Raw genomic sequence first — 57,671 nt, forward strand, 5'->3', positions numbered from 1 at the left:
GATGATGAAATTGTCGTGGTAACTTCTGAACGTCCGGTTATTCAAACCGTTTTTAACGTGCCCTACAACGAAATTAAAGAAATTACCCCAGGGCATGCTTTAATTATTAAAAAAGACGGAACCGTAATTGACGCTAAAATTAGAGAACAATTACCTTTAAAAGCTTGTACTTTTGAAAGAATATATTTTTCTCGTGGAAATGATGCCCAAATTTACCAAGAACGCAAAGATTTAGGTAAATTAATCATGCCACAAGTTTTAGAAGCCATAGATTTTGATACCGATAATTCGGTTTTTTCATACATTCCAAACACGGCAGAAACATCGTTTTTTGGTATGGTAAGCGCTGCACAAGATTTTTTAAATCAGCGTAAAATAAAAGCCATTTTAGAGAACCAAAACAACTTAAACGAAGATTTGTTGCAAGATGTACTTTCGGTTAAAATTCGTACAGAAAAAATAGCAATTAAAGATGCAAAACTACGTACGTTTATTACCGAAGATTCATCACGTGATGATTTAGTTGCACACGTTTACGACGTAACTTATGGCGTAGTAAAACCAACTGACAACTTAGTTATTATTGATGATAGTATTGTGCGCGGTACTACATTAAAAAATTCGATTATAAAAATGCTAGATCGTTTACAGCCCAAACAAATTGTGGTTGTTTCATCGGCACCGCAAATTCGTTACCCGGATTGCTATGGGATTGATATGGCCAAGTTAGAAGGTTTAATTGCTTTTCAGGCAACCTTAGCGTTATTAAAAGAGCGCAACTTATATCATTTAATTGAAGAAGTTTATCAAAAATCTAAAGCGCAAGAAAATTTACCGGATGATGAGATTGTAAACCACGTAAAAACAATTTACGAACCGTTTACAGATCAGGAAATTTCTGATAAAATAGCTGAATTGGTTACACCAAAAGATATTCAATCTCCGGTTAAAATTATTTTCCAATCGGTAAGCAACTTACATAAAGCTTGTCCAGATAATTTAGGTGATTGGTATTTTACGGGTGATTATCCTACAGCAGGCGGAAATCGCGTAGTAAATAAAGCTTTTATAAACTTTTACGAAGGCAACAACGACAGAGCTTATTAATAAATTCATAATAAAAAACCGATGCTTTAACATCGGTTTTTTTATTATAAGTTTTTCACCCAATGGGAAGGATTCATTTTTTCAGTGTTTTTATACACATAAAAGTTTAAAACCGTACGTCCGTTAGATGGAATGTGGATGCGCCCTAAATCTTGCTTGGCAGTAACTTTATCACCAACTTTAACCGACACGGTACTTAAGTTTTTGTATAAAGTAAAATATTCTCCGTGCTGAACCAAAATAGCCTTCGTGTTTCCTAAAACTTGAATTTGAATTACTTCGCCATCAAAAACAGCACGTGCATTACTTCCGTTTTCAACTTTAATTTCAACCCCACCATTATCAATGGTTAAGTTTGAATATACAGGATGCGGCTGGATACCGAATTTAGACGAAACATACCCATTTTCTACCGGCCAAGGTAATTTACCTTTATTGTTTTTAAAATTATTCGATATAATTTCGCCTTCTTTATCTAATACAACTTTAGCAGAACTTGCTGTAGTTGTATTTGTTTTGGACTTAGAAGATGAATTGGCTGCTGCGGCCTTACGGCGGGCTTCTTCTGCTTTTTTGCGGTTGGCTTCGGCAATTGCTTTACGCACCAATTCGTCAATTTCTTTTTGAATTTGTTTTGACTGCTGCTGCTTTTTGGTTATTTCGGCAGTATATTTTCGTTTGTTCTTTTTAATTTCGGCAACTAACTTTTCATTTTTCTTTTTCTCTTCAGATAAAAGTTGTTTGTTTTTTTCGTTAGCTTCTATAATTGCAATTTTTTTAGCACGTTGCAATTCTAATTCAATTTTTTGCGCTTTAACTTGTTCGTTTTTTTCTTGAATTTCGTCGCCTTGAATTTTACGGTAACTTGCATAGTACTTCATGTACTGAATGCGTTTGTACGCTTGTAAAAAATTTTCGGAAGAAAGCACAAACATAATTCGGCTTTTTTCGTTTCGGCTTTTGTACGATTTTACAATGGTATTTTTATAATCTTCTTTTAAAGCGTTTAATTCGGCAGTTAAAACATTTATTTGTTTTTGGGTGTTGTAAATATTATCATCTAAAAACTTGGTTTCACGTTCTGCCGTGGTAATTAAATCTTCTATAATTGCTATTTTTTCTTCAGATGCTTTTAAATCGGCCAACACATCCTTTTCTTTACTTGCTTCAATATTTAGTTTAGAATTGGCAATACGAATTTCGTTAAGCAATTGTGCTTTACGTTTTTCGAGTTGTTGTTGCTGTGCAGATGTTTGTTGCCCCCAAGCAATATGGGTTAAGCTTATAAAAGCGAGAGAAAAAAATAATTTATACATTTAATTTACGCTTACTTTTATTCTGTAACCAATTGAATTTGTTTAAATCCGTTAGGAATTTCGTATTTAAACGAAACATTATCGTTAACAGAAACAGAATTGTATTTAATATCTATTTGAACCGGATTTTCTTGTTCGGCAACAATAGCAATTGTTGCGGGCAAAAATATTCCTTGAGTTGCTTTATAATCGGTGTAATTTAAAACTACCTGGCGGTTTTCGTCAGGCTGTTTCAGCGTGGTTTTTAGTAACAAATAATTTAAATCTTCGAAAAACGATTCGTTAATAACTCCATCACGCGTTTTGTATTTTATTTTATGCAATCCGTTATCTAAAGCTGTTACAAAGTTAACCTGATTTAAATCGTAAATGGATTTTCCTAAAAATATATTTTGCACTTTGGTATAATCTAAATCTACCCCCAACCAATTGGATAAAATTTGATAGTTTCCATCAAAATATTGTCCGTTAAAGCTGTCGTAATACGAAACGCGGTCGGGCGTGATTAATGCCTTAACAAAGGTAATGCCCAAAAAACGAACCACAACTAAAATTTGTTTGTCTTTTTCTATTCTAATATCAGCGCTTGCGCTTTGATCTAGCTTTTTATCTTTAAATTTTATAGCTGTTCTGATGTTTAAGGTATTAAAATCAGTTGGAATTGCATAATGTTTGGTTGCCAATTCGGATTTAGAAATGCGCGAAGTTGCTTCGGCAGTTTCTACAGCCGTTTTTTTAGATGAACATGCAGTTAAAATAAAAAGAGAACAAAAAAGGTATGCAAATTTTTTAATCATCATGGGTTAAGAATTTTATTGGCTTTTATAAAATACGTTTCTTTTTGCTTTTCATTACCTAACTTATGGTAACATTCGCCCATTTGAATATAAATATTAGCTTCTAACGCATCATCATCAAACAAATAAGTCAAAGCTTCATCAAAACTTTGTAATGCCTTTTTAGGCTCGTTTGAGTTTACTTGTGCAATACCTAAATAATAATACAACTTGGCTTCTGCCGGATAAAGTTCTATATATTTTTTGGTCGCAATTGCCGCTTGCGCGTAGTTTTTATTGGCTAGAAAATTTTGAATTAAAAGCGTTTGCAATACCACATCGTTCGGGTTGTTTTGTAAACCTTTTTCCAGATAAACTTGCGCTACGTTAAATTTATTTTTGTTGTAAAAAAATACACCAACTTCTTTAGGAACATTAATAATATCTTGATTTTTAAATAAATCTACCACCGAAACCAAATCGGTTTCGTACTTTGGGTTTGCATTTACAAAAATTAAATATTCATTAAAAATACGGTGTTTTAGCAATTCGTGCACCGTGTTGCTGGTAATAGCAGCGTTTAAATGTTGTAACGCTGTTGCATAATTATTGGCTTGTAAAGCAGAACGAAATTGCGTTACATGCCCCCAATCTGAGTTTGGTACATGTTGTACCAATTGATTTATGGTTTGATACGTTTTATCGTAATCTTCGTCATGCAAATAATTGGTAATTAATTCTTCGTACGCGGTTTCGTCAGCCGGATTAATTTGTGTTGCTTGTTTAAAATCGGCTTTCACTTTTTTAGTAAACTTCAGCTCAGATTCTGCCTGAAATTTAAAACGTTGCATGGCCGGAGATAATTTGCCACGTTTTTCTAATTCGTCTAACAAAACTAAAGCCTTATCATATTCTTTAGCATAAACGTACAACGAAACTAAATCGTCGGTATATTCCGGATCCATTTCGGCTATTTTAACTGCAATAGGAATTGCTTTTTTAAAATCTTTAGTTGTATAAAAAAGCTTGTACAAATCAATCCAATACCATTTTTGGTTGGCACTTAATGAAATGGCTTTTTCATAAGCCAATTCGGCCTGGTAATAATCTTTTAAAGCAAAGTAATTTTTACCTAATTGATTGTAAAAAACAGCATTTTCGGGCTGTTTTTGAACGTTTTTTTGAAGTAAAACAATGGCTTTATCGTAATTTTCGATCGCTTTTTGAGAAATGGCTTCGTAAAAATTATTTTCAATTTCGTCCGCAACATTTTCACCCGGTATTTGTGCCGTAGCTACAAAACCGGAAAGCAAGAAATAAAAAACGATAAAGCGCGATTTTACTTGCATCATATTTAATCTAAAACGCTATAATCACCAATGCTAATTGAGGTGAATTTACCATTAAATGCCGCATGATTACCAATCATTGAATTGGTCAATTGTGCATTAGTAATGGTTGCGTTGTTTTGAATTAACGAGTTATTTATGGTTGCATTTTCGATAACCGAATTGGCTCCAACCGACACATTTGGCCCAATAGTAGCGTTTTTAAGTACTACATTTTCGCCCACATAACACGGTTGAATAATTTTTGCGTTTTCTAATACCACATTATTGGCAACTAAATTTTGTCCGTCTTGGTGTAAAAAGTTTAACATGCGCGAATTGGTTTCTACAGTAACATTTTTGTTTCCACAATCCATCCATTCGTCCACTTTGCCCGGTTTAAAAAGTAAACCTTTTTGCTTCATGTTTTCTAACGCATCGGTTAACTGATATTCTCCGCCTTTGATAATGTTGTTATCTAATAAATATTCTAATTCGGCACGTAAATTTTCGCCCGATTTGAAATAATAAATCCCGATAATGGCTAAATCTGAAATAAATTCTTTTGGTTTTTCAACAAAATCAACAATTTCATTTTTATCATTTAGTTGCACCACGCCAAATGCGCTTGGATCTGGAACTGCTTTTACCCAAATAACGCTATCTGCATCGGTTTCTAACGTAAAATCGGCACGGAATAACGTATCTGCATAAGCAACAACAATATTACCTTGCATGCTTTCTTTAGCACATAAAATTGCGTGAGCTGTTCCTAATGCTTCGTTTTGGTAATAAATTTTTCCTTTAGAACCTAACTTTTCAGCGATAGCTAATAAATCTGCTTCTACAGCTTTACCAAAGCTTTCGTGAATAATAAAAGCAATTTCTTCTATTTCTTGATTGATAACGCTAGCAATATCTTCGACCAAACGATGTACGATTGGTTTACCTGCAATAGGAATTAATGGTTTTGGAACCGTTAATGTATGTGGTCTTAATCGGGAACCACGGCCCGCCATTGGTACAATTATTCTCATATTTATATTATTTAACGCCCGTACTACCAAATCCGCCTGCTCCGCGTTCTGTTTCAGAAAGCGCTTCGGCAACTTGCCATTCGGCACGTTCGTGTTTTGCAATTACAATTTGAGCGATGCGCTCACCATCTTCAATAACAAAATCTTCGTTAGAAAGATTAACTAATATTACCCCAACTTCGCCGCGGTAATCTGCATCAATTGTTCCGGGGCTATTTAAGCAGGTAATTCCTTTTTTAATTGCCAATCCGGAACGCGGACGTACTTGTGCCTCGTAACCTTTCGGAAGCTCAATAAAAAGGCCTGTTTTAACTAATGTACGTGCTAATGGAGCAAGCACAATAGGTTCGTCAATATTCGCACGGATATCCATTCCGGCAGAAAGTTCCGTTTCGTAACTTGGTAACGGATGTTTTGATTTATTTATAACTTTAATTTTCATAAGTAATTATATGCGATTCAAGATTATATTATCCTTTTTTTAAAGATAGTAATTGTTTTAGTAAAGGCCGTTCGTTCCAACCAATAATTGCAACTAATATGACCACAAAAATAAAGCCAATTATATAATTTTCTCTAAATTGATAGAAATAAACGAAAGATAATAGAGTAGAAGAGCCTAAATATAAACTTATCGCTTTTTTATCGTACGGAATTGGGTAATTTTTTTGCCCTAGTAGGTAAGAAGTATACATCATAAACGCATAAACCAATAATGTTGCCATGGCACAACCTAAAATTCCGAAATGCGGAATAAGCAAGAAGTTAAAAGCAAACGTACCAATAGCGCCCAAAATAGAAATGTACATACCAACTTTGGTTTTGTCTTGAATTTTGTACCAAACCGATAAATTGGTATAAATGCCCAACATTAAATTGGCAAGAATTATGTACGGAACAATTTCCATTGCAGACCAATATGCCTGTTTAGGAATCATGATGATTTTTAAAATATCTGCACAAACAACAATAACTAACATAACTAAAGACCCGAATAACACAAAATATTTAGTTACGGTTGCATATTTAATTGGTGCATCTTCGTTTTTAGCATAATTAAAGAAAAAAGGTTCTATACCAAGCGTATATGCCATGCGAAACAAAACCATAAACAACCCAAGCTTATATATGGCTGCGTAACGAGCAACCTCGATAATGCCGACATCTTTAGGTAACATCCAATCTAAAATAATTTTATCAAAGCTTTCATTAATAGCAAAAGCCAAACCACCAATCATAACGGGATACGCATAAATAAGCATTTCTTTTGCCAAATGCCAATTAAAGGCAACACGTAAATAACGATACGTTTTAGCAACTAACAACAAACAAACTAAGCTGGCAATTAAATTGGCTAGATAGGCATATCCGACCTCGAAGTTTTGAATAAACAAACGCGATTTTGGAAAAAATTGCGGTAAAACATATAAAAAAACAATCGTAAAGCCCGAGTAAAGTAAAACGTTTGTAATTTTAATACCGGTATAAACTCCAGATTTTTGTTTGGCACGTAATAAAGCAAAAGGCACAACTGCCAATGCATCTAAAACTAAAATGGCAATAATAAATGCTGTAACTACCGGATCGGTAATGAAATAATTAGAAATGGGTTTTATAAACACAAAAGCTGGAATACAAAATACCAAACAAATTCCAAGAATAATATACAGAGCATTACTAATTACTTGTTTTTTATCCTCGTACTTATTATAAAACCTAAAAAAGGCAGTTTCCATACCAAAAGAAAGGACCACGTTTAAAAACATGAGCCAAGAAAAGATTAAGCTGTAGCTTCCATAGGCATTTTCTGGCATCCAGTTAATGTAATAACGGACCATAATAAAGCCAATAATTTTAGGAAAAACTGCAGCTAAACCGTAAACTAAGGTTTGCTTAAAAAGCTTGGTATATAAACTCACAAATATTTTTTTATGTAAATGTAAACAAGGTAGTGAAATAAAAAAAGAGCTAACACAAGTTAGCTCTTTTAAAATATATCTTAAAATTAAATTAGTTATTTAAAGCTTCTGCTCCACCAACAATTTCTAAAATTTCATTAGTAATTGCAGCTTGACGTGCTTTATTATAAGTTAATTTTAATTGATCTCTTAAATCTTTAGCGTTATCCGTTGCTTTATGCATTGCTGTCATACGTGCACCGTGCTCCGAAGCATAAGAATCTCTAATCGCTTTATACAATTGTGTTTTTAATGACTTAGGTATTAAAGTTGTCACAATTTCTTCTTTAGAAGGCTCATAAATATAATCTAATTCAGTTGCAACAACATCAGCAGATTCGATAGGAGCTAAAGGTAAAAATTGTTCTTCAACCACAACTTGCGTAGCTGCATTAACAAACTGGTTGTAAACAATAACAATTTTATCGTAAGCACCAGTAAGGAACATATTTGTTAAAGATTCAGCAATTTCAGCAACATTATCAAACGTTAAGTTGTCATAAATATCGCTGCGATTTGCAATAACATGTTCTGTTTTAGATAACGATTCGTAAGCTTTTTTACCAATAGCAAAAACAGCAACATTATCAGATTTATATTGAGCCGCAATCGTTTTAACTTGTTTTAAAACGTTTGAGTTAAAAGCTCCACATAAACCTCTGTTAGAAGCTAATGCTACAATTAATACTTTATTTACTTCGCGCTGCTCTGAATATTTACCAGCTGCATCACCAGTAAGAGAACCGCTTAAGTTTTGTATTAATTCAGTAAGTTTTTCGGCATAAGGGCGCATGGCAGTAATAGCATCTTGAGCGCGTTTTAATTTAGCAGCAGAAACCATTTTCATCGCAGATGTAATTTGCATCGTAGATGAAACTGAACTAATTCTATTACGTATTTCCTTTAAGTTTGCCATTTTATAACTTGTAATTTAGGAGTAGGAGTTAGGAGTTATTGCTAACTCCTATCCTAGATTAATTAATATTTTGATGCAATTTCTTTAGCAGCTTGGTCTAAAACAGAAGTTAACTCGTCTGTATATTTACCAGCTTTTAAAGCGTTTAATGTATCTTTATGTTTTGCGTTTAAGTACTCGATATAATCGTTTTCGAATTCTTTAACTTTATCTACCGGTACATTTCTTAATAAGTTTTTAGTACCTGCATAAATAATTGCAATTTGATTTTCAACAGCATACGGATCATTTACTTTTTGTTTCAAAATTTCAACGTTACGTTTACCTTTTTCAATTACGTTTAAAGTTGCAGCATCTAAGTCAGAACCAAATTTAGCGAAAGCTTCAAGCTCACGGTATTGTGCTTGGTCTAATTTTAAAGTACCAGAAACTTTTTTCATTGATTTAATTTGTGCGTTACCACCAACACGAGATACAGAAATACCTACGTTAATTGCAGGACGAACACCCGAGTTAAATAAATCTGACTCTAAGAAAATTTGTCCGTCTGTAATTGAAATTACGTTTGTTGGGATATATGCAGAAACGTCACCAGCTTGAGTTTCGATAATTGGTAAAGCAGTTAAAGAACCTCCACCTTTTACGATACCTTTAATTGAATCTGGTAAATCGTTCATGTTTTGTGCGATTGAATCGTCAGCGATAATTTTAGCCGCACGCTCTAATAAACGAGAGTGAAGGTAGAAAACGTCACCTGGGTAAGCTTCACGTCCTGGTGGTCTTCTTAAAATTAATGACATTTCACGGTAAGCTACTGCTTGTTTAGATAAATCATCATAAACAATTAATGCAGGACGACCTGTGTCACGGAAATATTCACCAATTGCAGCACCTGCCATTGGAGCGTAAACTTGCATTGGAGCAGGATCAGAAGCATTAGCAGCAACAATAATTGTATACGCCATAGCACCTTTTTCTTCTAAAGTTTTAGCAATATTTGCAACTGTAGAAGCTTTTTGACCTACTGCAACATAAATACAGAATACTGGTTTACCAGCATCGTAAAATTCTTTTTGATTTAAAATGGTATCAATACAAACAGTTGTTTTACCAGTTTGACGGTCACCAATAACCAACTCACGCTGTCCGCGACCAACTGGAATCATAGCGTCAATAGCTTTAATACCTGTTTGCATTGGCTCAGTAACAGGTTGACGGAAAATAACACCAGGAGCTTTACGCTCTAATGGCATTTCGTATAAATCTCCACCAATAGGACCTTTACCATCAATTGGTTGACCTAGTGTATTTACTACACGCCCTACCATTTGTTCCCCTACTTTTAAAGAGGCAATTTTATTTAATCTTTTAACTGTAGAACCTTCTTTAACACCTGCAGACGGACCTAATAATACCACACCTACATTATCTTCTTCAAGGTTTAATACAATAGCTTCAAGCCCGTTATCGAACTGAACTAACTCACCATATTGTGCGTTTGATAATCCGTATACGCGAGCGATACCGTCTCCTACTTGAAGAACTGTTCCCACTTCTTCTAAAGTAGCACCTGATTCAAAACCAGATAATTGTTTCTTTAATATTGCTGAAATTTCAGCTGGTTTAATTTCGGCCATTTTTTAATATATAATTTAAACACTTTGCAGTGTGGTAAATATTAATTGCTAAATTCTCTTTTTAAACGTTGTATTTTATTTTCGATTGATGCATTGTATTGCGTATCACCGATTCGTAAAATAAATCCACCAATAATAGAAGGATCAACAACATTTTGGATTGTAATTTTTTTAGAAGATATTTCTTTAATCTTCTCTAAAACTTTTGCCTCTAATTCAGTTGACATTGGTACAGCAGTTGTTACAATTGCATTTTGTACCCCACGAGATTCATCGTACAACGCTGTATATTTTTCAGCAATAGCTGGTAAAATTTCGAAACGTTGGTTTGATGTTAATAATTGGAATAAACGCTTAGTTCCTGTAGTTGCAGAAGCGAAAATTTCGTTTAACGCATTTTCTTTAACTTGTGCAGAAATTACAGGATTAAGTAAAAATGTAGCTAATTCAGTATTGTTTTTTACTGTACTTGCAATCAATTCCATATCTCCATTTACGTCAGAGGCATTATTGTTTGCTAAAGCAATATCTAAAACTGCTTGTGCATATCTAATTGCTGCTCTTGCCATAAATAATTAGTTTGCTTTTATATCTGCTAACATGTTCTCAACTAATTTTTCTTGAGATGCTTTGTTAGATAATTCTTCTCTTAAAACTTTTTCAGCAATTTCTAAAGAAAGTGTTGAAACGTGTGTTTTAATTTCTGCCATAGCAGCATTTTTCTCTGCTTCAATAACCGATTTTGCTTGAGCAATTAAAGCTTCACCTTGTGATTGCGCTTCAGTTTTAGCTTCAGCAATCATTTGTTCTTTAATGTCACGAGCTTCTTTTAACATCGCGTCACGTTCAGCACGAGCTTCGTTTAACAAACGTTCGTTATCAACTTTTAAGTTAAGCATGTCTTTGCGTGCTTTTTCCGCAGAATCTAAAGCATCTTGAATACCTTTTTCTCTGTCTTCTAAAGCTGCAACGATTGGTTTCCATGCAAATTTACCTAAAACGATAACAACAACTAGTAAAATAATAGCTTGCCAGAAAAACAAACCGTATGAAAAATCGTTGATTAACTTTTCCATTTATATCAGATTTTATACTTAGTAACTTATTAATATTTTGTTTAATCAAAAGCATCTATAGCCAACCGCTACAGATGCTATTGTTTTTCTGCAGAGCTTATTTTCCTAAGATTAAAGCACCGAATGCTAAACCTTCTAATAACGCTCCAATAATGATCATTGCAGTTTGGATTTTTCCTGCTGCTTCTGGTTGACGAGCAATAGCATCCATTGCTGATGAACCAATTTTACCTAAACCGTAACCTGCACCAACAACGATTACACCTGCACCAACTAATACTGGAATTTCCATGATAATTGAATTATATATAATTAAACAAAATTTATTTAAAACTTATTAATGCTCTTCGTGTTCTTGAACTGCTTGTCCAATAAACAATGAAGATAACATAGTAAAAATGAAAGCTTGTAAGAAAGCGATTAACAATTCTAAAAACGTTAAAAACGTTGTTAATAAAAATGTTACTGCTGTACCACCAATTACACCTAAAGTTGCTTTCATGATAAACACCACAGAAATTAATCCCATAACTACAGAGTGTCCTGCGGTAATATTCGCGAATAAACGAATCATTAATGAGAAAGGCTTAGTTAACATACCTAAAACCTCGATCGGTGCTAAAACAAATTTCATAGGCACAGGTACACCTGGCATCCAAAAAATATGTTTCCAATAATCTTTATTTCCGCTAAAACTTGTTACAAAGAAAGTAAATAATGCCAAACATAAAGTAACAGAAATATTACCTGTAACGTTTAATCCTAATGGTGTTAAACCTAATAAGTTTAATAAAAAGATTAAAAAGAAAACTGATAATAAGAAAGGCATAAACTTTTTGTATTGTTTTTGCCCAATGTTTGGGATAGCCATTTCGTCGCGTACATATAAAACTAACGGCTCTAAAACTCTTGCAAATCCTTTTGGCAAATTATTAGGCGATGTTTTGTATGTTTTTGCTAAAGCAGTAAATCCTAAAAAGATTAAGACTGACGCTAATAACAAACCTGCTACGTTTTTAGTAATGGAGAAATCTAATGGCTTTGCATTGGTAGGATTACCGTTTTCATCATACGTAATCGTTCCTTCTGCATCTGTTTTGTATATTTTAGAATGGTAGTATTTGTAATACTGACCGTCTTTTTCTACTACTGCATTTCCGTGATCAAACTCACTAGAAAGAAAAACTTTTAACCCATTATCAATCAAGATAACTGGAAGAGGGAAACCAAAATGTTGGTGTGTGTCACTGTCGTGAAAAAATGTATAATAATGATCATCCTTTAAGTGATGTACAATGGCTTCATTAACATCTTCAGGTTTTTGATCGTTATGTTCTGAAACACGCTGTGTCATTTCATGCTCAACAGCATGTTCTTGCGTCGCATTTATAGCTTCTGGTGTTGTGTTAGCCATCATTACCGACGACATTAACCCAACAAGCGCAAAAAGTATAAATTTTACCGGTTTACTTGTGATTACCATACCTTATTAATTACCTTAACTTTTACGGTCGTTTAAAAATTTGTGCAAAGCTACGTTTTTTATTCTAATTAAGATACCTATTGCACTATTTTTTTATTTATTTAATTAACTTTTGTTTTGTACGATACGCTATTTAATATTTTAGCAGTTTGATTCAATTCTAAAATCATAAAAAAGAAAAAAAGTAATAAAATACTGTATTTTTCATATTTATGATGCTCGTGTGTTGAACCCAATACATCATTAAAAACCCAAAAACATACTATTGTTTTTAATGTGAAAAATAGCAAATAAACAAAACCGATATATTGATTTTGTTTTTTAGACAACAAATATAATACTGTTATTGTTAAAAATGAAAAAAACACAAACAATAAATTTACAGCATGTAAATTATATACAAATTGCGGGATGCTTTTACTGAAAGGAAGAAAATTAAAAATAAAAAAATGGAATCCAAGAAACAAAGTAGACCATTTAAAAAAGTTTAAAATCATGGCAAGAACGTTATAGAATTGTCTGTTTTAAATAAAAATGAATTTTTTTGCAAAATTACGCTTTATTATTCAGAATCAATTACTTTAACATTCTTATTGCATTGTTTTAGTCATTTTTATTAGAAACTTCCTGAACTTGCTTAATTACTACATATATCGCTAAAAAAACACCCAATAAGGTTAAAGCTTTCTCGTAATTTATCGTATTACTTGCGTAGTTAGCATCTAACCAAACTCCAAATTGGTAAAAAAGATAAATGGTTAGTCCCATTTGAGCAGGAATCCCCACAAAGACTAACCATTTTGTATTGTTATTTTTTTTCACCTTTTTCAGCTGTTTTGGTGTTTTGGGCCTCAGCATGCATTTCGCAAGTAGAATTTACTTTTGCACCTTGCTCTACCACCAAATTTTTCATTTTTAAATGTCCGGTTACCACAGCGCTTGTTCGTAAAGTAATTAACGCATCAACAATTGCAGTTCCTTCAAAAACACCTTCAATATCTAGGTTAGCACATTTAATATCGCCTACTAATTTACCTTGGGCACCAATTACCAGCCTACCTTTACAAGTAAAATTACCGTGTAATAAACCATCTAATCTAAAATCGGCTTCAGAGGTAATATCGCCTTTTATTTCGGTTGCATAAACAATTCTATTGGTTTTGCCTAGATTTTCTGTTGCGTTGGGTTCTCCTTTTTTAAACATAGCTATCTATTTTATTTTGTATGAATCTAAATTTTTATGGGTTTGAATTACAATGTAGTTATGCAACGACATTGGTAAACCGTTTAGCTTAACCTTATATTCTTTTTCGTGAAGCAGCATATCCATTTGTCTGGCTCTTGCATCCGAATAAAAACCGTGCACCACAACTAATGTTATTTCTGGGTTATAATAATCAACCGTAACTTTTAATGATGCATTATGCGTTTGGGTTATATATTTTTGAATGGTTTGCACCAAACCTTCAATTTGTTTGGTATCGTTTTTCGGTAACTGATAAACCAACAGCCATTTGTTTAGATCTTTATCTGAAAACTCATAAGCTTCTAAACTCGGAATTTCAGTTTCTAAAATACGTTTGGCCTCTTTTCCTTCTTCCGTTAATGGATATAAATCTTCTATTTCGGTCAAAGCTTGTTTATAAGCAGTAACTCCGTAAATTTTAGCTAAAAGGCGTGCTTTTAACAATTCAAATTTAGAAATAATTGGCGTACCGGTATAAAAATCAATTTTTTCTTTAACTTGTTCTAAAGCCAATTCCGGATCGTTTTTATCTAAATATTCTTTATAAACTACGGTATAAACAGCTTCCGGATCGTCTGTTTTTTCGGCAACCAAACCTTGCAAAACTTTAGCGTAATGCGTATCCGGATATTCTGTCATTATTTTATTTTGATAAACAAGTGCTTTAGGCGAATTTAATTTGGTGTAAATTTTATACAAATTATAATATGTTGGCAACAGCAAACCTTTTTCTGGGTTAGATGCCAACAAACTTTCTAATCGGTCTGCAGCCAATTGATATTCGCCAAACTTATCATCATAAATATAACCCAACTCGTAATAAGCAGCGTTTCTATTCTTTTCAAGCTCAGCAATTGCTTCAGGATCGGTAACTACTTTATCTAAATACGTTTGTAAATCGTATTTAGGCAAACTTAAATCTAACAAAGGTTTTTCGCCTTTTTCTGTTAAAGTGCTATCCACGCTAATGGTAATATTTTCATTCGCAGCAATTGCTCCGGTGTTAGAAACATTAGCCAACCAACGCCAATTATCCTTTAACGGTCGTTTACCCCAACGGCGTTCAAAATTTAATTTTCCTTGCTGAACCGATTGCGGAATATAATAGTAAAATGTATTTTGATCGGCATCAAAACCTGGCGGAGGCATCATTTCTGCTCCCGGTGGTTGAAAGTTATTAGTTGATTGAGAAGCTAAGTTATTAATAGCTTGTTGCTGTTGTTGGGCAGCTGCAATATTATTTTGTTTTTTAGCTTGTTCTATAGCTTTTAGCGCTGCCTCGGTATCTTTTTCTTTAAGTTCTTCTATATAACCCGAAAAATAAGCAACGCGCTCGGGCTCGGTCATGTTATAAATACGAATGGTGCTATCTGCAACCGTTATCATGTCTTCGTATTTAATAACTTCTCCAATGTTTTTTAACTTGCGTTGAATGGTAAGATATTCTTTTGATGGATTAGGTAAATTTACTAACGAAGAATCGTAATATTTAGCCGAAGTTTTAAAATCACGTTCTTCAAAATTTATCTGTCCTAATTCTCGGTAATTTGATGCTTGTAAATAGCGATCTTTACCGTTATTTTGTTTTATAGATGCGTTGTAATACGCAATGGCTTTTTTATAATCGTGGTAATGATTGTAAAAGTTACCTAATTGATGATTTAAAATATACAAATACGGACGATTTTCACGATCGGCTAACAATGCATTAAATTTTTTCAGAAAGGCAATCGTATCTCCTTTTTCGTAATCAAACAAATTAGCTTGTTGTGCGTAAGCTTGCATGGTATACATGCGTTTGGCTTTACGCTTCATGTTAATTACTTCCTGAAAATAATAATTTGCGCTATCTGGCTGATTGAATTTATTATGCAGCTGCCCTAAAATGAACGAAAAACGAGCTTTTTTCTCATTATCTCTTGTCAAGTTACGAGCCACGGTAAGTTTGGTAATTGCCGTATCAATAACTTGGGTGTTGTAATAAGCTTGTGCTAAAACAGCATTGGCATCAACAAAAACTTCTTTTTTAAAATCTTTCTGATCCGTAGTTTCAAGCAATTCTTTCAAGTTAGCAATTGCTTGTTCGTTATTATCTAATTGAATATGTGCACGCTCACGCCAAACAACAATTTCGTTTAACGTATTGGCTTCTGGCGATTTATAAATAACATAATTAAAAGCTTCAATAGCAGGTAAAAATCGGTTGTCGTAATAACGGGTTTTGCCTAAAAGCAAATAGGCTTCATCTGCCTGCGGATTTCGTTCTTGCCCATTAATGTACATGGAATGTTTTTGGATGGCTTTGGTTGCTTTATCTTCAGGAACCGAAAGATTTTGCCCTGTTTGCTCACCAGAAGGCGCCTCAAATTCATCTTTTGCTACAAAAGGTTCAATAGGTAAAACTTCCCAATAATTATCAACAAAACTATTGATTAATTCTTCGTGGTATTTATTAAACGCTTCTTGCCCATTAAACAACACATTGTACTCGGTAGTTAAAGCCTGAAACTTACGGTTAAGCAGCGTATCACGCTTGGTAGAGCATGCAATTACCACCCATGCCAAAGCAATGGGAATTAGTATTTTTAAAGAGAATTGTTTCACGTACTAAGCTATATGTTTTTAAAAACTTAATTATAAGGCAGTTATTGTATAACGGTTTAAAATCTTGTTTTAAAACCCAACCAAGTTCAAATATAAATAAAAAATCCCTCGGTCGAGGGATTTATATTATACAGCAAAAAAGCTTTCGAGCTCTTGCAACGAATTTTCTGTTTTTTCGGTATCTTTTAACAACCTTCCTTTTTCTAATATTAAAATGCGAGAAACAACCTCAACGGTTAAACTTAAATCGTGAGAAGAAATTAAAATGGTTGTTTTATTATTTTGGCTAAAATCTGTAATTACACGCTTTAAACGGATTTGCGTGGTTGGATCTAAATTTGCAAACGGCTCGTCTAAAATAACAACTTCAGGATTACCCATAAAAGCAGCAATAATGCCAACTTTTTTTTGGTTTCCTTTAGAAAGATCACGAATGTATTTTTTCTTGTTTAAAATTTCGTCGTTAAAAAAATCACGAAACGTTTCTATAAACGCGTCAACATCGGCTTTATTCATATTATGCAAGCTGCCAATAAAATAAAAATATTCTTCGGGGGTTAAATAACCTATTAAAAAAGATTCATCTAAAAAAGCAGCCGTATGTTTTTTCCAGCTATCAGATTGGCTCACTACAATGCCCTTGTTACTTACAAAACCTTTGCTTGGCTCAATTAAATCTAATATTAACGAAAACAAAGTTGTTTTACCTGCGCCGTTATTACCAATTAAACCAACAACTTCTGATCGCTGAATTTCAAGCGCATCAATAGCTAAAACGGTTTCTTTACCATATGTTTTTTGTAAATTTTCTATTCGAATCATCGTGTTGAATTTAATTTTTAAAATCTATTAAAGCTCGGTATTTATTTTTATTGTAATTGTTTACTAAACGATTAATAACTTTTTCGCGCAATAAAAAACCAACTAGCCCAGCAACAGCAACGGCTAACAATCCTACATAAACATTAAATAAAAGTTGAAAAAAGATTTGAATTAGTATTGGCGTAACCAAAATAACCAATGATAGAACTAACGTATTAACATTAAAAGATTTGGTATTACCAAAAGCACCTACATTGCTTGTTAAATCTATTCCTTGTCGCATAAAAGCACCTGTAAGCAAAGTTATGTAAGCATTAAACCCAATATTAAATATGGTGGCTGCTACAAGGGCTAAAAAAAACACGGGAGAAAAAAACAAATAAAAACTACACAAAACCAACGTTATTAGGCAAGCAATTGCCATAATGCACCATTTTGAAATTAAATAATCGCGGTACGAAATGTTTTGCGTCATTAATAACGGATAATATGCCGAATCCCAAGATGGAACAAATTGACCAAACGAAATCATAAATCCGCCAGTTGCAAAAATGGCAAAGAAAATCATGGCTGGGCTTAATTCTTTATCAAAATCTAGAAACAAAAAAGGATAAAAAATAAAAATCAACGAAAACAATAGCGTTGTACGGGGGCGTTTGTTGCGGAAAATTAAGTACAAATCGTTTTTAATAAAAGCACCAACAACACCCATATTGGTTAAATATTTAAAATCTAAACTTTTAATTTCTGCTTCGTTTTTACTCAGTCCTTTATCTAAATACAATTGGGTATTATAATAGCTGTAGGTTAGCAAAGCAAAAAGCAAAACAAATGCTACGGCTAAAACAACAGCAAATTTATACTGATAAAAAAATGCAGATAAGGGCGAAGTAAAAGGTAAAATATCAATCCAACCGTAAATATGTGCAAAACCTAAAAACGTTAGTAAGCCAACAAAAAGGTAAAAAAACAAATTAATCTTTTCTAAAAAGATGCTTATAAAACTATTACAACTTAAAAGCAATAACATGCTTAACGTCCAACCTAAAACTGAAACAGCATCGTAACCCGAACGAATTAAAATAAAAGCTAAAGGAATAAAGAAAAATAAATGAATAACATTAAAAAGCTTAAAGTAAGCTTTGCACACCGTGTACTGAACAATGATTTTATGTTTGATATTAATAAGTAACAACGGCTTAATATCTACAATTGGAGAGCCGCTAATTATATAACGCAAAAAAAGATCGTACAACCAGTAAAAAACAAAAAAACCGGTTATTATATAAAATAAATCTTGATTGGGATAAAGTTTAGCTACATATTCTGGAGTTAAAACAGCTAAACCTAATAAAACAAGGGCTAGATAAACCAGAAAAAAAGCTTTAAAAAGAAAAGTAAAAACTTCTGTTTTAAGCTGCTTAGAACGCAACAAAGCTTTTATTTCTAATCGAAATAAATTAAAAAACATATAAATAGTAATTGGTTGTACTCAATTAGTAGCCTCCAGAACTATTTTGTTACATTATGTATTTGTATTCAGGATAAATAGTTTGTAAATAACTTTGTGCTTTTTGTGGAATGACATGAATCATAATGTAAGAATACAACATCCAACTAACCAAAAAAGCCGCAATTAAAAGGTTTACCCAAAACTGATTCAGATTCAGAAACATAGAAGTACTAAAAAACACTTGAATTGGAATGTAAAATAATGCTGCAGAACCACCCATGTTGGCAATCACATCTTCCATCATCCATCGCTTCTCATTTTTAGTTTTTTTAAGTTGGTATTTGTTTTTAATAGTAAGAAAAAGCACCAAAAATAAAAGTAAAATAGAAATACCCAAAACACTTTCTACATAATAAGCCGAAAACAATGGCAAAACAGCAGCTACAATAGCTAGTAAACTGATCGTAAATAAAACTTTAGGCAGTGTAAAGAAGTCTTTAAAATGTTGCCAAACAAAAGCGTGATAACGCTTCTGTAAAGCTGCTTGTCGTTGAGCTACAATATCAGAAAAACCAAAAACACCAAACTTTTTAAATTCGGCTTGCAGTGCTTCTTCAAAAGTTAACGCACTATTTTGTTCCCACTGGCATTCTATACCACGGGCTAAATGGTCAACTAATTCGGTTTGTAAATCGTAATGTTCTACAAAGTGCTTACGAGTAAAACAATATAATCTATCAATCTGATCACTTGTGACACAAGGAATTGTACTAATGTTATCATGATTTGTCATCGCTAATATTTATTAAAATTACTTTAATAATTGATTACACCAATTTTTTTGAGGTTAAAAGTTGCATATTTTCGACAAACTGTAAAAGTGCTTCAAGTTTTGAAGCACTTTCTTCTACACCAGCAGGGGTTAGTTTGTAATACTTTCGCAATCGATTCGCAACTTCTAAAACCTCAACCTCTAAAAAACCCTGAGCTTCTAGCTTATGTAAAGCCGGATACAAAGCACCTTCGGTTAAAACCAACTCATCTTGAGTTAGTTCTTTTACTTTCTGCGTTATTTCGTACCCGTACATTTTTCCATTAGCTTGTAAAAGTTGCAGAATAATGGTTTGCAAACTGCCTTTGTACAAAGATGCTTTTGACATAGAATCTATTTTTATATAAATATACATAAATTACTTATGTATTATATTGAGAGAAAAAACTTTTAACATGCATTTAGGAATAAAAAACTTTAAAGCAAATAATTAAGTTAGTATTTGTAAATTTGCGTTTTAAAAAATTTTTGTAAAATGTCAAGATTTAACAAACTAACTGTAAAGAATATTACTAGAGAAACACCAAATGCTATTGTAATAACATTTGATGTTCCTGAAAGTTTAGCTACAACCTATCAGTTTTTAGCTGGTCAGTATCTTAACATAAAACATGTTATAGATAATAAAGAAGTAAAAAGAGCGTATTCTATTTCGGCTTCGCCAAATGAAAAAACGTTAGCTGTAACGGTTAAAGAAGTTGCTGGTGGTTTATTTTCTACCTATGCAAACCAACATTTAACGGTGGGTACAAACATGGAAGTTGGTGTTCCTGAAGGGCGTTTTACAATAGAAACTGATGCAAACAACAACCATTTATACGGAGCAATTGCAGCAGGTTCAGGAATTACACCAATAATTTCTATTATTAAAACCGTTTTAGAAAATGAACCAAACAGCCAATTTGTACTTTTATACGGAAACAAATCGGTGCAAGAAACCATTTTTTACAACGAAATTGCTCGCCTTTTAAATACTTATAAAGAACGCTTTTCTGTACAATATATATTCAGTCAAGAAGTTAGCGAAGGTTCATTAAACGGACGCATTGTTCGCGAAACAATTCAAAACACATTTACAGCTAACCAATCGGGCAACTACGCTAAATTTTTTATTTGCGGACCAGAAGAACTGGTTTATAACAGCACATCAGCTTTAAAAGAAAGCGGCGTAACCGAAGATAAAATTAAGTTTGAATTATTTAACAGCTCAGAAAAAGGCAGCTACGTACCGGTATCGTCAGACAACACAACCATTACGGTTTTATTAGATGATGAAGAAGTGGTTTTTGAAATGTCTCGTAAAGATTCAATCATAAAAGCTTTAAACGATAAAGGTTTAGATGCACCTCAATCTTGTTTAGGCGGAGTTTGTTCAAGTTGTATTTGTAAAATCACAAAAGGAGAAGCTGTTTTAGCTAAAAACTCGGTTTTAACCGATCAAGAAATAGCGGCAGGATTTACGTTAGCTTGTCAAGCTTACCCAACAACAAGCGAAATTGCAATTGATTTTGACAACGTATAACATAAAAAAAGGTTACCTTATTCAGGTAACCTTTTTTCGCTTTTCTAATTAACTACAAAAATAAAAGCTAAAAAAATGATTTTTTATGAAAAGTGAATAACTTAATTATTCATTTCAAAAATACAAAAATTGAATAATGCGATAGCATTTTATCTACAAGCAGTAGTAATAATCGATAAAATGATTATTTAAGCTGTCGAGCTTATTCCATCAATTTGTTTACCACATCGGCAACTAAAATAGTTTCCATTACTTTTTCGTAACCAGGTACAATTTTGTTTCCGTAAACCGAAGTAGGCAATAAAGGATATTGTTTTAAATCGGGCACTAAAGCGTCTGACAACTTCTGATTAAAAGGCAAAAAGCCCGCAAACGGATGTGTTGCACCCCATAAGGTAACTACACGTACGCCCAACAACGCAGCAATGTGCGCATTGCCCGAATCCATAGATAACATGACATCAAGATTAGAAATTACATCCATCTCTTCATCTAACGTTAATTTACCAGCTAATACAACAACGTTTTCGTAATCTTTTTTAAGATCGTTTAAAACAGCTATTTCTTTAGCACCACCACCAAACAGAAAAACTTTATTTTCGGCTTTAGCTAACGCATCAATAACTTGTTGCATCAAATACTGTGGATAAACTTTGGTTTGATATTGTGCAAAAGGTGCAATACCAATCCAGCGTTGGGTTTTGTTTCCTGCAATAGCAAGTGCTTTATCTGTTAAAACAGCTTTTGTTGCAAAAACCGGATGGGTTAAATCTAAAGGATAGCCTAATTGCGCAAAAGTTTCGGCATGGCGCTGAAACATAGATTTAACAGGCTCAATATTTTTAGGAGCTAATTTGGTTAGTTCTTTTTTATCGGCACGGCCTTTATCTGTTGCAGCAACTTTATAGCCAAAAAGCTTATAAAAACTACGAACAACTTGGGCACGTAAAACGTTATGCAAATCGGCAACCTCGGTAATTCCTAAAGCTTTGGTATCTAAAAATAACTGATACAAACCTTTTAAACCTTTATGACGGCCATTAACATCAACCGGAAAAAAATCTAAGTTTTGAATATCTCTAAAAAAGGGTTTAAAAAATGGGCGAGAAGCCACGGTAATTTTTACCTCAGGATATTGCAAAGAAAAAGCTTTCAGCACCGGAACCGTCATTGCGACATCGCCCATTGCAGAAAGCCTCATAACTAAAATATGTTTTGGTTTAGACATTGTCTAAAAAAAATTATTTTTTGTTTTGGTATAATACCGGATTTAAATCGTCATCGTTGTACATTTTCATTTGTTTGTACACCTTCATGTATTTATCTCCGTTTTCAATATCTTTTAATAAATCGTTAATAGATACAAACATGTCTTTTTGTTGTTCTAATAAAACGTTTAATTTTTCTTGACATTTTGCACGATGCTCGTCCGATGCGTTTTCGCGAGTTGCTTCTTCACGCATGTGATAAATTTTTAATGCTAAAATTGATAAACGATCTATAGCCCAAGCCGGAGATTCGGTATTAATTTTTGCATCTGCTTTTACCACAACATCTTTATATTTTTGTAAAAAATAGCTATCAATATATTCTACCATATCGGTACGAACTTGGTTTGATGCATCAATTTTACGTTTTAAAGTTAAGGCAGCAACAGGATCGATTTGAGGATCACGAATAATATCTTCATAATGCCATTGTACGGTATCAACCCAGTTTTTAGCATACAACAAATATTCAATTGTTCCTTTTTCGTACGGATTATTGATTGGTTGATTTACATCGTCAAACTTGTGGTAATCCGCAATACTTTGTTCGAAAATTGGAAAAGCAAATTCTGCAAACATCTTTATATTTTTTTTATTACTAAACAAAGATAGTTTTTTTACCTTTATGGTACTAAAAAAAAGTTACATGAACATTCATTATATATCCGAGCAAAACAGCATTTTAAACCATTTTTTAGCCCAATTACGTGATGTGAATGTGCAAAAAGATTCGATGCGTTTTAGAAAAAACGTAGAACGAATTGGCGAAATAATGGCTTACGAGCTTAGCAAAACCTTACCTTACAAAAATGTTGAAGTACAAACACCGCTAGGAATTAAAAAAACAACAGTGATTGAAGATAATGTTGTGTTATGTTCTATTTTACGTGCTGGTTTGGCCTTACATACAGGTTTTATGAACTTTTTTGATGATGCAGAAAACGGATTTGTTTCGGCTTCTAGAATACATGATGCTGCTGGAGTTTCTGAAATTAAGGTTGAATATCAGGCAGCGCCATCGTTCAACAACAAACATTTGTTACTATTAGACCCAATGTTGGCTACCGGACATTCGTTAGTTGCTGTTTTTAATAAACTTTTAGATCAGGAAACCCCAAAAGAAATTCATATTTGCGTTGTTATTGCGGCGCCAGAAGGCGTTGCTTATTTGCAACAAAACTTACCCGATTACTGCCATTTATGGATTGCAACCTTAGATGATGGCCTAAATACAAACAATTACATTTTACCAGGATTAGGAGATGCAGGCGATTTAGCTTACGGAGAAAAAAAATAAAAAAGAGCGTTTAAAACGCTCTTTTTTTATAGTTGTAAAAAGTAAAAAATTAAAATACATACGGTTATACCACCCAAAAAGGATTCTTTTATCCAAGCTTTTTCAATTTTCTCAATCATATTACTTCCCATAATCGCTAAAGGAAAAAAGGAAAAAGATGCTACTGCCAAGTTTGGCGTTGGCATGCAAATAAAAATAATAAAAGATATTATTAAAATTAAATACAAAATATGATATACTGCGGTGCGGTTTACCGATCTAGATCCGCTTGTAACAAACGAGGAGAACAAAAACAAAATGATAATTAAGGCATAAAAACACAAAACGAAAAATGTAACGGATTGATTAGCTAAGGCATGTAAGTTAAAAGAAAACGAAACAGATTCTATTAAACTAAAAATATAGCCCGTATTAAAAATCATTTCAAAAAATATAGCAATGGATCCTACAATAAATAAAGCAATAAAAGGAATAAGCCAGTTTTTAAAATCAAACGAAGTTTGAAACATAATAACAAAAAATACCAGTAACAAAAACAAAGCGCTCCAAACGTAAAACAAACTGGCAATTAAAATTAATACGCAGCTATCAAAAAGTTTTTGTTTGATGCTGAGTTTAGATCGCAAAGCAATTAATCGCCTAAAAGCTAAAACCAATAAAAACAGAGCACAAATAATATGCGGGCTATTAAAAATCTCAGGAAATAACAAGCAAAACAAAAACGAGAAGAAGGCACCAAACATGTTGTCTTTAACCAAATTATTACGGTTATAAATAAAATGCATTAAAAAAAGTGATGCGTTTAAAAGTAAAAACGATCCTGCTTTTTGTAAACCTGTAATAAAATTTAATGGCGTTGTTACAGCCAAACTTTGGTAAAGAGTAAAGAAAATCAATAAAAAAACAAATAAAATAATATAATTTATTGGTCTTGTTTTATTAAAAATGCTTGTTATCATATATATATTTCCTATTTTTGCGTTGTAAAGATAACACATGTGTAAATAACCGTTGCAAATATATTCGAATTGTTTGCAGCAAAAAACTTTAAAGTTATGACATCTTTTTTCAACGGTTTAGGTTGGTTTATTGGTGATTTTTTAATGACACCAATGAACGCCCTAGCAAAACTAGAATTGAGTAACTGGTGGTTAGCGAATTTCATTACTTGGATTTTCATAATCATTTTGTGTGCTGCTTTTGGCTACTGGATGAAACAGTTAGCTATTTTCCACGAAAGTGGAGCAGATGAGCAAGATACAACCGCTCACTCATTCTTAAAATAAGAAAAAGAAAAGCCTCAACTAAGTTGAGGCTTTTTTTATAAATCGAAACCAATATCTTTTCTGAAATACATGTTATCAAACTTAATTTTTTCGATAGCTTGGTATGATTTTTTAATGGCTTCGTTAAATGTTTCACCGTACGACGTTACAGCTAAAACACGACCGCCATTTGTTACAACTTCATTATTTTGTAACGCAGTACCTGCATGAAAAACAATAGAATCGGTAACATTTTCTAAACCGGTAATTACTTTTCCTTTTTCATAATCTTCTGGATATCCACCAGAAACAACCATAATTGTTGTTGCTGCACGCTCATCAATATCTAATTCAACCTGATTTAAAGTTTCTGAACCGATAGCTTTAAAAATTTGCACTAAATCAGATTTTAAGCGAGGCATAACAACTTCAGTTTCTGGATCGCCCATACGCACGTTGTATTCAATCACAAACGGATCGTCGCCCACTTTAATTAGTCCAATAAAAACAAATCCTTTGTAATCAATATTATCGTTTATAAAACCTTGAATGGTTGGTTTTACCACACGTTCTTCAACTTTTTGTAAAAATTCTGGCGTTGCAAAAGGAACTGGAGAAACTGCACCCATTCCGCCCGTATTTAAGCCCGTATCACCTTCGCCAATGCGTTTGTAATCTTTTGCAGTTGGTAAAATTTTATACGATTTACCATCGGTTAAAACAAAACACGAAAGTTCAATACCGTCTAAAAATTCTTCAATAACAACTTTAGATGATGCATCGCCAAATTTAGCATCAACCAGCATGTTGCGCAATTCTTGTTGCGCTTCGGCTAAATCGTTTAAAATTAAAACTCCTTTACCAGCAGCTAATCCATCAGCTTTTAAAACGTAAGGCGCTTTTAATGTGGTTAGAAATTCGCAACCTGCCTCAATCGTATCTTTTGTAAAAGCCTGATAACGTGCTGTAGGAATGTTGTTTTTTACTAAAAATTCTTTAGCAAATTCTTTACTTCCTTCTAATTGTGCGGCATATTTAGATGGTCCAATTACTGGAATATGTTTTAAATCGGCATCGTTTTTAAAAAAATCGTAAACCCCGTTTACCAACGGATCTTCGGGCCCAACAACAACCATGTTTATATCTAATGCTAAAACCTGTTGCTTAATTGCACTAAAATTGTTTGGATTTACGTTAAGGTTTGTAGCTATGGCTGCTGTACCAGCATTTCCTGGTGCTACGTAAAGTTTATTGCAATGTTCGCTTTGAAGCATTTTCCATGCTAAAGCATGTTCTCTACCTCCGGAACCTAAAAGTAATATGTTCATATGTTGTGTTGTTTTGAACAAAAATAATTCTTTTATATTGAATAATAAATTTTAATTTTAAGAACAATCTAAACCTACAAAATGAATCATAAATCCAAAACACGAATCTTTAAAGCTTTAAATATTTTACCTTCTTTTTTAGGTTATACTTTGTACCATTACTTGCAAAATATAAAATCTTCTAAAAATTTTAATTCAAAATTAAAAAGTAACATCAAAACTTACAATAAATTAGAAGAAGTATTAACACATTTAAATTTAAATTTAAACCAAAAAAAAATTATTGAAATTGGATCGGGATGGATTCCTGCAATGCCATATGAGTTTTTGTTTAAAGGAAACGCGAGCTTAGTTTATACATATGATTTAAATCATCATTATCAAAAAAGTAAAATTTTAAATTTTAACATACAGTATTTTACATCTGAAAGTTATAAAGACTTTTCTAGAACTAAATATGGAATTGACGATAGAATAATTTATATGCCTAAAAAAAAATGTAATTCATGAGAAATTACCAGAAGTTGATTATGTTTTTTCTAGATTTGTTTTAGAACATGTGACTCCAAATGATTTATTTAGTATGCACAAAAAATTTTTTTTAGAGCTAAAAAAACCCATCAGAATAATTCATTTTATTTCACCTAGCGATCATAGAGCGTTCTCAGACAACTCTTTGTCTTTACAAGATTTTTTACAATACAGCCAAGAAGAATGGGATAAAATCCAGACAAAATTTGACTATCACAATAGATTGAGATTACCAGAGTATTTAAATATTTTTCAAAAAACAGGTTTTGAAATAGAATATTTAGAGTTTGACAATCCCAAAAAGGACTCTTTCACATATGAAAAATTTAAAAAAATAAAGTTACACGATGATTATAAAGATATGTCTGAAGAAGATTTAACTGCGGGAAGTATTATCATAATTTTAAAGAAAAAGAATGAAACTATTTAATTTAACTCTGAAGCTTAATGGGTTTCCTGTTGATGAAACAAAAAAAGTTTATGACGAGATTTTGAAGGTTTCTGAATCAGATTATGCCGCATTTACAGAGAAGAGAAAAAAAGAAATTGTTGAGTTTCACTTAAAAAACAATGTTTTTTATAAAGATTTAGTTGGCAAAGATTCTTTTAAAAAATGGGAAGAATTGCCCGTACTTACCAAAAAAAATTTACAACAACCAATTGAAAATAGATTAAGCAAAGGTTATAATATTAAAAATGTTTTTGTCAATAAAACATCCGGCTCAAGTGGTGATCCGTTTGTTTTTGCTAAAGACAAAAGGGCACATGCAATTACTTGGAACAGTATTATTAATAAATTTGGCTGGTTTGATATAGATTTTAATACCGATAAACAAGCACGATTTTATGGAATTCCTTTAGATAAAAAAGGATATTACAAAGAGCGCATTAAAGATTTTTTTTCGAATCGATATCGCTTTCCTATTTTTAACTTAGATGATGCATTTTTGGCTAAAGTGCTAAAAAAGTTTGAATCCACTGCTTTTGATTATATCAATGGTTACACATCTTCTGTGGTTTTATTTGCTAAATACTTAAAAAGTCAAAATGTTGTTTTAAAAGATGTTTGTCCGAGTTTAAAAACTTGTTTTGTAACCTCTGAAATGCTTTTTGAAGATGATAAGCATTTAATGGAGCAGTATTTTGGCGTACAGGTAATTAACGAATACGGAGCATCAGAATTGGATTTAATTGCATTTGAAAATCCTGAAGGTAAATTTGCTTTAAACACGGAAACTTTATTTATAGAAATTTTAGACAGTAACAACAAACCTGTTGAAAATGGCAAAGAAGGTAAAATTGTTATTACCTCATTATACAACAAAGCACATCCATTTATACGTTATGAAATTGGTGATGTGGGTATAATAGATGAAACATCTAATGCAAAAACCAGCTATTTAAAAAAGTTAACAGGAAGAACCAGTGATATAGCTAAACTTCCTTCTGGTAAAATCGTTCCAGGTTTAACTTTTTATTACGTAACTAAAAGCGTAATAAAAGATGATGGAAATGTAAAAGAGTTTATTGTAAAACAAACAAAATTAGATACATTTGAAATTGAATACGTGGCTGACAATAAATTAAATAATAAAGAAGAAGAAGCTATTATTCAAGCAGGAAACGCCTATTTAGAACCGAATTTACATTATATTTTTGCAAAAAAAGATGTTTTAACAAGAACAAGTCGAGGAAAGCTAAAGCAGTTTCAATCACTTATAAACTAATTTTATTTTTTAATTTCTAATTTTTCTTCACTATTAATTGGTTGTATAAAAAAACAAGCATTGAAAAAAAAGAAGAAACTACATTTTGTTTATGATAATTGTAATAAACCAAATAATTGGATTTTAAAAGTTGAAGTTTTGAAGCCGAAATAGAATCCTTTCGGATTCTATAATATGCCAAATTGTTTGGTGTTGAAAATGCAACTTTTTCAATTTTTAAAACTTCTAACCACATAATCCAATCTTGCCTTTTTCGAAATGTTGAGATTGGAATTTTTCCAATTTTAGTTACATCATATATTCCTGTCAAGTTACCTATCCAATTGCAATAAAACAACTCCTTATAAGTAACTTGTTTTTTAGGAAGAATTAACTTTCTTAAAGGGTTGCTTTTCTCATCTATTAACTCATAACCACTGAATGTAATTGCAAGATTATTTGTTTTTAAAAAATCTATTTGAACCTGAAGTTTTTCAGGTTTCCACATGTCGTCAGAATCTAAAAAAGCTATATAATTACCGTTTGAATTATCTAATGCTAATTGCCTAGCAACTCCTGCTCCAGAGTTTTTAGCCAACTTTAAAACTTTTATTCGCGGTTCTAATTCTGCTTGTAAGGTAAGTAATGAAAAGGTAGAATCTGTTGAGCAATCGTCAACAATAATCATTTCCCAATTAGAATATGTTTGTTTAATAACCGATTGTATAGTTTCTAAAATATATTTTTCAGAATTAAATGTTGGTGTTATTATAGATACTAAACCGCTTTTCATTAATATGCTTTTTCTTCGCCTTTTACAGCATTTAAAACTGTTTTAATAATGATTTTTACATCAAACAAAATAGACCAATTCTCAGAGTAATAAATATCGTATCGTACTCTTTTTAAAATATCTCTTTTAGTTTCTACTTCACCTCTACAACCGCTAATTTGAGCAAAACCTGTTATTCCTGGTTTAATGAAATGACGAATCATAAACTTATCAATTGATAGGGCAAATTCTTTTGTTTGGTTTACCATATGCGGACGAGGACCAACAACAGACATATCACCAATAAAAACATTAAAAAACTGTGGCAATTCATCTAAACTTGTTTTACGTAAAACTGCTCCGATTCTAGTTATACGTCTATCTCCTCTGCTTACCTGATTCGTATCAGAAACTTTATTTACGTACATAGATCGAAATTTAATACAACAAAACTCTTTATAATTAAGACCATTACGTTTTTGTGTAAAGAATACCGGGCCACGAGATTCGAGTTTGATTAATAATGCTAGAATAGGTATTAACCAAGATAATAAGAAAATGATAACTAAAGTAGAAAAAACAACATCAAACACACGCTTTATGATTCTGTTGTTTACATCATCTAAAGGAAAAACACGTAAGGAAACAATAGGAATATCATTGTAAAAATCTTTAACTAAATTTCTAGTAAAAACACTCTTACGATCAATCAATAATTTTACCTTAATAAGATTATTATCAGCAAATTTAGAAATTCTATAAATATCTTTATCTGTAAAACTTGCTATAGAAATATAAATTTCATTAACAGCACCATTTTTTAAATAAGAGAAAAGATCAACATAATTATTCTGTTTTGCTGCTTCTTTTGTATAGCGTTTTGTTATTACGTAACCAAAATCAGGATTTCGAGTAAAAAAATCAGCAAGTTTATCTGTTCTATCACCAATAATTACAACGTTTCTATAATTACCGCCGTAATAGATTCTGAAAAACTTAAGAAAATAATGAATAAAAAATTTAACAGCTAATACAACTACGAAAGCTATAGAAATGTAAGTAAGTAACCTTTTAACCCCAATATTCTCTTCAAGCAATCCAACAAAAATCAAATTAACAAAAATAAATAAAACATATTGTTTAATTATTTTTACTACAATTTTATACGGTTTTGTAAAACGGTAAATCTCATAAAAATCGGTATTTACAGCAATTACTACCCACGCTAAAGAAATACACAGATGGAAGAAAATATTTTGGTGTATAAAAAAGTAAGAAAACCAATTTATAATAAAAAGATCGACCAAATAAGAAAGCGGTCTTATATATCTAGAAAATCGAATTTTGGAAGCTTGCAAAATGTTAATGTATGTAGTTAGTAAAATCTTTATGCTCTTCTTTAGCTAGTTCTTCGGCTGATAAGGATTTAAAATAAGCATAGGTAATTTTCATACCTTCAGCTCGGTTAACCTTAGGTTCCCAATTTAATATTGCTTTTGCCTTTGTAATATCGGGCTGACGTTGTAACGGATCATTTACAGGTAAATCTTTATAAATTATTTTCTGATTCGTTCCTGTTAACTTAATAATTTCCTCAGCAAAATCTTTTATTGTAATTTCATCCGGATTACCAATGTTTACCGGATATTCGTAATCACTTAAAAGCAACCTATAAATTCCTTCCACCTGATCATCAACATAACAAAACGATCGGGTTTGCGAACCGTCGCCAAAAACCGTTAAATCTTCTCCACGCAATGCCTGACCAATAAAAGCAGGAATTACACGCCCGTCGTTTAAACGCATTCGTGGGCCATACGTATTAAAAATACGAACAATTCGTGTTTCTACGCCATGAAAAGTATGATAAGCCATGGTTATAGATTCCTGAAAGCGCTTAGCTTCATCATAAACCCGCGCGGACCAATTGTATTTACGTTGCCATAATATTCTTCGGTTTGTGGGTGCACTAACGGATCACCATAAACTTCTGATGTAGATGCTATTAAAATACGTGCTTTTTTAACACGAGCTAACCCCAACAGATTATGCGTACCTAAAGAACCAACTTTTAAAGTTTGAATCGGAATTTTTAAATAATCTATCGGACTTGCAGGTGATGCAAAATGTAAAATATAATGCAATTCGCCCGGAACGTGTACAAATTTAGTTACGTCGTGATGATGAAATTCAAAATTTTGATGCGCAAACAAATGTTCTATATTTTTTAAATCACCCGTAATTAAATTATCCATTCCAATCACGTAATAACCTTCGGCAATAAAACGATCACATAAATGGGATCCTAAAAAACCTGCTGCCCCTGTAATTAATATTCTTTTCATGATTTGAAACTGACTTATATGATCATTGATAATTGTACGCGTTTGCGCGCTTCATCAACTTCTGTAACTTTAACCTGAACGTGCTGATGCAATTTAACCACCTCGTTAACATCAGATACAAAACCTTCTTTTAACTGAGAAATATGCACCAATCCGCTTTCTTTAATTCCAACATCAACAAAGCATCCAAAATTGGTTATGTTGTTTACAATGCCGGGTAAAATCATGCCCGCACGTAAATCTTTAATTGTTTTTACATTCGGATCAAATTCAAAAACTTTAGCAGCTTTACGCGGATCCAAGCCCGGTTTGGTTAATTCTTTTAAAACATCTTTTAAATACAATTCTCCAACTTGATCTGTTTTATAATTCGAGAAATTGATTTGATCGATTAGCGCTTTATTTCCAACCAAATCGGCAACCGAAACTTTAAGATCTTTCGCCATTCTTTCAACAATAGCATAAGCTTCTGGATGCACTGCCGAATTATCTAACGGATTTGCAGCTCCATGAATTTTAACAAAAGCTGCCGCTTGCTGAAACGCTTTTTCGCCCAAACGAGGAACTTTTTTTAATTCTTTTCTCGATGTAAACGGCCCGTTTTCTGAACGATATGTTATAATATTTTCGGCCATTTTTTCACCAATGCCCGAAACATAACTTAATAACGATTTACTTGCCGTATTTATGTTAATTCCTACCGCATTTACGCATCGTACTACGGTATTATCTAATTCTTCTTTCAATTTAGTTTGATCTACATCGTGCTGATATTGCCCAACCCCGATTGATTTTGGTTCAATTTTAACCAATTCGGCTAACGGATCTGACAGCCTACGGCCGATTGATACAGCACCACGCACGGTAACATCATAATTCGGAAATTCATCGCGCGCAATTTTAGATGCCGAATAAACCGACGCTCCTGCTTCTGAAACTACAAAAACCTGAACCGGTTTATCAAAAGCAATTTTTTTAATAAAAAATTCCGTTTCCCGAGATGCAGTTCCGTTTCCAATAGAAATTGCCTGAACATTATACGCATTAACCATTGATTTTATTTTTTTCATAGCCATGGTTGTGTCATTTTGTGGCGCATGCGGAAAAATGGTTTCGTTGTGCAGCAAATCACCTTTTTCATCTAAACAAACTACCTTACAACCTGTTTTAAACCCCGGATCTATGGCTAAAATTCGTTTTTCGCCTAACGGCGGAGCTAATAAAAGTTGTTGCAAATTGCTGGAAAAAACAGCTATAGATTGTGCGTCTGCTTTAGCTTTTGCTTCTTGCAAAACTTCGTTAGAAATGGCTGGTTCAAGCAAACGTTTGTAACCATCAGCAATGGCTTTTTGTAAATGAACAGCCGTTTCTTTATTGTTGTTTTTAATTATATTTTGCTCAATAAAGCCAAGCGCTTCTTGTTTATCAATTGCTACCGAAAGTTTTACAAAACCTTCATTTTCAGCACGCAACATAGCTAATAAACGGTGCGATGGCACACGCGAAAAATTTTCAGACCAATCAAAATATTGGTTGAATTTTTGCGCAGCTTCTTCTTCATCCTTTCCTTTAACAACTTTGGTTGCAACGGTTGCTGTACGCTGAAACATTCTGCGTAGGTTTTTACGAATATAAATATTTTCGTTAATCCATTCGGCCACAATATCTCGAGCACCTTGTAACGCATCTTCTTCTGTTAAAACAACTTCATTAAGATATTTTGATGCAACAAAATCTATGTTATCTGTATTTTGAGCCATTAAAACTTTAGCCAAAGGTTCTAAACCATTTTCGCGTGCGGTATCTGCTTTGGTTTTACGTTTCTTTTTATAAGGCAAATACAAATCTTCAATTTCTTGCAAGTCGAAAGATTTTTGAATTTTTTGTTCTAAATCTTCTGTTAATTTGCCTTGTTCGGCAATGGCTTGCAAAACGCTTTCTTTGCGTTTAACTATTTCGTGATATAATTTATTGTATTTGCTTATTTGCTCAATAACAACCTCATCTAAATTTCCTGTAAAATCTTTACGATAACGTGCTATAAACGGAATTGTACAATCTTCAGCTAAAAGCTGCAGCGTGTTTTCTATATTTTTAGGAGAAGCATTTACAGCTTGTTGAATAAATTGAATTGCTGTCATTATGTGTTAATAAATTGTAAAGATATTATATTAAATAAAACGTTAAAAGCTATTTTTGTAAAACTTTTAATGTTAAAGTTTTTAAGAACAGCTCCAGGTAAAATTAGAAACCGGATCTTTTCTGGCTGGTAAAAAATTATAATGCCACCATTCAGAATATATTGATTTAAAATGATGTTTTTCCATGGTTTGTTTTAACAACGTTCTGTTTTGCAAAACCTTTTCATCTAAATCTGTAAAAGCATGATGCGCTTCAGGGCCAAAAAAATCAAAATCAGTTCCCATATCTAATTCTACACCCAAGCTATCAACCAAAGTCAAATCTACCGCACCGCCTCGGTTATGCACCGAACCTTTAGCAGGGTTAGCTACATAATTGGTTCCTGGCAAAATTTGCCACATTTTTTTCTGTACATCTAAAGGGCGGTAGCAATCGTATAACTTGAGCCGATAACCTAGCTTATTAAAATCTTCTTGCGCAGCAATAAGAGCAACAACGGTTTTATATCGCAAATAGCATTGTCCGCAATCATAAACTTGTTGCGCTAAAAAATTATTGGGGGTTGCATATCTTAAATCGTATTCAAACGCATCCGAATAGTCAGAAAGTTTAACAAAAATACTATCCAACTCCGGCGCCGGTTTAGGCTCGAATTTGGGTAACGAAATGGTATCTATTGAGGGGGTATTTAAGCTATCTAAAGTTATAATAGTTACAGGAACAACTTCTGTAACATCTTGCTTTTTACAAGCAAGAGCAGCAACTAAAAAAGTTGAAAATAAAAGTTTCTTAAACATAAACAATAAGGGTTAACTATATTTGCACAAAAATACGCATTATGGGCAAAGCTATAGGTATTTACCTATTACTGATAAACGTTTTTACGCTAACTTTATTTGGTTATGATAAAGATATGGCCGAAAAAGGCAAACGCAGGGTGTCAGAAAAAACGCTTTTAATTTTCACTTTTTTAGGCGGCACTTTAGGCGCGCTTATTGGTATGCGAATGTACAAACACAAAACCAATAAAGCATCATTTCAAATTAAATTTTTATTAACATTTATTGCTCAGCTATTTGTGTACTTTTTTACTTTTAGAAGATAAAAAAAGACAGAACCGGGTTCTGTCTATATATAATTTATATGCAAGCAATTTTATTTACACGATTGGCGTGGCGCCCGCCTTCAAATTCGGTATGAATAAAAGCATCTACCATTTCTAAAGCAACTGCTTCACTAACAAATCGGGCAGGAATAGAAATTACATTGGCATCGTTATGTTGTCGGGCCAATTCAGCAATTTGTTTTGTCCAACATAAAGCACATCGAATATCTTGGTGCTTGTTAGCAGTAATAGCAATACCGTTTCCGCTTCCGCAAATAACAATGCCTAAATCAGCTTTTTTTGCGCTAACATCGTTTGCAACTGCATGTCCAAAGTCAGGATAATCAACGCTTGCTGTATCATCTGTTCCGTTATTTAAAACGGTATGTCCTAAACCTTCTAAATAAGCAACAATTGCTTTTTTATAAGCCGGACCTGCGTGGTCGTTTCCAATAGAAATAATCATAAGTAAAGTTGTGTGTGTTTATGGCACAAAAATAAACATTACATACAAATTTGCAGTACTTGTTTGTACATATTTAATAAAAGAAACAAAAATGCATAACATATTCGTTTAAATCTAAAATACTTTCTAACAATTTCATTAAAAAAGCCGTATCTAATTTCGAATATGTAACTTTGTAAAAACAGCATATTCTTATTCTATAAAAAATATGCAAGCAAGTTTAGCATAAAAAAACGGTTTTTAATCAAACCAAACATTATTTAATATTGTAATAACACATTTTTCGGAACGATTTTTGTATTTTACAACATAACAAATTACTATTTATGAATAACAAACCTAAAAAAACAAGAAAAAAAGGTAAGGACTATTCAGTTAAAATTTTAAAATTCTTAGCGAAAACCCCAAATAAAGCATATAACTACAAACAAGTTGCATCGGCACTTGAAATTAGTGATACACAAGGTAGAAACGAGATAATTAAAGAACTAAATATTCTGGTTAAAAAAGGCAACATTGCTGAAGAAACCAAAGGAAAATACCAAATTGTACAAAAAGCAGAATATTACGAAGGTACTATAGATATGACCTCACGTAAAACGGCCTATTTTGTATGCCCAGAACTTGAAGACGATGTGTTTATACCAACCAACAACCTAAACAAAGCACTGCATGGTGATAAGGTTATGGTTTATATTTACAACAAACGTTCGTCTCGAAAACCAGAAGCTGAAGTTTTAGAAATTTTAGAACGCAAACGTACCGAATTTGTTGGCGTTATAGATATTCAGAAAAACTTTGCTTTTGTTAGCACAGCGAACCCAAAAATGTACACCGATATTTTTATTCCGAAAGATAAAATTGGTGATGCCGAAAATGGTGACGTTGTTTTAGTTAAAATGGAAGATTGGCCTAAAAAAGCCGATTCTCCTTTTGGATCTGTGTTAAAGGTTTTAGGTAAACCAGGCGTTCACAACACCGAAATTCATGCCATTTTGGCGGAATACGGATTGCCTTACGAATTTCCGATTGAGGTGGAAGCGTTCACTCAAAAAATAGACACGAGCATTACGGCCGAAGAAATTGCCAAACGCCGTGATATGCGCGAAACGTTAACTTTTACCATTGACCCAAAAGATGCAAAAGATTTTGACGATGCGCTTTCGTTTAAAGTTTTAGAAAACGGAAATTACGAAATTGGTATTCACATTGCCGACGTGTCGCATTACGTGCAAGAAGGTACTGTTTTAGATGAAGAAGCATACCAACGTGCAACATCGGTTTATTTAGTAGATCGCGTGGTACCTATGTTACCCGAAGTGCTTTCTAACTTTGCTTGTTCATTACGACCGCACGAAGAAAAATATACATTTTCTGCCGTGTTTGAATTAGATGCCAAAGCAGAAATTAAAAACGCATGGTACGGCCGTACGGTGACGTATTCTGACCAGCGTTTTGCTTACGAAGAAGCGCAGCAAGTTATTGAAACTAAAAACGGAAACATTCCGCAAGAAATTTCTATTACTGGTGAAGCTTACGTTATTAACAACGATATTGTTCAAGCCATCTTAACAATGGATGATTTAGCCAAAATCATGCGCGCAAAACGCATGAAAAACGGAGCTATTTCATTTGATAAAGTTGAAGTAAAATTCAATTTAAGCCCAGAAGGAGAACCAATTGGCGTGTTCTTTAAAGAAGGAAAAGATTCTAATAAATTAATTGAAGAATTTATGTTGCTTGCCAACCGTAAAGTTTCAGAATTTATAGGCAAACAAAACAAAACCTTTATTTACAGAACGCACGACGAACCCGATCAAGATAAATTATTTAACCTACAAGGTATTATTTCTAAGTTTGGGTACAACCTTAACTTTAAATCAAAACAAACCATTTCAGAAAGTTTAAATACTTTATTGAAAGATGTAAACGGTAAACGTGAACAAAACTTAGTTGATACGTTAGCTATTCGCAGTATGAGTAAAGCCAATTATTCATCAGAAAATATTGGGCATTACGGATTGGCTTTTGACTATTACTCGCATTTCACCTCACCGATTAGAAGATATCCTGATATTATGGCGCACCGTATGTTGCAACATTATTTAGACGGAGGTAAATCGATTGATGAAGAATTGGTAGAACAACAAGCCGTACATTGCTCACAAATGGAAATCTTGGCTTCTAACGCAGAAAGAGACAGTGTTAAATACATGCAAGTTAAATTTATGCAAGACCAAGGCGATCGCGAATTTTTAGGCGTAATTTCTGGTGTTACCGAATGGGGTATTTATGTTGAAGTTATTGAAAACAAATGCGAAGGCATGGTTCGCATCCGTGAAATAAAAGACGATTATTACACGTTTGATGAAAAACAGTATGCCTTAGTTGGCGAAGTTTCTAAAAACACCATCCAATTGGGTGATGAAGTTTGGGTTAAAGTTAAAAATGCCGATTTAGTAAAAAAACAACTGGATTTTACTTACTTACGTAAAAACGAAAATTAAAAATTATATAGCTATGAAAAATTTTAAAGTAATTATATGCTTTTTAGCAACTAGTTTTGCCTTTGCGCAAGAACCTATTACTAAAGAAATGGGTGAAATAACATCTGTTAAAACCTTTGATAAAATTTCGGTAGAACTTATTAAAGCGAACGAAAACAAAGTAGTTTTAACCGGAACAGATAACGATTATGCCGAGCTGATTAACAACAATGGCGAATTAAAAATAAAAATGTCAGCCAAAAAACTTTTAAAAGGCGACAAAGTACATGCTAAAGTTTATCATACCAGCAATATTTACGAAATTATTGCAACCGAAGGAACAAAGGTTACCAGTAGCGACGCATTTAAATTGGTAGATTTAAACTTATCTGCGAAAGAAGGAGCAGAAATTAAATTAGATATTGATGTAAAAAAGGTAAATGCAAATGTAAATTCTGGCGGAAAAATTACGTTAGAAGGCAGTGCAGATAACCAAGATTACCTTGCAAATTCTGGCGGAGTAATTAAAGCCAATAATTTAAAATCTAGCCAATGTAACGTAACTGCAAACGCAGGTGGCGAAGCTTTTGTAACCGCAACCGAATTGGTTGATGCAAAAGTTAGAGCAGGAGGAAACATAAGCATTTATGGAAAACCAAGAGTAATAAACGAAAAAAAGATTGCTGGAGGTAAAATAACCAAAATCAACAAATAATCATTTCGATTTACGCATCGTAAAGCTTATATTTGCTATCCTAAATCGAAGAAAGGTAAAATGTTTGATGATATATTAACAGGAATTCCGCTTGGTTTTTTCCTTAGTTTTATGATTGGCCCCGTTTTTTTTGTATTACTTGAAACCAGTATTACAAGAGGAGTAAAAGCTGCGCTTATTTTTGACTCGGGTGTAATTTTTGCGGATATTGTTTTTATTTTAATTGCCTATTTTACAAGTTACAAGCTGTTAGAACGCATTAAAGACGATCCGATTATATTTATTGTTGGTGGTTTAATTATGCTGGTTTACGGATTAATATCTTTGTATTTAAATTTTAGAACCAAAATAATACAAGAAGTAAATAAAGAAGAAATTAAAATTGTATTAAACACCAAAAATTATGTTGGGTACTTTTTTAAAGGATTTGCATTAAACTTTATTAACATTGGCGTACTTGGTTTTTGGTTGGGTATTTTACTCACCTTTGGCCCCAAGTTTGACATGGTAAGTTCGCGTTTGCTTGTATTTTTTATTGCAGTAATTGTAATGTATTTTATTACAGATTTAGGCAAAATATTTTTAGCCAAACAACTGCAAAAAAAGCTAACAGCACAAAACATTTTAAAAGTTAAAAAAATTAGCAGTTTTATATTAATAATTTTTGGCGCCTTTTTAATGTTTCAAGGTTTTTTTCCTGGCAAGAAAGAAATACTAAAAGAAAAAATTCATCAAATAGAATTAATAAAATAAATAAGAAAGCGAAGTTATATAACTTCGCTTTTCTTTAATCAATACCTCACGCTTTTGAAAAAGTTTCTAAAAATTATGTGGTACCTTTTTTTACTTATTGCTCTTTTACTTTTGGGCGCTTATTTATACACCTTACAACCAAAATTTGGTAAAAATCCAAGCGGTGCACGTTTAGAAAAAATAAAGCAATCTCAATTTTACGCTAATGGTGCGTTTCAGAACTTATCGCACACCCCAGCATTGGCAGAAGGACATACAACTTTTCAGGTTTTTTGGAATTTCTTTTTCAAAAAACATCCAAACACCATTCCAGATCAAGAAATACCACATGTTGTAACCGATTTAAAAACGATTCCTGCCAATGAAAACGTTTTAGTTTGGTTTGGCCATTCGTCTTATTTTATTCAACTACACGGAAAAAAGTACTTAATCGATCCGGTATTTAGTGGTAACGTTTCGCCAATACCCAATACGGCAAAAGCTTTTAATGGCAGCGATTATTATAAGGCAGCAAACATGCCTGAAATAGATTATTTAATATTAACGCACGACCATTACGATCATTTAGATTACGAAACCCTTGTTGCGTTAAAAGATAAAGTAAAACAAGTAATTTGTCCGCTTGGCGTTGGCAGCCATTTAGAACATTGGGGATATGATGCTGAGCGATTGATTGAGAAAGAATGGTATGAAAGCGAAGTTTTAGACAAAAACTTGAAAATTAGCTTTATGCCAACTCGCCATTTTTCTGGCCGTAGTTTAAAAAGAAATAACACCTTATGGACATCGTACGTACTAGAGTCGGAAGATTTTAAACTTTATATTGGTGGAGATAGCGGTTACGATTCACATTTTAAAGCTATTGGCGAGCAATTTGGCCCTTTTGATTTTGCTTTGCTAGAAAATGGGCAATATAACAAAGCTTGGCGCTACATTCATTTATTTCCTGAAGAATTGCTGCAAGCAGCAAAAGATTTAAAGGCAAAACGTATTATGCCGGTACATTCTAGCAAATTTAAATTAGCGCATCACGAATGGGACACGCCGTTAAAAGATTTAGTTCAGAAAAATGATTCACTAAACCTTGCAACACCAAAAATTGGTGAAGTTGTTTATTTAAACGAAAATAACCAAGTTTTTGAGCCTTGGTGGAATTCTTACAAATAACAAAAATTTAACATGTTAAAATTTATATTTTTTAATTTTTATTAAAATATATACCTATAATTGTGCAGAATTAACAAACATAACTTTTAAAGAATTATAAAAGGTTTTTATAGCGTTAGTTCTAAATTTAGAATAACCCACCCACTATAAATACTAATTAATTTTTGTTAAAAGAGCTCGGTTTTATGCCGAGCTCTTTTTCTATTTTCCTGTAAAAGTTGGTTTTCTTTTTTCTAAAAATGCTGTTGTTCCTTCTTTAAAATCTTCGGTAGCAAAACATTCTCCAAATTTTTTAATTTCAACCTCAAAACCATTTACGCCTTCAGCAAAATTTGCATTTACAGCTTCAATAGCTTTAGCAATAGCAACAGTAGAATTTTTAGCTATTTTAGTTGCAATTCCTTTAGCAAAATCAAGCAATTCTGGCTGAGAAACCACATGGTTTACCAATCCGTAATTTAATGCAGAAGTTGCATCAATCATTCCTGCTGTCATAATCATTTCTAAAGCGCGGCCTTTACCAACTAATTGTGTTAAACGTTGTGTACCACCGTAGCCCGGAATTACGCCTAAAGTTACCTCAGGCAAACCCATTTTAGCATTATTAGATGCAACTCTAAAATGCGCTGCCATGGCCAATTCTAATCCTCCGCCCAAAGCAAAGCCATTAATTGCTGCAATAACAGGTTTGTTGTAGTTTTGCACAAAATCAAAAAGTACTTGTTGCCCAACTGCAGCTAACTTTTCGCCTTCAGAAGCAGAAAAATTAGCGAATTCAGAAATATCAGCTCCAGCTACAAATGCTTTTTCACCACTTCCGGTTAAAACAATAACCTTGGTTTGGTTATCGGTTTGCAATGCTTTAAAAGCTTGGTGCAGCTCTTCAATAGTTTGTTTGTTTAATGCATTAAGTTTTGCCGGACGATTGATGGTAATTACCGAAACAAAATCGGCTGTTTCAATTACTAAATTTTCAAAATCCATGTTTATATCTTTTTAATTATTAGTTATTTGCGATATTGGTAGTAAAACAACAAAGGTTGTTCCTACATTTTCTTCTGTTTTAAAAGCAATGGTTCCGTTGTAACCTTCTATTATATTTTTAATAATACCAAGCCCCAATCCCATACCAACAGCTTTGGTGCTAAACTTTGGTTCAAAAACGCGGTTTACATATTCTTCAGGAATTCCTTTACCGTTATCTTCAACCTCAATCTTAGCAAATCCATCGGCTGCAGATAGATGTACGTTTACCATTTTAGGTTCGCGATCTTCTGGAATGGCTTGAATGGCATTTTTAACTAAGTTAGTAATTATTCGAATTAATTGCGAACGATCTATTGTTGTTATAATGCTTGCTTCGGTTGATGAAAAAGTAACATAATCTTCATTAAAAATTTCTAAAGCCAATTGTACTACATAAACCACATCTAAAGTTTCGTTTTGTTGCACTGGTAACGATGCAAAGTTAGAAAAAGCAGATGCAACAGCGGTCATGGTATCAATTTGCTGAATTAACGTGTTGGAATAATCTTTTACTTTTTGATAAATATTTGGGTCTTCAGGATTAAATCGGCGTTCAAAGCTTTGTACGGTTAAACGCATGGGCGTTAACGGATTTTTAATTTCGTGTGCTACTTGTTTAGCCATTTCTTGCCAAGCACTATCGCGTTCGGATTGGGCTAAAAGTTCGGCTGAGCGTTCTAATTCACTAACCATTTCGTTGTACGAATCGATCAGCTCGATAATTTCAGAACTTGTATTTAAGGTAGGAAGTTTTTCGTTTTTTTTGTTTAACCACGTTAAACGCAGCTTTTCAGAAATAATTTGTAATGGTTTGGTAATGTAACTGGATAAAATGTACGCAAAAATGATGGTAATGATAAACATTAACAAGTAAACTTGTAGAAAACGAAAAATGAAGTTCTGAATTTCGTTTTTATAATACTGCGTATCTTCTATATAAGGCAAACTTACAATACCTAAAGGTTTAAACTTTCTGTCTTTTAAATAGGTATAAACGGTACGATAACGCTCGCCATCAATCATTTTTAAATCAACAAAGCGCTTATCGCCTGAAGTTTCTAAAACTTTTATAATGGTTGGATTAATGGCTCTAGAAAGCGTGTCAACCGCAAAAACACCACGCGATGAAATGAGTAATTTACCTTGTAAATCGAAAATATTAATTTCGGTTGTATGAATTTTTGCAAGCTCGTTAATTCGGTCTTTAAAAATTAACGGTAAGTTTTTTGAGGTTAACGGATATGTTGTGTTTGCTAATAAATAGTTTATATGCTCGGTTACAGCATTTTCTTTACGTTCTAAACGATCGTTGTGATATACGGGCTTCGTTATTAAATTGGTAAATGGATACAAAACCAATTAATATAGAAGCAATAAAGGTTAGAAATATCATGGCGATAAATATTCTAACCCTTAAAGATCTTTGCGATATTTTTGAACGAATAGGCATGTGCTATTTATTGGCTTTTTCTCGTATTTTTTTATAAAACTTATAGCCCATCATTAATAACATAGAGAAAACAATAATTCCTACTACGCCAAAAATCCAGTTGAAGGCATTTTTTAAAATTACTAAAAAAACAACAGAAAATAATATAATTGTTGCACCTTCATTCAAAATTCTAAAAAACGAATTGGATTTGGTTAGGGTACCATTTTCAACTTGTTTTACAAATTGATGGCATTTAAAATGATACAGCCATAATAAAACAACAAAAAACAGCTTAACGTGCATCCAAGGTTGCTGAAGTAAAATAGGATTTTCAATCAGCATGCTTACTCCAAAAATGGTTGCTAAAATTGCCGCTGGCCAAGTAATAATAAACCACAACCTATTGGTCATTATTTTGTATTGTGCTAATAAAATTTGGCGTGCAGTTTGTTCTTTTAATTGTGCTTCGGCATAATACACAAAAAGCCGAACAATATAAAATAGTCCGGCAAACCAACATACAATAAAAATAATATGTAGTGCTTTTAAATATAAATACATGTTATGTTATTCTTGTTTAGCCCAATCTTTAATCCAATCTGCAACAACTTCGCACCAAGCGCTATCATCGTTTAAACAAGGAATGGTTAAAAATTCTTCACCACCGTTAGATTTAAAATCTTCATCAGCGCGCATAGCAATTTCTTCTAAAGTTTCTAAACAATCGGTAACAAACGCTGGAGTAACTACTGCAATTTTTTTAATTCCTTTTGCAGGCATGTTATCAATTTCAACATCGGTATAAGGTTCTAACCATTTATCACCAGCTAATCGAGATTGAAAAGTAACGGTATATTTATCTTCAGGAATTTGTAGCTGTTCTACCACCAAACGCGTAGTTTCAAAACATTGATGGCGGTAACAAAATTCGTGCGCTTTTGATGCGGTTGCACAACATGATCCGTCAATTTTACAATGCGATTTGGTTACGTCGGTTTTACGAATATGACGTTCTGGAATACCGTGGTAAGAGAAAACCAATTTATCATAATCAAAACCTTCTAAATTATTTTTGATAGAATCTGACAGCACCTTAATATATCCAGGTTTGTTATAAAACGCAGGAAAGTTAGTTAGCTTCATATCTGGGAAAGATTTTTTACGAATTTTCTCAGCCAAAACTTCAATAGTCATGGTAGATGCCATAGCATATTGCGGGTACAAAGGCAACAACAAAACATCGGTTACGCCTTGGTCATGTAATTCTTTTAAACCTTTTTCAATGGTCATGGTTCCGTAACGCATTGCTAAGGCAACAGGCACATCAACCAATGGTTTTACTTTTTCGTGCATTCTTTCAGAAAGAACGATTAAAGGCGAGCCTTCGTCTGTCCATATTTTTTTATAAGCATGAGCAGATTCTTCTGGGCGCTTGCGCAAAATAATTCCTCTAACTAAAAAAGCACGTAATAAAAAAGGAACGTCAATTACATATTTATCCATTAAAAACTCGTCTAAATAAGGCTTAACGTCTTTTGGTTCTGGACTTTCTGGCGATCCTAGATTTACTAATAAAACTCCTTTCATGTTTCTCTTTTTTTACAAAAATACAATTGCGGTTTACATAAACTAAACCTTTTTAATATATTTTATATGTTTTGTTATTGATAAAATTTATGGGTTAACGGCCAATGATAAAACATATTTTTTAGGCGTGGTACCAAACTTTTTTTAAAAGCAGCAATAAAATGGCTTGCGGTGCTGTATCCAACTTTTAAACTTACTTCGTTTACGTTGTAGGAACCCGAATCTAAAAGCTTACGAGCATATTCCATTTTATAATCAAGTAAAAAGCTGTAAACCGAATCACCATAAACTTGTTTAAAGCCCATTTTTAGCTTTTTTAAGGTTAATCCAACCTGATCGGCTAATTCTTGTAACCCCGGCGGTTCGGCCATATTGGCAATAACAATTTCTTTAGCTCTTTTTAATTTAAGCACATTTTCTTCATCAATTAAAAACGGACATTGTTCGTTAGCTGCATCATCAACTTTATTAAAAACTAAACTTAAAAGCTCGAACGCTTTACCTTTATAATATAAATTTTTAATTGATGCGTTTAAGCTGAAATGAAACATTTGATTGAGTACAATGGCCATTGCTGGCGAAATGTTTTCTTCGCTGTAATATTTTTTACCAATATTTTCTTGCATTAAAAACGGAATACCGTGGGTAAAGTTTGAAAACAAATTATGAAACTTGGTAACCGATATTAGTAACGAAACCAACCACGAATTGGGTTTTAGGGTTAAATGCAAGGGCAGTTCTTTTTGCGGATTGTATAAAAGCAAGGTTTTCTCTTCTTTTAAATCCATTTGATAACTGCCTTGGTTAAATAAAAACTTACCCGAACCTTTTAAGAAAAAATGAAACTGAATCATGTTATGATTCACATTTCTTAGTACCGTTTGTTCTTGTTCGGTATCGTTTTGGATGCGCAGTAAAATAAAATCATCATCAATTCTAATCTCTTCAATTAAATTCTCCATAGCAACATGTTTAAAATTTCTGAACTACAATAACGCAAGTTAATAAGGTTTATCTATAATTATATCAATTTTTATTAACCTAAGTTATTGACACAGGCAAAATAATGTATTTATCTTTGCAAATATAATCGAACTTTTAGCGTTATTTTTAAAAACAGCAAAAAAATTATTTATTAAATTTATTTAGATTAATTACAAATAGAAAGCTTTTAAAGCTACTAAACTAGTAGGTTTGTAAAAAAGTAACGCTAAAATGCTAAAAATGACCTAAAAAATCACGCAGCGTTACAAATAGAACTTCTAGCGTTGTTTTATGTAAATTGGTAATAATACTTTTGTATCACATTTTGAATACGTGTTAATAGATGGAACAGAATAACAAATCAAAGCATACTTCTTTTTACGCAGTAGGGTTAAGCTACAAAAAGGCAGATGCAGAGATGCGTGGTAAATTTAGCCTTGACCCGCAAGCAAAACGAAAAGCACTTGAACAAGCTAAAGCAGATGGTATAGAAAGTTTACTCGTAATATCAACTTGTAATAGAACAGAGGTTTATGGATATGCCGAACATCCATTCCAGTTAATAAAATTATTAACGGATAACAGTAACGGTACTTTAGAAGAATTTCAGAACGTAGCTTATGTATTAAAAAACAAAGAAGCTACCAATCACTTATTTAAAGTAGGTACTGGTTTAGACAGCCAAATTTTAGGCGATTTTGAGATTATTTCTCAAGTAAAAAATAGCTTTAACGAAAGTAAAGAATTAGCTTTAACCAATTCGTATTTAGAAAGATTGGCTAACTCAGTTATTCAGGCTTCTAAACGCATTAAAAACGAAACTGAAATTTCATCGGGTGCAACATCTGTATCGTTTGCATCTGTACAATATATTTTTAAAAACGTACCCGATTTAGACAACAAAAAAATATTGTTGTTTGGTACCGGAAAAATTGGACGTAATACGTGTGAAAACTTAGTAAAACACACCAAAAACAACCACATTACTTTAATAAACAGAACGCGAGATAAGGCCGAAAAAATTGCAGGTAAATTTAACTTAACCGTTAAAGATTATGCCGATTTACAGACCGAAATTCAAACAGCCGATGTTTTAGTTGTTGCAACCGGAGCGCAAAACCCAACGGTTGATAAAACTATTTTAAACTTAAAAAAACCACTGTTAATTTTAGATTTATCGATTCCGAAAAACGTAAACGAAAACGTTTTAGACAATCCGTTAGTACAATTGGTGCACATGGATCAATTATCACAAATCACGGACGAAACTTTAGAGAACAGAAAAAAACATATTCCTCACGCCGAAGAAATAATTAGCGAAGTACAACATGAATTTTTAGAATGGACCAAAGCGCGCAAATTTGCCCCAACAATTAACGCGTTAAAAGACAAACTAAATTCAATGAAAGATAGCGAGCTAAACTTTCAGCGTAAAAAACTAAATAATTTTGATGAAGCGCAAGCCGAATTAATAAGCAACCGCATCATTCAAAAAATAACTGCACATTTTGCAAGCCATTTAAAAGACGACAACACATCGGTTGACGAAAGCATTGAATGGATAGAAAAAGTATTTCAAATTGAACCTATAAGAAATGAGTAAAGTAATCCGCATTGGTACTCGAGATAGTGAATTGGCTTTATGGCAAGCACATACTGTACAAAATAAATTAAACGATTTGGGTTATAAAACCGAAATTGTTGCGGTAAAATCTCAAGGCGATATTATTCTTGACAAACCTTTATACGAGCTAGGCATTACTGGCATATTTACCAAAACTTTAGATGTTGCCATGTTAGCTGGCCAAGTTGATATTGCAGTACATTCTATGAAAGATGTACCTACTGCATTACCACAAGGTATTGTTCAGGCAGCAGTTTTAGAACGCGCAAAATCAGTTGATATTTTAGTTCATAAAGGTAATTTAGATTTTTTACAAACTACCGGAACCATTGCTTCGGGCTCATTACGCCGTAAAGCACAATGGTTAAACAAATACCCAACGCATCAGGTTGAAGATTTACGTGGTAACGTAAACACACGCATGCAAAAACTAAAAGATAACGATTGGAACGGTGCTATTTTTGCAGCTGCAGGACTAGAACGCATCAACTTAAAACCAAGCGATTATATTGATTTAGATTGGATGATTCCGGCACCAGCACAGGGAGCTGTAGTTGTTGTTGCTATGCAAGATGATGCCTTTGTTTTAGATGCTTTAGAACAATTAAATCATTTAGAAACAGAAATTGCAACTTATATAGAACGTCAGTTTTTACGTACTTTAGAAGGTGGTTGTAGCGCACCAATTGGCGCATTAGCTAAATACAACGAAAAAGATGATACCATTCATTTTAATGGTGCCTTATATTCTTTAGACGGAAAACAGAAGTTTGAAGTAGAAAAAACAGTTCCGATTGAAGAGTGGAAAAAATTAGGTTTTTTCTGCGCAAAAGAAATTTTAGAAAACGGCGGCGAAGCTTTAATGCAAGAATTACGTGCGCATTTAAAAAAGTAACATGAATAACTGCTGTGTTTTATCGACAAAAAAATTAAAAAGCCATCAAAAGCAATTGTTGTTAGATGCAGGTTTTTCGGTGCTAGAAAATGATTTTATTCAAATTCAAACGTTACCTTTTTCATTACAAACAACACCAAATCTTTTACTTTTTACATCGCAAAATGCGGTACAAAGCGTTACAGCAAACACAAACTTTAATCAACTTAAAGATATTCCAGCAATTTGTGTTGGTTCGGTAACCCGAAAAATGTTAGAAAGTTTAGGTTTTACAGTTTTAGAAACTAAAGAATATGCCAGCGAACTAGCGCCAATTATTCAACAAAAATATACAAACAAGCACATTGCTTTTTTTGCCGGCAATTTAAGACGTGATGTTTTACCAAACGCCATGCAACAAGCAAACATAAAGTACGACGAGTATTTGGTGTATCAAAACTCTGAAAGCAGTTTTAAAATAACAACAGCGCATCAAGCTGTTTTATTTTATAGCCCTTCAGGCGTTAACAGCTATTTAAAACAAAACACCATTACCAACCAAACGTGCTTTTGCATTGGCACAACAACAGCCGATGCCTTACAAGGAATTACCAATAACATTGTAATTGCCCAACACCAAACCATTGATGCGGTAGTTTTACAATGTATAAATTATTATAAAAAATAAAATTCGGCTTGCCGAAAAAACAAATTCAAAACTATGTTAAAAAACGACTTATTTCTGAGAGCTTTAAAAGGAGAATCAGTTGAAAGACCTCCAGTTTGGATGATGCGACAAGCAGGTAGATATTTACCAGAATTTCGCGCAATTCGTGAAAAATACGATTTTTTTACGCGTTGTAGAATGCCCGAAATTGCTGCCGAAATTACGGTTCAACCTATTGATATTGTAGGATCAGATGCTGCTATTTTATTCTCAGATATTCTTGTGGTTCCTCAAGCCATGAATATTGAAGTTTTAATGAAAGAAGACGTTGGGCCGTGGTTACCAAACCCAATACGTAGTGCTGCAGATGTAGACCAGGTTATTATTCCTAATATTGATGAAACATTAGGTTACGTAATGGAAGCTATTAAAATAACCAAAGAAATGTTAGACAACCGCGTGCCATTAATTGGTTTTGCTGGTTCTCCTTGGACAATTTTTTGTTATGCGGTACAAGGACAAGGTTCTAAAAACTTTGACAAAGCAAAAGCTTTTTGTTTTACACAACCAATCGCTGCACATACGTTATTGCAAAAAATTACAGACACAACCATTGCATACTTAAAAGCAAAAGTAAAAGTAGGAGTTGACGCGGTTCAAATTTTTGATTCTTGGGGCGGAATGCTTTCGCCAGCTGATTATCAAGAATTTTCTTGGAAATACATCAACCAAATTGTTGAAGCTTTAGCTGACGAAACTGAAGTTATTGTTTTCGGAAAAGGTTGTTGGTTTGCTTTAGGCGATATGGCACAATCTAGAGCTAAAGCTTTAGGAGTAGATTGGACTTGTTCTCCTAAAAATGCACGTTTATTTGCAGGTAATGATATTACGTTACAAGGAAACTTTGATCCGTCTCGTTTATTATCTCCAATTCCAACCATTAAAAAAATGGTTCATGAAATGATTGATGAATTTGGAAAAGACAAATTAGTAGTAAACCTTGGCCATGGTATTTTACCGAATATTCCGGTAGATCATGCCAAAGCTTTTATAGAAGCTGTTAAAGAATATAAATAATTAAAAAAAAACAGTTTACCTTTACGTAAACTGTTTTTTACATTATACCATGCTCACCAACAAAAAAGACGAAAGCGAACAACGCATTAACGCACTATTACAACGCTTATCGGGTATAACATTTATACCCGAAAATTTTAACGAAGCTTTATTTTGGACAACCTTAGAAGAAGCTGGTTTTAGCAAGCAAGTTGTTTTAGATGCCGATGAAAATGCCTTTTTTCAGCAATTCCTTACGTTAAAATGGCCGTGGGAACAAATAGAAAGTTTTGCCGATATATTAGTAGCGTTAGAAAAAAACACGCCAAATAAATTATTAAAAGAGCGAGCAAAACATTTATATCAATTTATTTTAGATGAAAGCAAGTTGTTTTCTATGACAATTGTTTCTAAAATGGATAAATTATAACAAATAGTACGAATGAAAGATAAGTTTTATCAATATATATTACAATTACAAGACACCATTACTGCTAAGTTAGAAGCTATTGATGGCCAAGCTAAGTTTCAAGAAGATTTATGGGAGCGCCCAGGCGGCGGAGGCGGAAGAACGCGTGTTATTGAAAACGGATCCGTTTTTGAAAAAGGCGGAGTAAATACTTCTGCTGTGCACGGACATTTGCCAGAAACCATGCAAAAAGCATTTAATGTTGGCGATGTAGATTTTTACGCATGCGGTTTAAGTTTGGTTTTACATCCTATAAACCCAATGGTACCAACGGTACATGCCAATTGGCGTTATTTTGAAATGTACGACAAAGCAGGTAATGTTGTTGGTTCTTGGTTTGGTGGCGGACAAGATTTAACTCCATATTATTTATTTGAAGAAGATGCACAACATTTTCATCAAATTTGTAAAAATGCGTGCGATAAACACAATCCGGAATTCTATCCGAAATATAAAAAAGTTTGTGATGAATATTTTTGGAATGCACATCGCAACGAAGCACGAGGAATTGGTGGTTTGTTTTTTGACCATTTAGTAGAAACTGAAACCATGAATATGGAAGCTTGGTACAACTTTGTGATCGAAGTTGGCAATAGTTTCTTAGCATCTTACGTTCCAATTGTTGAGAAAAGAAAAGATTTACCGTACTCGGATGCTAACAGAACATGGCAAGAAATTCGTCGTGGACGTTATGTAGAATTTAATTTAGTACACGACCGCGGAACTATTTTTGGATTAAAAACCAACGGCCGAATTGAATCTATTTTAATGAGCTTACCGCCGCACGTACAATGGGTTTACGACCATCAGCCAGAACCAGGTTCTGAAGAAGAAAAATTGTTAAAAGTTTTAGCCAACCCTAAAGCATGGATAAATTAATTTGGACATTTGTTTTTTTTATTTGCATTGGTAATCAAATAGTTACTGCTCAAAACGATTCAATAAATGAATACAAAATATCTTATGGAGAAAAAATTATTGCAAGCATAAGTTTACAAAGCGATACCGAATCATTTGTTTTAAGTAGTAAAACAGACGGGCAAACTAATGCTATTTCATTTTATCCTAACATAAAACAAAAAATAAACTTTGGTGTTACCTATAAATTAATTGATATTTCGTTTGGTTACACGCCTTGGTTTATGCGTTCTAATTCAGACAAATACAAAACCAGTAATTTTAATTTTGGTACGCGTTTTAATCATAAAAAATGGTACCAATCGGTAAGTTTTGTAAAACAAAAAGGTTTCTTTTCAGACTTTTCGGGTGCTGAAAGTGATTATTTACCTTCTTTCAGATCGATTCGGGTTGGAGGAACAACATCATTTGTATTGAATGATAATTTTTCATTTTTAGCCCTATTCAATCAAAAGGAATGGCAAATAAAAAGTGCCGGAAGTTTTGTTCCAAACTTTTCATTTTATTATACAAGTTTCGAAAATAAAGATGATAAGTCAGATTTTAATTTAGAGCTTTTTAGTTTTGCCATAACCCCATCTTATTATTATACTTGGGTAATTAACAGAAAGGTGTTTTTATCTGGTGGTTTAGGCGTTGGCGCAGGTTTAGATGTACATAACAAAAAAACCTCAGCATTAGGTCAGATAACTTTTAATTCAAAATTAGGGTATAATACAACTGCGTTTTATAGCTATTTAGAAATAAATAACACTAACTTTCTGTTTAACGAAAACAGAACGCAAGTAGATCAAACTGCTTTGAAAGGTTTAATAACCGTTGGTTTTAGATTTGATCCGCCAAAAATTGTAAAAAACACGTACAACGAAGAATTAAGAAAAGTTAACAAAGAGTTGAATAAAGAAGTAAAAAAAATTGAGCATGAATAAACTTATTGCTACAATAAGTTTATATTTTTTTTGCCACATTTGCATGGCACAGCAAGACACGGCTCAAACTTACATAACAACTTTTAAAGAAAAACTGGTAACAAGTATTTCGGTAGAATCAAATAACGATTCTTTTTACATTTCGTATAAAGATGATGCAGCTACCGATGCTTCTCGAATCAAATTTTCACCCAATTCGCAAATGCGATTAGTTGGCAATGTTAGTTATAAGATTTTAAATTTTTCGTTCGGTTTTACACCGAGTTTTTTAAAAACAAATAAAGAACTTGAAAGCTCAAAAGATATTCGGTTTAGTACGCGATTTTCTTTTAAAAAATGGCAACAATCTATAACTATTATAAAGCAGAAGGGGTTTTTACTAGATTTTAAAGATCCGAGTAAATATTTTTTTCCGGAATTGCAATCATTAAAAATTGGCAGAACAACATCGTATGTTTTTAACGATAAATTTTCGTACAAAACGTTATTTAATTATAACGAATGGCAAAAAAAAAGTGCAGGAAGTTTTATTGCTAATCTTGCCATTTATTATACCAACCTAAAATCGTATGATAGCAATAATCCGATAAATTCTGAAATATATAGCGCTACAATTTCACCAGCTTATTACTACAATTTAGTTATAAACAAACGTTTTTTAATAGGCGGAGGAGCAAGCTTAGGAGCTGGTTTAACCAGTATGGATGGAGAAGTAAATGTACTTTCTGAATTATCTATGAATGCTAAAATGGGATACAATCATAAAAACTTTTTTAGTTTTTTTAGCTATTCAGGAACATCATTTTTTTTAAATCATACCAACGAAAGTTATAATAATTCTTTCGAATTTTTAAAACTAGAAATTGGTTATCGATTTGATCCTCCAAAAAAATTAAAAAAAATATATCATAAAATACTATAATTAAAAACTCAGAATATGTTTCCATTACACCGAGGTAGAAGATTAAGACAAAACGAATCTATTAGAAGTTTAGTTCGAGAAACCAGCTTAAGTCCGGCAGATTTTATGTTCCCAATGTTTATTGTTGAGGGCGAAAATCAGGAAATAGAAATTCCGTCAATGCCAGGCATTTACCGTCGCTCTGTAGATTTAACGGTGAAAGAAGTTAAAGAATTATTCGACTTAGGTATTCGTGCCGTAAACATTTATGTAAAAGTAAGCGACGATTTAAAAGATAATACAGGTAAAGAAGCATGGAATGCTGATGGATTAATGCAACGCGCTATTCGCGCCATTAAAGCAGCCGTACCAGAAATGATTATAATGCCCGATGTAGCTTTAGATCCGTATTCTATGTACGGGCACGACGGGATTATTAAAAATGGAGAAGTAGAAAATGATTCAACAGTTGATGCATTAGTAAAAATGGCAGTTTCTCATGCCCAGGCAGGTGCCGATTTTGTTGCACCGTCAGATATGATGGACGGACGTATTTTACGCATGCGCGAAGGTTTAGATGCTGCCGGATTTAGTAACGTTGGCATTATGAGTTATTCAGCCAAATACGCATCTGCTTTTTACGGACCTTTCCGCGATGCGTTAGATTCTGCACCTAGACAAACAACAGAAGTTGTTCCTACCGATAAAAAAACCTATCAAATGGATTATGCTAACCGCATCGAAGCGATTAAAGAAGCTATTTGGGATGTTGAAGAAGGAGCAGATATGGTAATGGTAAAACCAGGAACCGCATATTTAGATATTGTTCGTGAAGTAAAAGACAATGTTGATGTGCCAGTTGCTGTATATCACGTTTCGGGCGAATATGCCATGATTAAAGCCGCTGCCGAAAAAGGTTGGTTGGATCATGACAAGATTATGATGGAGCAATTAATGTGCATCAAACGTGCAGGTGCAAGTTTAATTTCTACTTATTTTGCTAAAGAAGCAGCAATTTTATTAAACCAAAAATAACATGAAAAAGTTTTTAGTATTCGGAATTCTTGCATTAGCAGTAGTTTCTTGCGGAAAAACAAAAGAAACGGTAGAAGTTACCCCTACTAATTTATCAGAGAAAGAACAGCAATTAGCTTTAGGTAAAAAAATATTTGACGGAAAAGGCGCTTGCGCATCATGTCATTTACCAGAACGTAAAGCCATTGGGCCAAGCATTAAAGAAATTGCTGAAATTTATCGCGCTCAAAACGGAGATATGAAAGCCTTTTTATTAGAAAAAGCAGAACCTATTGTAGATCCGACACAATATGTAACCATGAAAACCAACTTTGTAATCACTAAAAGATTACCAGAAAATGAGTTAGAAGCTGTTATTGCTTATATGGAAAGCTTTTAAAAAAATCGCTCTTACATAGGTAAGGGCGTTTTTTTTTAATTCAACTTAAAAATAAAAATTGTAATTTAGAAGTTATTACATTATAAACAAACGTAAACATAAGCCAATCAGTCAACTATATATCCAAAATTAACTCAACAACAAGCTAAAATGGTAAAAAAGTCCGTAATATTTATATTTGCTTGCATAGCAGCTTTAGTAATTATTCTGTTTTTAACAAACACCAATTATTTGCTTAAAGCCGTTAGAACCATTTATTTAAACGGACACAAAACGGCATTTTTAGACGATTATAATTATTTTGATACCCGAAAAGTTAACATCGGCGAAGCCCAACCTTGGCCCTTAGCAGTTGATTACAACACCATAAACGAAACACCAACTTTACAAAAAACAAATAAAGAACTGCAAACCATTGCGTATTTAATTATAAAAAACGATAGCATTTGGTACGAATCTTACTTTGATGGTTATAATGAAAATTCTTTAACCAACTCATTTTCAATAGCGAAAAGTATAACATCGGCAGCATTGGGAAAAGCGATAGAAGAAGGATATATAAAAAGTTTAGATCAAAAAGTAATCGAATTTTTACCTCAACTTTCGGGTCCTTATGCGGCAGAAGTTACGGTGGGTGATTTATCTAGCATGAGCTCCGGTTTAAAATGGGATGAGCGTTATGCAGCGCCAACTTCGGTCACAACAAAAGCATATTTTTATAATGATTTAGAAGAAATGATGCTAGAAATTCCTATTGAGACGCAGCCGGGCCAAAAGTTTGAATACCAAAGCGGAGATACGCAACTTTTAGCCATGGTGCTAGAAAAAGCTACCGGTAAAAAGCTTTCTGATTATGTTTCAGAAAAATTTTGGCAACCAATGGGAGCAGAAAATGTAGCATATTGGCAAGTAGATTCTAAAAAAAATGGATTAGAAAAAGCATATTGTTGTTTTACCTCAAACGCACGCGATTTTGCTCGTTTTGGTAAACTATTTAAAAATAAAGGCAATTGGAATGGGCAACAACTTATTGATAGCAACTTTGTAAAACTTTCTACAACCCCAAAGTTTACAGAATCTCCAGAATATGGTTACGGATGGTGGTTGCATCATTATTTAAATAAACCCATGTATTATATGCGGGCATTTAGGCCAATTTGTAATTGTTATTCCAGACGAAGATTTGGTAATTGTGCGTTTAGGCCATTTAAAAGGCGAACAAACCGATGCCGATCCGCATAGCAATGATTTTTATGTATATGTAAACGAAGCGTTAGAAATGCTAAAAAAACGAAACACAATTTATGATCAATAAAATAAGGCTTCAAAATATTTTATTTTTAGATATTGAAACCGTTCCGGAATTTGAAAACTTTACAGATTTAGATACCGAAACGCAAAACCTATTCGAAGTTAAAACAGCTTATCAACGAAAAGATGAAATTCCTGCAAATGAATTTTACGAACGTGCGGGCATTTGGGCTGAATTTGGAAAAATAATTTGTATTTCGGTAGGTTATTTTAACATACAAAATCAAAAAAGAGAATTCCGTATCAAAAGCTTTAGCGGTAATGAAACAAAAATTCTACAAGATTTTTATAATCTACTACAAAACCATTTCAACGAACCGCAACATATTTTGTGTGGCCACAATGCCAAAGAATTTGATATTCCCTTTTTAGGCAGAAGGTATTTAATTAACCATATCAATTTACCAGACAAACTTAATTTAATGGGTAAAAAACCTTGGGAAGTACCTATTTTAGATACGTTAGAAATGTGGAAATTTGGCGATTACAAACATTTTACTTCCTTAAAACTTTTAACACACGTTTTAGGTATTCCATCTCCTAAAGATGATATTGATGGTAGTCAAGTAGCAAATGTATATTATCAGGAAAAATATATAGATCGAATTGTACGGTATTGTGAAAAAGATGTAATTGCAACCGCTCAGGTTATGTTAAGGTTAAGAAATGAACCGTTATTGACTGAAAATGAGGTTGAAATAAAATAATTACATGAAATCGTAAAAAAAGTTTGGTCAAACCAAATAAATTGCGCAATTTTGAGTTATAGATATATAAGAACAAAGAAAAAAATTATGTTATCAATTATTTGTACATATCATTCCTTAAAACAAATGTGTAAATCACATTCGGTTTCGGCTTTGTATATCGTATAATTTTTTTATAACATATTCATATCATATATAAAGCCTCGTCAATATTTTGTCGAGGTTTTTTGTAAAATAAAATATTAAAATGAAAAATCAATCGGTTCAACATACATCAATTATGTGCATTAAATCGTGGATGTTATTACATCCGCTACGGGACCTATTGAATTAAATCTGTGTATATTAGTTGTTATAGATATTTTTTTTAAGGTCCCATAGGCAAACGCTTGTGGGACTTTTTTGTTACAAATGAGATTAAAACATAAAGTTTTATTACTATAAAGAAGAAGAAAAAGAAGTAGAAATTTTAAACCCTTTAAAAATGAGTAGACAAGTCGTAAATGTATTAGGATTTTCGAGTAACGAAAACCAATTCGTAGTAAAATCACAAAACTTTTCTGTGAAAATTAGCAATCAGATTACGAATTCTGATTTAGAAACCCCAAACCCTTTGGAGTTTTTATTATCCGGAATTGCAGGAAGTATTAATGCTACAGGTCAAATTGTTGCTAAGGAATTAAACATGGAGCTCAAATCTATTCAGGTTGAAATTTCTGGTGAAATTGAATCTAAAAAGTTTGAAGGAGAAAAAACCAGATCTCGTGCAGGTTTACGTGGTATAGAAGTCGTCATAAAACCTACTTCTAACGCTTCTTTAACTCATTTAAAACAGTGGATGGATATCGTAAAAGAAAGATGCCCTGTATATGATAATTTAATAAATAATACCCCGGTTAATATATCGTTAGTTAAAGATTTTTTACAAAAAAATGTTGCGTAGTAAAACACGCCCTTGTCATTTAAGTATTTTGTAAATGTTTGTTTGTTTAGTTTGTAAACCTCTTCTTAGTTAGAAGAGGTTTTTTTATGTTATATTTGGTTATACAATATAAATTATGGTAACAAAGCCCTGTTTACTTCGCTATCAAAACGTTTCTATTTCTTTTAAAAATAATAAGGAATGGAAAAAAGTACTGTTTGACATAAGCTTTGACGTTTACGAAAATGAAATTTTAGGCATTGTGGGCGAATCGGGTTCGGGCAAATCAATCACCTCATTAGCAGCTTTAGGTTTATTGCCTAAAAATAATACAGAAATTGATGGAGAAATCATTTTTGAAAATCAAAACATAAACGCATTTTCAGAAAAA

Annotated in this window: 55 protein-coding genes and 5 pseudogenes (2 of these 60 only partly in view); 26 read left to right on the forward strand and 34 right to left on the reverse strand. The window is 32.9% G+C overall.

Annotated features, from left to right (window positions below; translation table 11 throughout):
* Positions 1-1,107, forward strand: the 3' portion of a protein-coding gene (locus K5I29_RS10300; RefSeq protein ID WP_264433091.1) for an amidophosphoribosyltransferase. Its footprint begins 792 nt before the window's first position; 1,107 of the gene's 1,899 nt are visible here — the last part of the coding sequence; its start codon lies off the left edge, out of view; the stop codon is at positions 1,105-1,107.
* A 44-nt stretch (positions 1,108-1,151) separates the two neighbouring features.
* Here K5I29_RS10300 and K5I29_RS10305 read toward each other — a convergent pair whose 3' ends face one another.
* The 19 genes from K5I29_RS10305 to K5I29_RS10395 all read right to left on the reverse strand — a co-directional run bounded on the left by K5I29_RS10305 (position 1,152) and on the right by K5I29_RS10395 (position 19,919).
* Complete coding sequence (locus K5I29_RS10305) at positions 1,152-2,423, reverse strand: murein hydrolase activator EnvC family protein (protein WP_264433092.1); 1,272 nt, start codon at positions 2,421-2,423, stop codon at positions 1,152-1,154.
* A 17-nt stretch (positions 2,424-2,440) separates the two neighbouring features.
* A complete protein-coding gene (locus K5I29_RS10310; protein WP_264433094.1) occupies positions 2,441-3,223 on the reverse strand; it encodes a DUF4292 domain-containing protein in 783 nt (260 codons plus the stop codon).
* Positions 3,220-4,551 carry a tetratricopeptide repeat protein gene (locus tag K5I29_RS10315; protein WP_264433096.1) on the reverse strand — a complete coding sequence of 444 codons (1,332 nt, stop codon included), beginning with the start codon at positions 4,549-4,551 and terminating at the stop codon, positions 3,220-3,222. The genes K5I29_RS10310 and K5I29_RS10315 overlap by 4 nt, the downstream gene beginning before the upstream one ends.
* A 2-nt stretch (positions 4,552-4,553) precedes the next feature.
* Positions 4,554-5,564: a sugar nucleotidyltransferase gene (locus K5I29_RS10320; protein WP_264433099.1), complete on the reverse strand. Its 1,011-nt coding sequence runs from the start codon at positions 5,562-5,564 to the stop codon at positions 4,554-4,556.
* A gap of 7 nt (positions 5,565-5,571) precedes the next feature.
* On the reverse strand, positions 5,572-6,006 hold the full coding sequence (gene dut, locus K5I29_RS10325) for a dUTP diphosphatase (protein ID WP_264433100.1): 435 nt from the start codon (positions 6,004-6,006) through the stop codon (positions 5,572-5,574).
* 28 nt (positions 6,007-6,034) lie between these two features.
* Positions 6,035-7,483, reverse strand: coding sequence for an oligosaccharide flippase family protein (locus K5I29_RS10330; protein WP_264433102.1), 1,449 nt, complete (start codon positions 7,481-7,483; stop codon positions 6,035-6,037).
* 91 nt (positions 7,484-7,574) lie between these two features.
* Positions 7,575-8,438: an ATP synthase F1 subunit gamma gene (atpG, locus tag K5I29_RS10335; protein WP_264433104.1), complete on the reverse strand. Its 864-nt coding sequence runs from the start codon at positions 8,436-8,438 to the stop codon at positions 7,575-7,577.
* Between the two features lie 62 nt (positions 8,439-8,500).
* The gene (atpA, locus tag K5I29_RS10340) at positions 8,501-10,075 is read right to left on the reverse strand and encodes a F0F1 ATP synthase subunit alpha (RefSeq protein WP_264433105.1); all 1,575 of its coding nucleotides are present in this window, start codon (positions 10,073-10,075) and stop codon (positions 8,501-8,503) included.
* Between the two features lie 41 nt (positions 10,076-10,116).
* Positions 10,117-10,644 (reverse strand): ATP synthase F1 subunit delta, encoded by a 528-nt coding sequence (gene atpH, locus K5I29_RS10345; RefSeq protein ID WP_264433107.1) that lies wholly within the window; start codon positions 10,642-10,644, stop codon positions 10,117-10,119.
* A gap of 6 nt (positions 10,645-10,650) precedes the next feature.
* Positions 10,651-11,151 carry a F0F1 ATP synthase subunit B gene (locus tag K5I29_RS10350; RefSeq protein ID WP_264433109.1) on the reverse strand — a complete coding sequence of 167 codons (501 nt, stop codon included), beginning with the start codon at positions 11,149-11,151 and terminating at the stop codon, positions 10,651-10,653.
* Positions 11,152-11,248: 97 nt separating this feature from the next.
* The gene (locus tag K5I29_RS10355) at positions 11,249-11,443 is read right to left on the reverse strand and encodes an ATP synthase F0 subunit C (RefSeq protein WP_264433112.1); all 195 of its coding nucleotides are present in this window, start codon (positions 11,441-11,443) and stop codon (positions 11,249-11,251) included.
* A 45-nt stretch (positions 11,444-11,488) separates the two neighbouring features.
* Positions 11,489-12,634 (reverse strand): F0F1 ATP synthase subunit A, encoded by a 1,146-nt coding sequence (gene atpB / locus K5I29_RS10360; protein ID WP_264433114.1) that lies wholly within the window; start codon positions 12,632-12,634, stop codon positions 11,489-11,491.
* Between the two features lie 603 nt (positions 12,635-13,237).
* Positions 13,238-13,456 (reverse strand): AtpZ/AtpI family protein, encoded by a 219-nt coding sequence (locus K5I29_RS10365; RefSeq protein WP_264433116.1) that lies wholly within the window; start codon positions 13,454-13,456, stop codon positions 13,238-13,240.
* The gene (locus K5I29_RS10370; protein WP_264433119.1) at positions 13,443-13,838 is read right to left on the reverse strand and encodes a bactofilin family protein; all 396 of its coding nucleotides are present in this window, start codon (positions 13,836-13,838) and stop codon (positions 13,443-13,445) included. The genes K5I29_RS10365 and K5I29_RS10370 overlap by 14 nt, the downstream gene beginning before the upstream one ends.
* 6 nt (positions 13,839-13,844) lie before the next feature.
* Entirely contained in the window at positions 13,845-16,484 is a 2,640-nt protein-coding gene (porW, locus tag K5I29_RS10375) for a type IX secretion system periplasmic lipoprotein PorW/SprE (RefSeq protein WP_264433120.1), read from the reverse strand.
* A gap of 126 nt (positions 16,485-16,610) precedes the next feature.
* Positions 16,611-17,306: an ABC transporter ATP-binding protein gene (locus K5I29_RS10380; RefSeq protein WP_264433123.1), complete on the reverse strand. Its 696-nt coding sequence runs from the start codon at positions 17,304-17,306 to the stop codon at positions 16,611-16,613.
* A 10-nt stretch (positions 17,307-17,316) separates the two neighbouring features.
* The gene (locus K5I29_RS10385) at positions 17,317-18,777 is read right to left on the reverse strand and encodes a DUF5687 family protein (RefSeq protein ID WP_264433125.1); all 1,461 of its coding nucleotides are present in this window, start codon (positions 18,775-18,777) and stop codon (positions 17,317-17,319) included.
* A gap of 49 nt (positions 18,778-18,826) precedes the next feature.
* Positions 18,827-19,552 (reverse strand): hypothetical protein, encoded by a 726-nt coding sequence (locus tag K5I29_RS10390; protein ID WP_264433127.1) that lies wholly within the window; start codon positions 19,550-19,552, stop codon positions 18,827-18,829.
* A gap of 34 nt (positions 19,553-19,586) precedes the next feature.
* The gene (locus tag K5I29_RS10395) at positions 19,587-19,919 is read right to left on the reverse strand and encodes a PadR family transcriptional regulator (protein WP_264433129.1); all 333 of its coding nucleotides are present in this window, start codon (positions 19,917-19,919) and stop codon (positions 19,587-19,589) included.
* Between the two features lie 147 nt (positions 19,920-20,066).
* On the opposite strand from K5I29_RS10395, the gene K5I29_RS10400 reads away from it, so the two are divergent.
* Positions 20,067-21,113: a ferredoxin--NADP reductase gene (locus K5I29_RS10400; protein ID WP_264433131.1), complete on the forward strand. Its 1,047-nt coding sequence runs from the start codon at positions 20,067-20,069 to the stop codon at positions 21,111-21,113.
* Between the two features lie 202 nt (positions 21,114-21,315).
* Here the strand turns inward: K5I29_RS10400 and K5I29_RS10405 are convergent, their stop codons facing one another.
* Positions 21,316-22,341, reverse strand: coding sequence for a glycosyltransferase family 9 protein (locus K5I29_RS10405; protein WP_264433132.1), 1,026 nt, complete (start codon positions 22,339-22,341; stop codon positions 21,316-21,318).
* A 13-nt stretch (positions 22,342-22,354) separates the two neighbouring features.
* Positions 22,355-22,960: a DUF4254 domain-containing protein gene (locus tag K5I29_RS10410; protein ID WP_264433134.1), complete on the reverse strand. Its 606-nt coding sequence runs from the start codon at positions 22,958-22,960 to the stop codon at positions 22,355-22,357.
* Between the two features lie 67 nt (positions 22,961-23,027).
* Between K5I29_RS10410 and upp the strand changes: the two genes are divergently transcribed.
* Entirely contained in the window at positions 23,028-23,678 is a 651-nt protein-coding gene (gene upp, locus K5I29_RS10415) for a uracil phosphoribosyltransferase (protein WP_264433135.1), read from the forward strand.
* Positions 23,679-23,704: 26 nt separating this feature from the next.
* On the opposite strand, the gene K5I29_RS10420 is transcribed toward upp, so the two are convergent.
* Complete coding sequence (locus tag K5I29_RS10420; RefSeq protein ID WP_264433136.1) at positions 23,705-24,637, reverse strand: DUF6427 family protein; 933 nt, start codon at positions 24,635-24,637, stop codon at positions 23,705-23,707.
* Positions 24,638-24,733: 96 nt separating this feature from the next.
* Between K5I29_RS10420 and K5I29_RS10425 the strand changes: the two genes are divergently transcribed.
* Positions 24,734-24,964: a DUF6341 family protein gene (locus tag K5I29_RS10425; RefSeq protein WP_264433138.1), complete on the forward strand. Its 231-nt coding sequence runs from the start codon at positions 24,734-24,736 to the stop codon at positions 24,962-24,964.
* A gap of 35 nt (positions 24,965-24,999) precedes the next feature.
* Here the strand turns inward: K5I29_RS10425 and purD are convergent, their stop codons facing one another.
* Complete coding sequence (purD, locus tag K5I29_RS10430; protein WP_264433140.1) at positions 25,000-26,271, reverse strand: phosphoribosylamine--glycine ligase; 1,272 nt, start codon at positions 26,269-26,271, stop codon at positions 25,000-25,002.
* An 81-nt stretch (positions 26,272-26,352) separates the two neighbouring features.
* Here purD and K5I29_RS10435 point away from each other — a divergent pair, with 81 nt between their 5' ends.
* From K5I29_RS10435 to K5I29_RS10445, 3 genes are all read left to right on the forward strand, one after another.
* Positions 26,353-26,781 (forward strand): hypothetical protein, encoded by a 429-nt coding sequence (locus K5I29_RS10435; RefSeq protein ID WP_264433141.1) that lies wholly within the window; start codon positions 26,353-26,355, stop codon positions 26,779-26,781.
* Between the two features lie 73 nt (positions 26,782-26,854).
* On the forward strand, positions 26,855-27,232 hold the full coding sequence (locus tag K5I29_RS10440; RefSeq protein WP_264433143.1) for a hypothetical protein: 378 nt from the start codon (positions 26,855-26,857) through the stop codon (positions 27,230-27,232).
* Positions 27,219-28,529 (forward strand): phenylacetate--CoA ligase family protein, encoded by a 1,311-nt coding sequence (locus K5I29_RS10445; protein WP_264433146.1) that lies wholly within the window; start codon positions 27,219-27,221, stop codon positions 28,527-28,529. Before K5I29_RS10440 ends, K5I29_RS10445 begins: the two co-directional genes overlap by 14 nt.
* A gap of 16 nt (positions 28,530-28,545) precedes the next feature.
* On the opposite strand, the gene K5I29_RS10450 is transcribed toward K5I29_RS10445, so the two are convergent.
* The 5 genes and pseudogenes from K5I29_RS10450 to K5I29_RS10470 form a co-directional block, all read right to left on the reverse strand.
* A complete protein-coding gene (locus tag K5I29_RS10450; RefSeq protein WP_264433148.1) occupies positions 28,546-29,301 on the reverse strand; it encodes a glycosyltransferase family 2 protein in 756 nt (251 codons plus the stop codon).
* Positions 29,301-30,638, reverse strand: a complete 1,338-nt coding sequence (locus K5I29_RS10455) for an exopolysaccharide biosynthesis polyprenyl glycosylphosphotransferase (protein ID WP_264433150.1) — start codon at positions 30,636-30,638, stop codon at positions 29,301-29,303. The genes K5I29_RS10450 and K5I29_RS10455 overlap by 1 nt, the downstream gene beginning before the upstream one ends.
* A gap of 4 nt (positions 30,639-30,642) precedes the next feature.
* Positions 30,643-31,625, reverse strand: a pseudogene (locus tag K5I29_RS10460) (UDP-glucuronic acid decarboxylase family protein).
* A 14-nt stretch (positions 31,626-31,639) separates the two neighbouring features.
* Positions 31,640-33,766, reverse strand: a complete 2,127-nt coding sequence (locus K5I29_RS10465) for a Tex family protein (protein WP_264433152.1) — start codon at positions 33,764-33,766, stop codon at positions 31,640-31,642.
* Between the two features lie 81 nt (positions 33,767-33,847).
* Positions 33,848-34,564 (reverse strand): M15 family metallopeptidase, encoded by a 717-nt coding sequence (locus K5I29_RS10470; RefSeq protein WP_264433153.1) that lies wholly within the window; start codon positions 34,562-34,564, stop codon positions 33,848-33,850.
* 41 nt (positions 34,565-34,605) lie between these two features.
* Between K5I29_RS10470 and K5I29_RS10475 the strand changes: the two genes are divergently transcribed.
* The gene (locus K5I29_RS10475; protein ID WP_264433156.1) at positions 34,606-34,872 is read left to right on the forward strand and encodes a DUF1294 domain-containing protein; all 267 of its coding nucleotides are present in this window, start codon (positions 34,606-34,608) and stop codon (positions 34,870-34,872) included.
* A 34-nt stretch (positions 34,873-34,906) separates the two neighbouring features.
* On the opposite strand, the gene rpiB is transcribed toward K5I29_RS10475, so the two are convergent.
* On the reverse strand, positions 34,907-35,338 hold the full coding sequence (gene rpiB, locus K5I29_RS10480; RefSeq protein ID WP_264433157.1) for a ribose 5-phosphate isomerase B: 432 nt from the start codon (positions 35,336-35,338) through the stop codon (positions 34,907-34,909).
* A 326-nt stretch (positions 35,339-35,664) separates the two neighbouring features.
* Between rpiB and rnr the strand changes: the two genes are divergently transcribed.
* The 4 genes from rnr (at position 35,665) to K5I29_RS10500 (ending at position 40,459) form a co-directional block, all read left to right on the forward strand.
* Positions 35,665-37,845: a ribonuclease R gene (gene rnr, locus K5I29_RS10485; protein WP_264433159.1), complete on the forward strand. Its 2,181-nt coding sequence runs from the start codon at positions 35,665-35,667 to the stop codon at positions 37,843-37,845.
* Positions 37,846-37,858: 13 nt separating this feature from the next.
* A complete protein-coding gene (locus tag K5I29_RS10490; RefSeq protein WP_264433161.1) occupies positions 37,859-38,539 on the forward strand; it encodes a head GIN domain-containing protein in 681 nt (226 codons plus the stop codon).
* A 60-nt stretch (positions 38,540-38,599) separates the two neighbouring features.
* Entirely contained in the window at positions 38,600-39,292 is a 693-nt protein-coding gene (locus tag K5I29_RS10495) for a LysE family translocator (protein ID WP_264433163.1), read from the forward strand.
* A gap of 75 nt (positions 39,293-39,367) precedes the next feature.
* A complete protein-coding gene (locus tag K5I29_RS10500; protein ID WP_264433165.1) occupies positions 39,368-40,459 on the forward strand; it encodes an MBL fold metallo-hydrolase in 1,092 nt (363 codons plus the stop codon).
* A 201-nt stretch (positions 40,460-40,660) separates the two neighbouring features.
* Here K5I29_RS10500 and K5I29_RS10505 read toward each other — a convergent pair whose 3' ends face one another.
* The 5 genes and pseudogenes from K5I29_RS10505 to K5I29_RS10525 all read right to left on the reverse strand — a co-directional run bounded on the left by K5I29_RS10505 (position 40,661) and on the right by K5I29_RS10525 (position 45,466).
* Complete coding sequence (locus K5I29_RS10505; protein WP_264433166.1) at positions 40,661-41,443, reverse strand: enoyl-CoA hydratase-related protein; 783 nt, start codon at positions 41,441-41,443, stop codon at positions 40,661-40,663.
* Between the two features lie 12 nt (positions 41,444-41,455).
* Positions 41,456-42,878: pseudogene (locus K5I29_RS10510) on the reverse strand (sensor histidine kinase).
* 60 nt (positions 42,879-42,938) lie between these two features.
* The gene (locus tag K5I29_RS10515) at positions 42,939-43,478 is read right to left on the reverse strand and encodes a CopD family protein (RefSeq protein ID WP_264433168.1); all 540 of its coding nucleotides are present in this window, start codon (positions 43,476-43,478) and stop codon (positions 42,939-42,941) included.
* A 6-nt stretch (positions 43,479-43,484) separates the two neighbouring features.
* Positions 43,485-44,504, reverse strand: coding sequence for a ferrochelatase (gene hemH, locus K5I29_RS10520; protein WP_264433170.1), 1,020 nt, complete (start codon positions 44,502-44,504; stop codon positions 43,485-43,487).
* An 87-nt stretch (positions 44,505-44,591) separates the two neighbouring features.
* Positions 44,592-45,466: pseudogene (locus K5I29_RS10525) on the reverse strand (helix-turn-helix transcriptional regulator).
* Between the two features lie 365 nt (positions 45,467-45,831).
* On the opposite strand from K5I29_RS10525, the gene hemA reads away from it, so the two are divergent.
* The 14 genes and pseudogenes from hemA to K5I29_RS10595 form a co-directional block, all read left to right on the forward strand.
* Complete coding sequence (gene hemA, locus K5I29_RS10530; protein WP_264433171.1) at positions 45,832-47,091, forward strand: glutamyl-tRNA reductase; 1,260 nt, start codon at positions 45,832-45,834, stop codon at positions 47,089-47,091.
* The gene (hemC, locus tag K5I29_RS10535; protein WP_264433173.1) at positions 47,084-48,007 is read left to right on the forward strand and encodes a hydroxymethylbilane synthase; all 924 of its coding nucleotides are present in this window, start codon (positions 47,084-47,086) and stop codon (positions 48,005-48,007) included. The genes hemA and hemC overlap by 8 nt, the downstream gene beginning before the upstream one ends.
* Position 48,008: 1 nt before the next feature.
* Positions 48,009-48,674 carry a uroporphyrinogen-III synthase gene (locus tag K5I29_RS10540; RefSeq protein WP_264433175.1) on the forward strand — a complete coding sequence of 222 codons (666 nt, stop codon included), beginning with the start codon at positions 48,009-48,011 and terminating at the stop codon, positions 48,672-48,674.
* Between the two features lie 33 nt (positions 48,675-48,707).
* The gene (gene hemE / locus K5I29_RS10545) at positions 48,708-49,730 is read left to right on the forward strand and encodes a uroporphyrinogen decarboxylase (protein WP_264433176.1); all 1,023 of its coding nucleotides are present in this window, start codon (positions 48,708-48,710) and stop codon (positions 49,728-49,730) included.
* A 49-nt stretch (positions 49,731-49,779) separates the two neighbouring features.
* Positions 49,780-50,139 carry a hypothetical protein gene (locus tag K5I29_RS10550; RefSeq protein WP_264433178.1) on the forward strand — a complete coding sequence of 120 codons (360 nt, stop codon included), beginning with the start codon at positions 49,780-49,782 and terminating at the stop codon, positions 50,137-50,139.
* A gap of 12 nt (positions 50,140-50,151) precedes the next feature.
* A complete protein-coding gene (gene hemF, locus K5I29_RS10555; RefSeq protein ID WP_264433179.1) occupies positions 50,152-51,057 on the forward strand; it encodes an oxygen-dependent coproporphyrinogen oxidase in 906 nt (301 codons plus the stop codon).
* Complete coding sequence (locus tag K5I29_RS10560; protein ID WP_264433181.1) at positions 51,045-52,025, forward strand: DUF4421 domain-containing protein; 981 nt, start codon at positions 51,045-51,047, stop codon at positions 52,023-52,025. The genes hemF and K5I29_RS10560 overlap by 13 nt, the downstream gene beginning before the upstream one ends.
* The gene (locus tag K5I29_RS10565) at positions 52,018-52,947 is read left to right on the forward strand and encodes a DUF4421 domain-containing protein (RefSeq protein WP_264433182.1); all 930 of its coding nucleotides are present in this window, start codon (positions 52,018-52,020) and stop codon (positions 52,945-52,947) included. Before K5I29_RS10560 ends, K5I29_RS10565 begins: the two co-directional genes overlap by 8 nt.
* 15 nt (positions 52,948-52,962) lie before the next feature.
* The gene (gene hemB, locus K5I29_RS10570) at positions 52,963-53,961 is read left to right on the forward strand and encodes a porphobilinogen synthase (RefSeq protein ID WP_264433184.1); all 999 of its coding nucleotides are present in this window, start codon (positions 52,963-52,965) and stop codon (positions 53,959-53,961) included.
* Between the two features lies 1 nt (position 53,962).
* Complete coding sequence (locus K5I29_RS10575) at positions 53,963-54,340, forward strand: c-type cytochrome (RefSeq protein WP_264433185.1); 378 nt, start codon at positions 53,963-53,965, stop codon at positions 54,338-54,340.
* A 150-nt stretch (positions 54,341-54,490) separates the two neighbouring features.
* Positions 54,491-55,655, forward strand: a pseudogene (locus K5I29_RS10580) (serine hydrolase domain-containing protein).
* The gene (locus K5I29_RS10585; protein ID WP_264433187.1) at positions 55,645-56,358 is read left to right on the forward strand and encodes a 3'-5' exonuclease; all 714 of its coding nucleotides are present in this window, start codon (positions 55,645-55,647) and stop codon (positions 56,356-56,358) included. The pseudogene K5I29_RS10580 and the gene K5I29_RS10585 overlap by 11 nt, the downstream one beginning before the upstream one ends.
* Positions 56,359-56,842: 484 nt before the next feature.
* Entirely contained in the window at positions 56,843-57,301 is a 459-nt protein-coding gene (locus K5I29_RS10590) for an OsmC family protein (protein ID WP_264433188.1), read from the forward strand.
* Between the two features lie 115 nt (positions 57,302-57,416).
* Positions 57,417-57,671 (forward strand): annotated as a pseudogene (locus K5I29_RS10595) (ABC transporter ATP-binding protein) (it continues 1,469 nt past the right edge of the window).

This window comes from Flavobacterium agricola, assembly GCF_025919725.1.
Taxonomy (GTDB): Bacteria; Bacteroidota; Bacteroidia; order Flavobacteriales; family Flavobacteriaceae; genus Flavobacterium; species Flavobacterium agricola.

Coding starts and splice junctions, on each gene's coding strand:
- K5I29_RS10305 (WP_264433092.1), bottom strand. CDS start 2,423: ATGTATAAATTATTTTTTTCTCTCGCTTTTATAAGCTTAACCCATATT.
- K5I29_RS10310 (WP_264433094.1), bottom strand. CDS start 3,223: ATGATGATTAAAAAATTTGCATACCTTTTTTGTTCTCTTTTTATTTTA.
- K5I29_RS10315 (WP_264433096.1), bottom strand. CDS start 4,551: ATGATGCAAGTAAAATCGCGCTTTATCGTTTTTTATTTCTTGCTTTCC.
- K5I29_RS10320 (WP_264433099.1), bottom strand. CDS start 5,564: ATGAGAATAATTGTACCAATGGCGGGCCGTGGTTCCCGATTAAGACCA.
- dut (WP_264433100.1), bottom strand. CDS start 6,006: ATGAAAATTAAAGTTATAAATAAATCAAAACATCCGTTACCAAGTTAC.
- atpG (WP_264433104.1), bottom strand. CDS start 8,438: ATGGCAAACTTAAAGGAAATACGTAATAGAATTAGTTCAGTTTCATCT.
- atpA (WP_264433105.1), bottom strand. CDS start 10,075: ATGGCCGAAATTAAACCAGCTGAAATTTCAGCAATATTAAAGAAACAA.
- atpH (WP_264433107.1), bottom strand. CDS start 10,644: ATGGCAAGAGCAGCAATTAGATATGCACAAGCAGTTTTAGATATTGCT.
- K5I29_RS10350 (WP_264433109.1), bottom strand. CDS start 11,151: ATGGAAAAGTTAATCAACGATTTTTCATACGGTTTGTTTTTCTGGCAA.
- K5I29_RS10355 (WP_264433112.1), bottom strand. CDS start 11,443: ATGGAAATTCCAGTATTAGTTGGTGCAGGTGTAATCGTTGTTGGTGCA.
- atpB (WP_264433114.1), bottom strand. CDS start 12,634: ATGGTAATCACAAGTAAACCGGTAAAATTTATACTTTTTGCGCTTGTT.
- K5I29_RS10370 (WP_264433119.1), bottom strand. CDS start 13,838: ATGTTTAAAAAAGGAGAACCCAACGCAACAGAAAATCTAGGCAAAACC.
- K5I29_RS10380 (WP_264433123.1), bottom strand. CDS start 17,306: ATGATTCGAATAGAAAATTTACAAAAAACATATGGTAAAGAAACCGTT.
- K5I29_RS10385 (WP_264433125.1), bottom strand. CDS start 18,777: ATGTTTTTTAATTTATTTCGATTAGAAATAAAAGCTTTGTTGCGTTCT.
- K5I29_RS10390 (WP_264433127.1), bottom strand. CDS start 19,552: ATGACAAATCATGATAACATTAGTACAATTCCTTGTGTCACAAGTGAT.
- K5I29_RS10395 (WP_264433129.1), bottom strand. CDS start 19,919: ATGTCAAAAGCATCTTTGTACAAAGGCAGTTTGCAAACCATTATTCTG.
- K5I29_RS10400 (WP_264433131.1), top strand. CDS start 20,067: ATGTCAAGATTTAACAAACTAACTGTAAAGAATATTACTAGAGAAACA.
- K5I29_RS10405 (WP_264433132.1), bottom strand. CDS start 22,341: ATGTCTAAACCAAAACATATTTTAGTTATGAGGCTTTCTGCAATGGGC.
- K5I29_RS10410 (WP_264433134.1), bottom strand. CDS start 22,960: ATGTTTGCAGAATTTGCTTTTCCAATTTTCGAACAAAGTATTGCGGAT.
- upp (WP_264433135.1), top strand. CDS start 23,028: ATGAACATTCATTATATATCCGAGCAAAACAGCATTTTAAACCATTTT.
- K5I29_RS10420 (WP_264433136.1), bottom strand. CDS start 24,637: ATGATAACAAGCATTTTTAATAAAACAAGACCAATAAATTATATTATT.
- K5I29_RS10425 (WP_264433138.1), top strand. CDS start 24,734: ATGACATCTTTTTTCAACGGTTTAGGTTGGTTTATTGGTGATTTTTTA.
- purD (WP_264433140.1), bottom strand. CDS start 26,271: ATGAACATATTACTTTTAGGTTCCGGAGGTAGAGAACATGCTTTAGCA.
- K5I29_RS10435 (WP_264433141.1), top strand. CDS start 26,353: ATGAATCATAAATCCAAAACACGAATCTTTAAAGCTTTAAATATTTTA.
- K5I29_RS10440 (WP_264433143.1), top strand. CDS start 26,855: ATGCACAAAAAATTTTTTTTAGAGCTAAAAAAACCCATCAGAATAATT.
- K5I29_RS10445 (WP_264433146.1), top strand. CDS start 27,219: ATGAAACTATTTAATTTAACTCTGAAGCTTAATGGGTTTCCTGTTGAT.
- K5I29_RS10450 (WP_264433148.1), bottom strand. CDS start 29,301: ATGAAAAGCGGTTTAGTATCTATAATAACACCAACATTTAATTCTGAA.
- K5I29_RS10465 (WP_264433152.1), bottom strand. CDS start 33,766: ATGACAGCAATTCAATTTATTCAACAAGCTGTAAATGCTTCTCCTAAA.
- K5I29_RS10470 (WP_264433153.1), bottom strand. CDS start 34,564: ATGTTTAAGAAACTTTTATTTTCAACTTTTTTAGTTGCTGCTCTTGCT.
- K5I29_RS10475 (WP_264433156.1), top strand. CDS start 34,606: ATGGGCAAAGCTATAGGTATTTACCTATTACTGATAAACGTTTTTACG.
- rpiB (WP_264433157.1), bottom strand. CDS start 35,338: ATGATTATTTCTATTGGAAACGACCACGCAGGTCCGGCTTATAAAAAA.
- rnr (WP_264433159.1), top strand. CDS start 35,665: ATGAATAACAAACCTAAAAAAACAAGAAAAAAAGGTAAGGACTATTCA.
- K5I29_RS10490 (WP_264433161.1), top strand. CDS start 37,859: ATGAAAAATTTTAAAGTAATTATATGCTTTTTAGCAACTAGTTTTGCC.
- K5I29_RS10495 (WP_264433163.1), top strand. CDS start 38,600: ATGTTTGATGATATATTAACAGGAATTCCGCTTGGTTTTTTCCTTAGT.
- K5I29_RS10500 (WP_264433165.1), top strand. CDS start 39,368: ATGTGGTACCTTTTTTTACTTATTGCTCTTTTACTTTTGGGCGCTTAT.
- K5I29_RS10505 (WP_264433166.1), bottom strand. CDS start 41,443: ATGGATTTTGAAAATTTAGTAATTGAAACAGCCGATTTTGTTTCGGTA.
- K5I29_RS10515 (WP_264433168.1), bottom strand. CDS start 43,478: ATGTATTTATATTTAAAAGCACTACATATTATTTTTATTGTATGTTGG.
- hemH (WP_264433170.1), bottom strand. CDS start 44,504: ATGAAAGGAGTTTTATTAGTAAATCTAGGATCGCCAGAAAGTCCAGAA.
- hemA (WP_264433171.1), top strand. CDS start 45,832: ATGGAACAGAATAACAAATCAAAGCATACTTCTTTTTACGCAGTAGGG.
- hemC (WP_264433173.1), top strand. CDS start 47,084: ATGAGTAAAGTAATCCGCATTGGTACTCGAGATAGTGAATTGGCTTTA.
- K5I29_RS10540 (WP_264433175.1), top strand. CDS start 48,009: ATGAATAACTGCTGTGTTTTATCGACAAAAAAATTAAAAAGCCATCAA.
- hemE (WP_264433176.1), top strand. CDS start 48,708: ATGTTAAAAAACGACTTATTTCTGAGAGCTTTAAAAGGAGAATCAGTT.
- K5I29_RS10550 (WP_264433178.1), top strand. CDS start 49,780: ATGCTCACCAACAAAAAAGACGAAAGCGAACAACGCATTAACGCACTA.
- hemF (WP_264433179.1), top strand. CDS start 50,152: ATGAAAGATAAGTTTTATCAATATATATTACAATTACAAGACACCATT.
- K5I29_RS10560 (WP_264433181.1), top strand. CDS start 51,045: ATGGATAAATTAATTTGGACATTTGTTTTTTTTATTTGCATTGGTAAT.
- K5I29_RS10565 (WP_264433182.1), top strand. CDS start 52,018: ATGAATAAACTTATTGCTACAATAAGTTTATATTTTTTTTGCCACATT.
- hemB (WP_264433184.1), top strand. CDS start 52,963: ATGTTTCCATTACACCGAGGTAGAAGATTAAGACAAAACGAATCTATT.
- K5I29_RS10575 (WP_264433185.1), top strand. CDS start 53,963: ATGAAAAAGTTTTTAGTATTCGGAATTCTTGCATTAGCAGTAGTTTCT.
- K5I29_RS10585 (WP_264433187.1), top strand. CDS start 55,645: ATGATCAATAAAATAAGGCTTCAAAATATTTTATTTTTAGATATTGAA.
- K5I29_RS10590 (WP_264433188.1), top strand. CDS start 56,843: ATGAGTAGACAAGTCGTAAATGTATTAGGATTTTCGAGTAACGAAAAC.